Source organism: Geodermatophilus sp. SYSU D00698, from assembly GCF_054050335.1.
The window spans coordinates 1-56,143 of the sequence record NZ_JBJGZD010000012.1; the positions used below are offsets into that span (position 1 = coordinate 1).

General features: G+C 75.7%; 60 protein-coding genes and 1 pseudogene (1 of these 61 cut by a window edge). 10 read left to right on the top strand and 51 right to left on the bottom strand.

Annotated features, from left to right (window positions below; genetic code table 11):
* Positions 1-378: 378 nt before the first annotated feature.
* The 8 genes from dapB to ACI8AB_RS12485 form a co-directional block, all read right to left on the bottom strand.
* On the bottom strand, positions 379-1,185 hold the full coding sequence (gene dapB, locus ACI8AB_RS12450) for a 4-hydroxy-tetrahydrodipicolinate reductase (RefSeq protein ID WP_456950378.1): 807 nt from the start codon (positions 1,183-1,185) through the stop codon (positions 379-381).
* Positions 1,182-1,613 (bottom strand): VanZ family protein, encoded by a 432-nt coding sequence (locus ACI8AB_RS12455; protein ID WP_456950379.1) that lies wholly within the window; start codon positions 1,611-1,613, stop codon positions 1,182-1,184. Before ACI8AB_RS12455 ends, dapB begins: the two co-directional genes overlap by 4 nt.
* A 27-nt stretch (positions 1,614-1,640) precedes the next feature.
* Positions 1,641-2,981, bottom strand: coding sequence for a M16 family metallopeptidase (locus ACI8AB_RS12460; protein ID WP_456950380.1), 1,341 nt, complete (start codon positions 2,979-2,981; stop codon positions 1,641-1,643).
* A gap of 40 nt (positions 2,982-3,021) precedes the next feature.
* Positions 3,022-5,298 (bottom strand): polyribonucleotide nucleotidyltransferase, encoded by a 2,277-nt coding sequence (locus ACI8AB_RS12465; RefSeq protein WP_456950381.1) that lies wholly within the window; start codon positions 5,296-5,298, stop codon positions 3,022-3,024.
* A 247-nt stretch (positions 5,299-5,545) separates the two neighbouring features.
* Positions 5,546-5,815: a 30S ribosomal protein S15 gene (rpsO, locus tag ACI8AB_RS12470; protein WP_012949947.1), complete on the bottom strand. Its 270-nt coding sequence runs from the start codon at positions 5,813-5,815 to the stop codon at positions 5,546-5,548.
* Positions 5,816-5,943: 128 nt separating this feature from the next.
* Positions 5,944-6,912 carry a bifunctional riboflavin kinase/FAD synthetase gene (locus ACI8AB_RS12475; protein ID WP_456950382.1) on the bottom strand — a complete coding sequence of 323 codons (969 nt, stop codon included), beginning with the start codon at positions 6,910-6,912 and terminating at the stop codon, positions 5,944-5,946.
* Positions 6,913-6,944: 32 nt separating this feature from the next.
* Positions 6,945-8,084: a branched-chain amino acid aminotransferase gene (locus ACI8AB_RS12480; protein ID WP_387994308.1), complete on the bottom strand. Its 1,140-nt coding sequence runs from the start codon at positions 8,082-8,084 to the stop codon at positions 6,945-6,947.
* Positions 8,085-8,203: 119 nt separating this feature from the next.
* Positions 8,204-8,527: an antibiotic biosynthesis monooxygenase family protein gene (locus tag ACI8AB_RS12485; RefSeq protein WP_387994305.1), complete on the bottom strand. Its 324-nt coding sequence runs from the start codon at positions 8,525-8,527 to the stop codon at positions 8,204-8,206.
* A gap of 72 nt (positions 8,528-8,599) precedes the next feature.
* Between ACI8AB_RS12485 and ACI8AB_RS12490 the strand changes: the two genes are divergently transcribed.
* Positions 8,600-9,280, top strand: a complete 681-nt coding sequence (locus ACI8AB_RS12490) for an HAD family hydrolase (protein ID WP_456950383.1) — start codon at positions 8,600-8,602, stop codon at positions 9,278-9,280.
* A 73-nt stretch (positions 9,281-9,353) separates the two neighbouring features.
* Here the strand turns inward: ACI8AB_RS12490 and truB are convergent, their stop codons facing one another.
* The 11 genes and pseudogenes from truB to rimP all read right to left on the bottom strand — a co-directional run bounded on the left by truB (position 9,354) and on the right by rimP (position 19,110).
* The gene (gene truB, locus ACI8AB_RS12495) at positions 9,354-10,271 is read right to left on the bottom strand and encodes a tRNA pseudouridine(55) synthase TruB (RefSeq protein ID WP_456903784.1); all 918 of its coding nucleotides are present in this window, start codon (positions 10,269-10,271) and stop codon (positions 9,354-9,356) included.
* A gap of 55 nt (positions 10,272-10,326) precedes the next feature.
* Positions 10,327-11,631: an MATE family efflux transporter gene (locus ACI8AB_RS12500; RefSeq protein ID WP_456950384.1), complete on the bottom strand. Its 1,305-nt coding sequence runs from the start codon at positions 11,629-11,631 to the stop codon at positions 10,327-10,329.
* A complete protein-coding gene (locus tag ACI8AB_RS12505) occupies positions 11,628-12,638 on the bottom strand; it encodes a DHH family phosphoesterase (protein WP_456903787.1) in 1,011 nt (336 codons plus the stop codon). Before ACI8AB_RS12505 ends, ACI8AB_RS12500 begins: the two co-directional genes overlap by 4 nt.
* A 3-nt stretch (positions 12,639-12,641) precedes the next feature.
* Positions 12,642-12,887, bottom strand: coding sequence for a hypothetical protein (locus ACI8AB_RS12510; protein WP_456950385.1), 246 nt, complete (start codon positions 12,885-12,887; stop codon positions 12,642-12,644).
* Positions 12,884-13,363: a 30S ribosome-binding factor RbfA gene (gene rbfA, locus ACI8AB_RS12515; RefSeq protein WP_456950386.1), complete on the bottom strand. Its 480-nt coding sequence runs from the start codon at positions 13,361-13,363 to the stop codon at positions 12,884-12,886. Before rbfA ends, ACI8AB_RS12510 begins: the two co-directional genes overlap by 4 nt.
* A gap of 109 nt (positions 13,364-13,472) precedes the next feature.
* Positions 13,473-13,775, bottom strand: coding sequence for a DUF503 domain-containing protein (locus ACI8AB_RS12520; protein WP_456903791.1), 303 nt, complete (start codon positions 13,773-13,775; stop codon positions 13,473-13,475).
* Between the two features lie 101 nt (positions 13,776-13,876).
* Positions 13,877-15,709: a translation initiation factor IF-2 gene (gene infB / locus ACI8AB_RS12525; protein ID WP_387994282.1), complete on the bottom strand. Its 1,833-nt coding sequence runs from the start codon at positions 15,707-15,709 to the stop codon at positions 13,877-13,879.
* Positions 15,710-16,795: 1,086 nt separating this feature from the next.
* Positions 16,796-16,942, bottom strand: a pseudogene (locus ACI8AB_RS12530) (translation initiation factor IF-2 N-terminal domain-containing protein); the annotation flags it as partial.
* A gap of 94 nt (positions 16,943-17,036) precedes the next feature.
* Positions 17,037-17,420 (bottom strand): YlxR family protein, encoded by a 384-nt coding sequence (locus ACI8AB_RS12535; RefSeq protein WP_456950387.1) that lies wholly within the window; start codon positions 17,418-17,420, stop codon positions 17,037-17,039.
* Positions 17,421-17,428: 8 nt separating this feature from the next.
* On the bottom strand, positions 17,429-18,562 hold the full coding sequence (gene nusA / locus ACI8AB_RS12540; protein WP_387994480.1) for a transcription termination factor NusA: 1,134 nt from the start codon (positions 18,560-18,562) through the stop codon (positions 17,429-17,431).
* Positions 18,559-19,110, bottom strand: a complete 552-nt coding sequence (rimP, locus tag ACI8AB_RS12545; RefSeq protein ID WP_456950388.1) for a ribosome maturation factor RimP — start codon at positions 19,108-19,110, stop codon at positions 18,559-18,561. Before rimP ends, nusA begins: the two co-directional genes overlap by 4 nt.
* 369 nt (positions 19,111-19,479) lie before the next feature.
* Between rimP and ACI8AB_RS12550 the strand changes: the two genes are divergently transcribed.
* Together ACI8AB_RS12550 and ACI8AB_RS12555 are read left to right on the top strand one after the other, a co-directional pair.
* Entirely contained in the window at positions 19,480-19,953 is a 474-nt protein-coding gene (locus tag ACI8AB_RS12550) for a hypothetical protein (protein WP_456950389.1), read from the top strand.
* 10 nt (positions 19,954-19,963) lie between these two features.
* Entirely contained in the window at positions 19,964-20,422 is a 459-nt protein-coding gene (locus ACI8AB_RS12555) for a ferritin-like domain-containing protein (RefSeq protein ID WP_456950390.1), read from the top strand.
* On the opposite strand, the gene ACI8AB_RS12560 is transcribed toward ACI8AB_RS12555, so the two are convergent.
* The 5 genes from ACI8AB_RS12560 to dxr all read right to left on the bottom strand — a co-directional run bounded on the left by ACI8AB_RS12560 (position 20,419) and on the right by dxr (position 27,109).
* Complete coding sequence (locus ACI8AB_RS12560) at positions 20,419-22,326, bottom strand: penicillin-binding transpeptidase domain-containing protein (protein ID WP_456950391.1); 1,908 nt, start codon at positions 22,324-22,326, stop codon at positions 20,419-20,421. The genes ACI8AB_RS12555 and ACI8AB_RS12560 overlap by 4 nt on opposite strands.
* A gap of 110 nt (positions 22,327-22,436) precedes the next feature.
* Positions 22,437-23,288, bottom strand: coding sequence for a GNAT family N-acetyltransferase (locus ACI8AB_RS12565; protein ID WP_456950392.1), 852 nt, complete (start codon positions 23,286-23,288; stop codon positions 22,437-22,439).
* Positions 23,289-23,319: 31 nt separating this feature from the next.
* Positions 23,320-24,480: a flavodoxin-dependent (E)-4-hydroxy-3-methylbut-2-enyl-diphosphate synthase gene (gene ispG, locus ACI8AB_RS12570; RefSeq protein ID WP_456950393.1), complete on the bottom strand. Its 1,161-nt coding sequence runs from the start codon at positions 24,478-24,480 to the stop codon at positions 23,320-23,322.
* 41 nt (positions 24,481-24,521) lie between these two features.
* On the bottom strand, positions 24,522-25,985 hold the full coding sequence (locus tag ACI8AB_RS12575; protein ID WP_456950474.1) for a M50 family metallopeptidase: 1,464 nt from the start codon (positions 25,983-25,985) through the stop codon (positions 24,522-24,524).
* The gene (gene dxr / locus ACI8AB_RS12580; RefSeq protein ID WP_456950394.1) at positions 25,907-27,109 is read right to left on the bottom strand and encodes a 1-deoxy-D-xylulose-5-phosphate reductoisomerase; all 1,203 of its coding nucleotides are present in this window, start codon (positions 27,107-27,109) and stop codon (positions 25,907-25,909) included. Before dxr ends, ACI8AB_RS12575 begins: the two co-directional genes overlap by 79 nt.
* Before the next feature lie 86 nt (positions 27,110-27,195).
* Here dxr and ACI8AB_RS12585 point away from each other — a divergent pair, with 86 nt between their 5' ends.
* Positions 27,196-27,516, top strand: a complete 321-nt coding sequence (locus ACI8AB_RS12585; RefSeq protein WP_456950395.1) for a DUF2631 domain-containing protein — start codon at positions 27,196-27,198, stop codon at positions 27,514-27,516.
* Between the two features lie 56 nt (positions 27,517-27,572).
* Here ACI8AB_RS12585 and ACI8AB_RS12590 read toward each other — a convergent pair whose 3' ends face one another.
* From ACI8AB_RS12590 to ACI8AB_RS12600, 3 genes are all read right to left on the bottom strand, one after another.
* The gene (locus ACI8AB_RS12590) at positions 27,573-28,289 is read right to left on the bottom strand and encodes a VIT1/CCC1 transporter family protein (RefSeq protein WP_456950396.1); all 717 of its coding nucleotides are present in this window, start codon (positions 28,287-28,289) and stop codon (positions 27,573-27,575) included.
* A 36-nt stretch (positions 28,290-28,325) separates the two neighbouring features.
* A complete protein-coding gene (gene rlmN, locus ACI8AB_RS12595; RefSeq protein ID WP_456950397.1) occupies positions 28,326-29,501 on the bottom strand; it encodes a 23S rRNA (adenine(2503)-C(2))-methyltransferase RlmN in 1,176 nt (391 codons plus the stop codon).
* Positions 29,502-29,563: 62 nt separating this feature from the next.
* Entirely contained in the window at positions 29,564-30,724 is a 1,161-nt protein-coding gene (locus ACI8AB_RS12600) for a hypothetical protein (RefSeq protein ID WP_456950398.1), read from the bottom strand.
* A 126-nt stretch (positions 30,725-30,850) separates the two neighbouring features.
* Here ACI8AB_RS12600 and ACI8AB_RS12605 point away from each other — a divergent pair, with 126 nt between their 5' ends.
* From ACI8AB_RS12605 to ACI8AB_RS12615, 3 genes are read left to right on the top strand one after another with little or no spacing between them, the layout of a single operon-like run.
* Complete coding sequence (locus ACI8AB_RS12605) at positions 30,851-31,489, top strand: TrmH family RNA methyltransferase (protein ID WP_456950399.1); 639 nt, start codon at positions 30,851-30,853, stop codon at positions 31,487-31,489.
* An 11-nt stretch (positions 31,490-31,500) separates the two neighbouring features.
* Positions 31,501-32,286 (top strand): polyphosphate kinase 2 family protein, encoded by a 786-nt coding sequence (locus ACI8AB_RS12610; RefSeq protein ID WP_456950400.1) that lies wholly within the window; start codon positions 31,501-31,503, stop codon positions 32,284-32,286.
* On the top strand, positions 32,283-33,413 hold the full coding sequence (locus ACI8AB_RS12615) for a GNAT family N-acetyltransferase (RefSeq protein WP_456950401.1): 1,131 nt from the start codon (positions 32,283-32,285) through the stop codon (positions 33,411-33,413). Before ACI8AB_RS12610 ends, ACI8AB_RS12615 begins: the two co-directional genes overlap by 4 nt.
* Here the strand turns inward: ACI8AB_RS12615 and ACI8AB_RS12620 are convergent.
* From ACI8AB_RS12620 to rpsB, 5 genes are all read right to left on the bottom strand, one after another.
* On the bottom strand, positions 33,377-34,351 hold the full coding sequence (locus ACI8AB_RS12620) for a phosphatidate cytidylyltransferase (protein WP_456950402.1): 975 nt from the start codon (positions 34,349-34,351) through the stop codon (positions 33,377-33,379). The genes ACI8AB_RS12615 and ACI8AB_RS12620 overlap by 37 nt on opposite strands.
* Before the next feature lie 160 nt (positions 34,352-34,511).
* Entirely contained in the window at positions 34,512-35,069 is a 558-nt protein-coding gene (frr, locus tag ACI8AB_RS12625) for a ribosome recycling factor (RefSeq protein WP_387993397.1), read from the bottom strand.
* A 71-nt stretch (positions 35,070-35,140) separates the two neighbouring features.
* Positions 35,141-35,929, bottom strand: a complete 789-nt coding sequence (gene pyrH / locus ACI8AB_RS12630) for a uridine monophosphate kinase (protein ID WP_456903815.1) — start codon at positions 35,927-35,929, stop codon at positions 35,141-35,143.
* Positions 35,930-36,071: 142 nt separating this feature from the next.
* Positions 36,072-36,887: a translation elongation factor Ts gene (tsf, locus tag ACI8AB_RS12635; RefSeq protein WP_387993399.1), complete on the bottom strand. Its 816-nt coding sequence runs from the start codon at positions 36,885-36,887 to the stop codon at positions 36,072-36,074.
* 102 nt (positions 36,888-36,989) lie between these two features.
* Positions 36,990-37,847 carry a 30S ribosomal protein S2 gene (gene rpsB, locus ACI8AB_RS12640; RefSeq protein ID WP_387993402.1) on the bottom strand — a complete coding sequence of 286 codons (858 nt, stop codon included), beginning with the start codon at positions 37,845-37,847 and terminating at the stop codon, positions 36,990-36,992.
* A gap of 302 nt (positions 37,848-38,149) precedes the next feature.
* Between rpsB and ACI8AB_RS12645 the strand changes: the two genes are divergently transcribed.
* A complete protein-coding gene (locus ACI8AB_RS12645; protein WP_456950403.1) occupies positions 38,150-38,653 on the top strand; it encodes a M23 family metallopeptidase in 504 nt (167 codons plus the stop codon).
* 48 nt (positions 38,654-38,701) lie between these two features.
* Positions 38,702-39,304 (top strand): TMEM175 family protein, encoded by a 603-nt coding sequence (locus ACI8AB_RS12650; RefSeq protein WP_456950404.1) that lies wholly within the window; start codon positions 38,702-38,704, stop codon positions 39,302-39,304.
* Here the strand turns inward: ACI8AB_RS12650 and ACI8AB_RS12655 are convergent.
* From ACI8AB_RS12655 to rpsP, 16 genes are all read right to left on the bottom strand, one after another.
* The gene (locus ACI8AB_RS12655; RefSeq protein WP_456950405.1) at positions 39,232-39,603 is read right to left on the bottom strand and encodes an antibiotic biosynthesis monooxygenase family protein; all 372 of its coding nucleotides are present in this window, start codon (positions 39,601-39,603) and stop codon (positions 39,232-39,234) included. The genes ACI8AB_RS12650 and ACI8AB_RS12655 overlap by 73 nt on opposite strands.
* A gap of 7 nt (positions 39,604-39,610) precedes the next feature.
* Positions 39,611-40,414 (bottom strand): RNA polymerase sigma factor WhiG, encoded by an 804-nt coding sequence (whiG, locus tag ACI8AB_RS12660; protein WP_387993413.1) that lies wholly within the window; start codon positions 40,412-40,414, stop codon positions 39,611-39,613.
* 72 nt (positions 40,415-40,486) lie between these two features.
* A complete protein-coding gene (locus tag ACI8AB_RS12665; protein ID WP_456950406.1) occupies positions 40,487-41,422 on the bottom strand; it encodes a tyrosine-type recombinase/integrase in 936 nt (311 codons plus the stop codon).
* 125 nt (positions 41,423-41,547) lie between these two features.
* Positions 41,548-42,804, bottom strand: coding sequence for a DNA-processing protein DprA (dprA, locus tag ACI8AB_RS12670; RefSeq protein WP_456950407.1), 1,257 nt, complete (start codon positions 42,802-42,804; stop codon positions 41,548-41,550).
* Entirely contained in the window at positions 42,801-44,321 is a 1,521-nt protein-coding gene (locus tag ACI8AB_RS12675; RefSeq protein ID WP_456950408.1) for a YifB family Mg chelatase-like AAA ATPase, read from the bottom strand. The genes dprA and ACI8AB_RS12675 overlap by 4 nt, the downstream gene beginning before the upstream one ends.
* A complete protein-coding gene (locus ACI8AB_RS12680; RefSeq protein ID WP_456950409.1) occupies positions 44,318-44,677 on the bottom strand; it encodes a YraN family protein in 360 nt (119 codons plus the stop codon). The genes ACI8AB_RS12675 and ACI8AB_RS12680 overlap by 4 nt, the downstream gene beginning before the upstream one ends.
* Before the next feature lie 131 nt (positions 44,678-44,808).
* Complete coding sequence (locus ACI8AB_RS12685) at positions 44,809-45,129, bottom strand: DUF2469 domain-containing protein (RefSeq protein ID WP_387993427.1); 321 nt, start codon at positions 45,127-45,129, stop codon at positions 44,809-44,811.
* Positions 45,126-45,917, bottom strand: a complete 792-nt coding sequence (locus ACI8AB_RS12690) for a ribonuclease HII (RefSeq protein WP_456950410.1) — start codon at positions 45,915-45,917, stop codon at positions 45,126-45,128. The genes ACI8AB_RS12685 and ACI8AB_RS12690 overlap by 4 nt, the downstream gene beginning before the upstream one ends.
* Before the next feature lie 198 nt (positions 45,918-46,115).
* A complete protein-coding gene (locus ACI8AB_RS12695; protein ID WP_387993432.1) occupies positions 46,116-46,838 on the bottom strand; it encodes a LuxR C-terminal-related transcriptional regulator in 723 nt (240 codons plus the stop codon).
* Between the two features lie 245 nt (positions 46,839-47,083).
* Positions 47,084-47,989, bottom strand: a complete 906-nt coding sequence (gene lepB / locus ACI8AB_RS12700; protein ID WP_456902629.1) for a signal peptidase I — start codon at positions 47,987-47,989, stop codon at positions 47,084-47,086.
* Positions 47,990-48,076: 87 nt separating this feature from the next.
* A complete protein-coding gene (gene rplS / locus ACI8AB_RS12705; RefSeq protein ID WP_387993438.1) occupies positions 48,077-48,433 on the bottom strand; it encodes a 50S ribosomal protein L19 in 357 nt (118 codons plus the stop codon).
* Between the two features lie 194 nt (positions 48,434-48,627).
* The gene (locus ACI8AB_RS12710; RefSeq protein ID WP_456950411.1) at positions 48,628-49,128 is read right to left on the bottom strand and encodes an NUDIX hydrolase; all 501 of its coding nucleotides are present in this window, start codon (positions 49,126-49,128) and stop codon (positions 48,628-48,630) included.
* Positions 49,121-49,864: a tRNA (guanosine(37)-N1)-methyltransferase TrmD gene (gene trmD, locus ACI8AB_RS12715; protein WP_456950412.1), complete on the bottom strand. Its 744-nt coding sequence runs from the start codon at positions 49,862-49,864 to the stop codon at positions 49,121-49,123. Before trmD ends, ACI8AB_RS12710 begins: the two co-directional genes overlap by 8 nt.
* On the bottom strand, positions 49,861-50,391 hold the full coding sequence (gene rimM, locus ACI8AB_RS12720) for a ribosome maturation factor RimM (RefSeq protein WP_456950413.1): 531 nt from the start codon (positions 50,389-50,391) through the stop codon (positions 49,861-49,863). The genes trmD and rimM overlap by 4 nt, the downstream gene beginning before the upstream one ends.
* Positions 50,392-50,401: 10 nt before the next feature.
* A complete protein-coding gene (locus ACI8AB_RS12725) occupies positions 50,402-50,638 on the bottom strand; it encodes an RNA-binding protein (RefSeq protein ID WP_387993447.1) in 237 nt (78 codons plus the stop codon).
* A gap of 3 nt (positions 50,639-50,641) precedes the next feature.
* Positions 50,642-51,121: a 30S ribosomal protein S16 gene (rpsP, locus tag ACI8AB_RS12730; RefSeq protein WP_456950414.1), complete on the bottom strand. Its 480-nt coding sequence runs from the start codon at positions 51,119-51,121 to the stop codon at positions 50,642-50,644.
* A 158-nt stretch (positions 51,122-51,279) separates the two neighbouring features.
* On the opposite strand from rpsP, the gene ACI8AB_RS12735 reads away from it, so the two are divergent.
* Entirely contained in the window at positions 51,280-51,681 is a 402-nt protein-coding gene (locus ACI8AB_RS12735) for a VOC family protein (protein WP_456902627.1), read from the top strand.
* On the opposite strand, the gene ACI8AB_RS12740 is transcribed toward ACI8AB_RS12735, so the two are convergent.
* The 3 genes from ACI8AB_RS12740 to ffh all read right to left on the bottom strand — a co-directional run.
* Positions 51,648-53,414: a proline--tRNA ligase gene (locus ACI8AB_RS12740; protein ID WP_456950415.1), complete on the bottom strand. Its 1,767-nt coding sequence runs from the start codon at positions 53,412-53,414 to the stop codon at positions 51,648-51,650. The two genes, ACI8AB_RS12735 and ACI8AB_RS12740, sit on opposite strands and share 34 nt — an antisense overlap.
* A gap of 357 nt (positions 53,415-53,771) precedes the next feature.
* Positions 53,772-54,854 carry an amidohydrolase family protein gene (locus ACI8AB_RS12745; RefSeq protein WP_456950416.1) on the bottom strand — a complete coding sequence of 361 codons (1,083 nt, stop codon included), beginning with the start codon at positions 54,852-54,854 and terminating at the stop codon, positions 53,772-53,774.
* Positions 54,851-56,143 carry the 3' portion of a signal recognition particle protein gene (ffh, locus tag ACI8AB_RS12750; protein WP_456950417.1) on the bottom strand. It continues 279 nt past the right edge of the window, so 1,293 of the gene's 1,572 nt are visible here — the last part of the coding sequence; its start codon lies beyond the right edge, outside the window; its stop codon occupies positions 54,851-54,853. The genes ACI8AB_RS12745 and ffh overlap by 4 nt, the downstream gene beginning before the upstream one ends.

The window sequence follows — 56,143 nt, forward strand, 5'->3', positions numbered from 1 at the left end:
AAGCACGCCGCCAGCGTTCGTCCTGAGCCAGGATCAAACTCTCCGTAGATGCATTCAATCGCTGGCCGAGAACCGAGAGCTAGCACTCTCGATGTCATCAACCAAAGGAATCCCATCCGGGCACCAGGCCCGGAACGGGGTAATACTTGGCACTGACTTTCGGCACGCTGTTGAGTTCTCAAGGAGCGGACGCACACCAACTCGACCCTCTCGGGCTTCCTCGGTGGCTGCTCGTCCTACTCTACGCCGGCTCCGGAGTCCTGCACCGCTCGGGTGCTCCTCCGTGGCCCTCGCGGGCTCGTCCGGCGCGAAGGGAACAGTACACGACTCCTGGCGGGCGTGCACACGGGGTCTCGGTCACACCCCGTCACGGGGCGGTCAGAGACCGAGGAAGGTCTCGATCCCCACGGTCAGCCCCGGCCGGGCGCCGATCTCGCGGACGGCGAGCAGGACGCCGGGCATGAAGGACGCGCGGTCGAAGGAGTCGTGCCGCAGCGTCAGGGTCTCCCCCGCCGCACCCATGAGGACCTCCTGGTGCGCGACGAGGCCGGTGAGCCGCACCGCGTGCACCGGGATGCCCTCGACGTCGGCACCGCGGGCGCCGGGCAGCGAGTCGGTGGTCGCGTCCGGCGACGCCGGCAGCCCGGCCGCCCGGCGTGCGGCGGCCACGAGGCGCGCGGTGCGGACGGCGGTGCCCGACGGGGCGTCGACCTTGTTCGGGTGGTGCAGCTCGACGATCTCCGTGGAGGGGAAGAAGCGCGCGGCCTCCTGGGCGAAGCGCATGAGCAGCACCGCGCCGATGCCGAAGTTGGGGGCGATGACCACGCCCACCTCGGGCTTGGGCTCCAGCCACTCGGCGACCGTCGCCAGCTTCTGCTCGTCGAAGCCCGTCGTCCCGACGACGCAGTGGATGTTCTGGTCGATGCAGAACCGGATGTTGTCCATGACGACGTCCGGGCGGGTGAAGTCGACGACCACCTGCGCGCCGGCGTCGGCGACGTTGAACAGCCAGTCCCCCTCGTCGACCATCGCGACGAGCTCGAGGTCGTCGGCGGCGTTGACCGCCTTCACCACCTCGGTGCCCATCCGGCCCCGGGCGCCGAGCACACCGACCGAGATCCGGGGCGGCTCGCCCGTGGTCGCGCCGGTCGCCTGCTGGTCGGGTGCGGGGGTGCTCGTGGTCACCGGGTCAGGCTTCCCGGCGGCCCGTCCCGATGCAAGACGGCCTCCGCACCGGTCACCCGGGCGGCCCGGTGCTCCCCCACCGCCCACAGCAGCAGGCCGAGCGCGACGCCGGCGGCGTCGGCGAGCCAGTCGAGGACCGAGCCCGAGCGCTGCAGCGGCGTCACCGCCTGGACGACCTCGCTGACCGCGCCGTAGGCGAGCAGGAGCACCGCCAGCGGTCCCGGCCGCGTCCCCGCCCACCGGCCGGCGAGCGCCAGCGCCAGGAACAGCGCGAGGTGGACGAGCGTGTCCACGCCCGGCGGGGCGGCGGGGACGTCGGAGGCCGGCGCGAACAGCACGGCGAGCGAGACGAGCACCGTCACCGCGAAGGCGCCGCGGGACAGCGCACCGTGCACGCGGAACGCCGGGGAGGGACTCGGGTCGGTCATCGGTCTCCGGGGTCGGACTGGGCGGGGTCAGAGCCGGTCGAGGTCGGACTCCCGGTAGGGGCCGACGACGGCGAGGCAGGTCTCCCGGCCCAGCAGGTCCGCGGCGACCGCGCGCACCTGACCCTCGTCGACCGCGGCGATCCGGTCGAGCACCTCGCGCACCGGGACGTACTCCCCGTACGACAGCTCGCTCTTGCCCAGCCGGCTCATCCGCGAACCGGTGTCCTCGAGGCCGAGCACCGTCCCGCCGCGCAGCTGACCGCGGCCGCGGGCCACCTCCTCGGAGGTGAGCCCCTCGGCGGCCACCCGGGCCAGCTCCTCGCGCACCAGGCGCAGCACCTCGGGCACCCGCTTCTTGGCGCAGCCGGCGTAGACGGAGAACGCGCCGGTGCCGGCGTAGGAGGTCAGCGCCGACCCGACGCTGTAGACCAGTCCGCGCTTCTCCCGGATCTCCTGGAACAGCCGCGAGCTCATCCCGCCGCCGACCGCCGTCTCCAGGACCGCGGCGGCGTAGCGCCGCTCGTCGAAGCGGCTGAGCGCGAGGCTGCCCAGCAGCAGGTGCGTCTGCTCGGTCTTCCGGCTGACCAGCCCGGCGGGCCGCGCGGGGCGGCCGGGGACCAGTTCCTCGCCGCGGCGCAGCGGCGCCGGGGACGCCGTACCGGACAGCCGGTCGCCGAAGACGGCCGTCACCAGGTCGACCACCTGCTGGTGGTCCACCCGGCCGGCGGCGGTGACCACCATCGAGGGGACGGAGTAGCGCGAGCGGTACCAGCCGTCGACGTCGTCGCGGGTCAGCCCCTCGATCGACTCGACGGTGCCGAGCACCGATCGGCCCAGCGGGGTGCCGCCGAACAGCGTCTCGGCGAACAGGTCGTGCACCAGGTCGGAGGGCTCGTCGTCGCGCATGGCGATCTCCTCGAGCACCACCGTCCGCTCGGACTCCAGGTCCTCGGCGGTGTTGAGCGCCTCGGTCACCAGGTCGCCGAGCAGCGTGACCGCCAGCGGGAGGTCGCTGGCGAGCACGTTGGCGTAGTAGCAGGTGTGCTCCTTGGCGGTGAAGGCGTTCATCTCACCGCCGACGGCGTCCATCGCCGTCGCGATCTCCAGGGCGCTGCGGCTGCGGGTGCCCTTGAACAGAAGGTGCTCGAGGAAGTGCGAGGCGCCGGCGACCCGGTCGGTCTCGTCCCGGGAGCCGACGCCCACCCAGATGCCGAGGGTGGCCGAGTGGACGCCGGGCATCGTCTCGGTGAGCACGCGCAGCCCGCCGGGCAGCACCGTGCGCTCGACCCGGCCGCCGACCTCGTCGACGTCGATGACGCGGGTGACACCGACCGGGGCCGGGGCGGACGTGAGGTCGGTGGACCCCACGCCGGCCCCGGCCCCGGTCGGCGCCGGTTCGGCGACCGTGTCAGGCCTCCGCGGGAGCGGGGGCGTCGGCCGGGGCCGCGCCGTCGCCGGCGGCGGCACCCTCGCCCTCGGCGGCCACCGGGACCAGGCTGATCTTGCCGCGGGCGTCGATGTCGGTGATCTCGACCTGCAGCTTGTCGCCGACGTTCACGACGTCCTCGACCTTGCCGATCCGCTTGCCGCCGCCCAGCTTGCTGATGTGCACCAGGCCGTCCTTGCCCGGCAGCAGCGAGACGAAGGCGCCGAACGGCGTCGTCTTGACGACGGTGCCGAGGAAGCGCTCCCCGACCTTCGGCATCTGCGGGTTGGCGATCGCGTTGATGCGGTCGACCGCGGCCTGGGCCGAGGGGCCGTCGGAGGCGCCGACGTAGATCGTGCCGTCGTCCTCGATGGTGATCTCGGCGCCGGTCTCGTCCTGGATCGAGTTGATCATCTGGCCCTTGGGGCCGATGACCGCGCCGATCTTGTCGACCGGGATGCGCACCGTGGTCACGCGCGGGGCGTAGGGGCTCATCTCGTCGGGGCCGTCGATGGCCTCGTTCATCACGTCGAGGATGTGCAGACGGGCGGCGCGGGCCTGGGTCAGCGCCTGGGCGAGCACGTCGGACGGGATGCCGTCGAGCTTGGTGTCCAGCTGCAGGGCCGTGACGAAGTCCTTGGTGCCGGCGACCTTGAAGTCCATGTCGCCGAAGGCGTCCTCGGCGCCGAGGATGTCGGTCAGCGCGACGTACGCGGTCTTGCCGTCGACCTCGTCGGAGACCAGGCCCATGGCGATGCCGGCGACCGGGGCGCGCAGCGGCACACCGGCGTTGAGCAGCGACAGGGTCGAGGCGCAGACCGAGCCCATCGACGTCGAGCCGTTGGAGCCCAGCGCCTCGGACACCTGCCGGATCGCGTAGGGGAACTCCTCGCGGTCGGGCAGCACCGGCAGCAGGGCGCGCTCGGCGAGCGCGCCGTGGCCGATCTCGCGGCGCTTGGGTGAGCCCACGCGGCCGGTCTCGCCGGTGGAGTACGGCGGGAAGTTGTAGTTGTGCATGTAGCGCTTGCGCGTCTCGGGCGAGAGCGTGTCGAGCTGCTGCTCCATGCGGAGCATGTTCAGCGTGGTGACGCCCAGGATCTGGGTCTCGCCGCGCTCGAACAGCGCCGAGCCGTGCACCCGCGGGACGACCTCGACCTCGGCCGACAGCGGCCGGATGTCGGTGACGCCGCGGCCGTCGATGCGGACCTTGTCGCGCAGGATGCGCTGCCGGACGACCTTCTTGGTGACGGCGCGAAAGGCGGCCGACACCTCCTTCTCGCGGCCGGCGAACTGCTCGGCCAGCGAGGTGGCGACCTCGTCCTTGAGCGCGTCGGTGGCGTCGTTGCGCTCCTGCTTGCCGGCGATGGCCTGCGCCTCGGTCAGCCGCTCGAGGGCGGCGGACTCGACGGCGGCGTACACGTCGTCCTGGTAGTCCAGGAAGCGCGGGAACTCCGCGACCGGCTTGGCGGCCTTCTCGGCCAGCGCCGTCTGCGCCTCGCACAGCGCCTTGATGAAGGGCTTGGCGGCCTCGAGGCCCTGGGCGACGACCTCCTCGGTCGGCGCGGTGGCGCCGCCGCGGACCAGCTCGATCGTCTTCTCGGTGGCCTCGGCCTCGACCATCATGATCGCGACGTCGCCGTCGGGGAGCACGCGGCCGGCCACGACCATGTCGAAGACGGCGTCCTCGAGCTCGGCGTGCGTGGGGAAGCCGATCCACTGGCCGCCCACCAGGGCGACGCGGGTGCCGCCGACCGGGCCGGAGAACGGCAGGCCCGACAGCTGGGTGGACGCCGACGCGCCGTTGATGGCGAGCACGTCGTAGAGGTGCGCCGGGTCCAGCGACAGCACGGTGATGACGACCTGGACCTCGTTGCGCAGGCCCTTGGCGAAGGTCGGCCGCAGCGGCCGGTCGATGAGCCGGCAGGTGAGGATCGCGTCCTCGCTGGGGCGGCCCTCGCGGCGGAAGAACGAGCCGGGGATGCGCCCGGCGGCGTACATCCGCTCCTCGACGTCGACCGTCAGCGGGAAGAAGTCGAAGTGCTCCTTGGGCTGCCTGCTGGCCGTGGTGGCCGACAGCAGCATGGTGTCCCCCATGCTGACGACGACCGAGCCGGCGGCCTGCTTGGCCAGCCGCCCGGTCTCGAAGGTGATGCTGCGGCTGCCGTGGCTGCCGTTGTCGATGACCGCGGTGGCGGTGGTGACCCCGTCCTCGGGGTCGTACTCGGCAGCGATGCTGCCCTGGGTGGTGGGTGCGGACACGTCGTCCTCTTCCTACGTCGCATGCGGCGACGTCCTCTTCGTGGCGTCCTGTGCCGGACTGCTCCCGGGTGACCGGTCTTCGATCGAAGCCCACGGGGGTCGTTCCCCCTCCCGTGGAGGGGCATTCCCGGGGGCCACCACCGAGGACCGGCCGGCGTCGGGGTGCACGGGCGGGGCGCCGGGGGTCCCGTGGGGCGGGTGCCCCACGAGAGAGGGGACCGTCCCGGGCGGGACGGTCCCCTCTGGGTCAGCGGCGCAGACCGAGCCGCTCGATGAGCGAGCGGTAGCGGCTGATGTCGGTCTTCGCCAGGTAGTTCAGCAGCCGGCGACGGCGGCCGACCAGCAGCAGCAGGCCGCGCCGGCTGTGGTGGTCGTGCTTGTGCTGCTTGAGGTGCTCGGTCAGGTCGCTGATCCGGCGGGTGAGCATCGCGACCTGGACCTCGGGCGAGCCCGTGTCCTTCTCGACCGTCGCGTACTCGGTCATGATCTGCTGCTTCGTCGCGCTGTCGAGCGCCATGGGCGGGCCTCCTGGCCAGGTCGGGTGTGGCCCCCGGTCTGGGTCACGGGGGCAGGGGTGCACACACGTCGGGCTGGGCCCGACACCTGCGAGGCTACCAGCGCGCCGGCGGGGGCCCGCCGCGGTGATCACCCGGCGGGGGGCAGCCCCAGGACGGCGCGGGTGCGGACGACGTCGGCGGCCATGGCCGTCACCAGGTCGTCGACCCCGGCGAAGGCGGTCATCGGGCGCAGCCGGGAGACGAACTCGACGCCGACGTGCTCGCCGTAGAGATCGCCGGCGAAGTCGAGGACGTGGGCCTCCACGGTGCGCCGGGAGCCCTGGAAGGTGGGGTTGGTGCCCACCGAGACCGCGGCGGGGCGGCTGTCGAGCGTGCGCCCGGCGGGGTCGCGGGTGACCAGGGAGCCGGCGTAGACGCCGTCGGCGGGGATCGCGGTGTACGGCGGGCACTCGACGTTCGCCGTCGGGTAGCCGAGCTCCCGGCCGCGCCGGTCGCCGCGGACGACGACGCCGTCGACCCGGTGCGGGCGGCCCAGCGCCCGCGCCGCGCTCTCCATGTCCCCGGCGGCGACGCAGGCGCGGATGTAGGTCGAGGAGATCGTCACCTCGCCGTCGGCGGAGGCGTCGCCGGCCAGCGGGATCCCCTCGACGGCGAAGCCGAACCGGCGGCCCTCCTGGGTCAGCGTGGTGACGTTCCCGGCGGCCCTGTGCCCGTAGGTGAAGTTCTCGCCGACGACGACCGCCGCGGCGTGCAGGTCCTCGACGAGCACGCCGTGGGCGAACTCCTCGGGGGTGAGCCGGCTGAACTCGGGCGTGAACGGGATGACGCACATCGCGTCGACGCCGAGCCCGGCGACCAGCTCGGCCTTGCGGTCCAGGGAGGTGAGGATCGCCGGGTGCGAGCCGGGGCGCACGACCTCGGTCGGGTGCGGGTCGAAGGTGACCAGCACGCACGGCCGGTGCAGCGCCCGCGCGCGGGCGACGGCGGTGCCGATCAGCTGCTGGTGGCCGCGGTGGACGCCGTCGTACATGCCGACGGTGACCACCGTCCGGCCCAGGTCGGCCGGGACGTCGGCCAGCCCACGCCAGTGCCGCACCCGCCCGCTCCCCCGTGTCGCCGCCGGGTCGCTCAGGCGACCCGGTGCAGCCAGCCGTGGGTGTCGGGCACCCGGCCGTGCTGGATGTCGAGCAGGTGCTCGCGCAGGCCCATGGTCACCGGCCCCGGCGTCCCGTCGCCGACGGTGAAGTCGCCGGTGCGCGCCTTCACCTCGCCGACCGGGGTGATGACCGCGGCGGTGCCGCAGGCGAAGGTCTCGGTGACCGTGCCGTCGGCCACGCCGGAGCGCCACTCGTCGACGCTGAACCGGCGCTCGGTCACCCGCATGCCGCGGTCGCGGGCCACGGTGACCAGCGACTCGCGGGTGATGCCGGGCAGCAGCGTGCCGGTGAGCTCGGGGGTGACCAGCTCGGCGTCGTCGCCGGAGCCGAGGACGAAGAACAGGTTCATCCCGCCCATCTCCTCGACGTAGCGCTTCTCCAGCGCGTCGAGCCAGACGACCTGGTCGCAGCCGGCGGCGATGGCCTGCTCCTGGGCCAGCAGGCTGGCGGCGTAGTTGCCGGCGCACTTGACGTCGCCGGTGCCGCCGGGCGCGGCCCGGATGTAGTCCTCGGACAGGTAGACGCTCACCGGGTGCACGCCGCGCGGGAAGTACGCGCCGGCCGGGCTGGCGATGACGAGGAACAGGTACTCGTTGGCCGGCCGCACGCCGAGGAAGGGCTCGGTGGCCAGCTGGTAGGGCCGGAGGTACAGCGTCTGGTCGGGGCCGGTGGGCACCCAGTCGCGGTCGGCGTCGACGAGCGCGTCGACGGCGGCGATGAACGCCTCCTCGGGCACCGGCGGCATCGCCAGCCGGCGGGCGCTCCGGGCGAAGCGGGCCGCGTTGGCCTCGGGCCGGAAGGTCGCGACGCTGCCGTCGGGCTGGGCGTAGGCCTTGAGGCCCTCGAAGATCGACTGCGCGTAGTGCAGCGCGGCGGTGGCCGGGTCCACCTGCAGCGGCGCGTACGCGGTGAGCCGGGCGTCGTGCCAGCCGCGGCCGGCGGTCCAGCGGGCCACGAACATCGAGTCGGTGAAGTGCCGGCCGAAGCCGGGGTCGGCGAGCACCGCCCGGCGCTCGGCGGCCGGGCGGCGGGTCACGTCCTCCACGGTCACCGGCACGCCCTCGGTGAAGACCCGGGGCGTGGTCCTGCTGTCGGCGAGCGTGTCGGTCATGGCTCCCACCTGCGCGTGCTCCGTCTGCGGCCGGGGCGGCGTCGGGGCCGCCCCTCCGCTCACAGTAGCCCCGGGCCCGGCGGCGGCCCGGAGCCGACCGCCGCCGTCGCCCGCGCGGGTCAGGGCCGGTCCGGCGCCGAGCTCTCGACGACCTCGTAGGACCACAGGTGCTGCGAGTCGCTGGCCGCCGGGGCGAGCTCGTCGCCCCCGCCCTCGTGGGCGCGGGCGAAGTCCTGCCCGTCCTCCCAGGAGCGGTAGGCCTCCTCGCTCTCCCACCGGGTGTAGACGAGGTACTGGTCGGTGCCCTCCAGCGGCCGCAGCAGCTCGAACCACTCGAAGCCCGGGGTCTTCTCCACGGCGCCGGCGCGGCCGCGGAAGCGCTCCTCGAAGCGCTCCTGCATGTGCGGCGGCACGGTGATGGCGTTGATCTTGACGACGCTCATGGCAGCCCCCTTCCCGCCCGCGGGGACCGTCAATCCCCTGCGCCCTCCCGCGGGCCGGGCCAGGATGGCCCGATGACCCCGGCTCCGCGGCCCGGCGTGCTGTTCGACGTCGACGGCACCCTGCTCGACACGAACTACCTGCAGGTCCTCGCCTGGTGGCAGGCGTTCCGCGACACCGGGCACCCCGAGGTGTCGATGGCCGACTGCCACCGGGCGATCGGCATCGCCAGCGAGGAGCTGGTCACCCACCTCCTCGGTGACGACGCCGACGACGCCGACGAGGTGTCCGACGCCAAGACCCGCCGCTACGAGCCGCTGCGCGAGCTGGTGACCGCCTTCCCGCGCGTCGACGAGCTGCTGGCCGCGTGCCGGGAGCGGGAGCTGGCCGTGGTGCTGGCCACCAGCGGCAAGGACTCGGACCTGGAGTGGATGGTGCCGGCCATCGGCGGCGACGACGTCGTCGACGGGGCCACCTCCTCGGCCGACGTCGAGGCGGCCAAGCCGGCGCCGGACCTGTTACAGACCGCCGTCGACCAGCACGGCCTGGACGCCGCGCGCACCGTCGTCGTCGGGGACACCGTCTGGGACGTGCGGTCCGCGCGCGACGCCGGGCTGCCGTGCATCGCGCTGACCTGCGGCGGCATCTCCCGCGCCGAGCTGGAGGACGCCGGCGCCGACGAGGTGTACGACGACCCCGCCGACCTCCTCGACCACCTGGACGACTCGCTGATCGGCAAGCTCGTCCGGGACTAGACGGAGGACCCCGTGCCCCCCAGGCCTCGCACGCGCAGGCGGAGGGCCCCTGCACGGGAGCCGTTCCGGACCTTCACCCGGGGAAGCCGACGGCGACCCGGGCGGTGGACCCGGCGTCCTCGACGAGCGCGACCAGCCGGCCCGCCGGGTCGACGGCAGCGCTGAGCCCCGGCCGCCCGGTCGCCGCGACCCGCTGGCCGTACCCGAGGGCGCGGGCCTCGTCGTCGGTGAGCCGCCGCTCGGGGTAGATCGCCGTCGCGGCCTCGGGGAGGGTCAGCGTCCCCGGCCCGCCCCCGGCGGCGAGCGCGGCCGCGGCCTCCTCGACCGGGGCGGCCTGCGCGGTGGTGAACGGGCCGGAGGCGGTGCGGCGCAGCGCGGTGAGGTGCCCGCCGACGCCGAGCGCGGCCCCGGCGTCGCGGGCGATGGCGCGGACGTACGTCCCGGCGGAGCAGGACACGGTCACCTCGACGTCGACCAGGCCGGGCCCGGTCCGGTCGACGCGGTGCACGTCGATGCGGTGCACGGTGACCGGGCGGGGCTCGAGCACGACCTCCTCGCCGGCCCGGACGCGGTCGTAGGAGCGGCGGCCGCCGACCTTCACCGCGCTGACCGACGAGGGCACCTGCAGCAGCGGGCCGGTCTGGGCGGCCAGCGCCGCGCGGATCGCGTCGTCGTCGAGGTGCCCGGCGGGGGTGGTGGTGAGGACCTCGCCCTCGCGGTCGTCGGTCACGGTGGTCTGCCCGAGGCGGATCGTGGCGTCGTAGACCTTGTCCGAGCCGCCCAGGTGGCCCAGCAGCCGGGTCGCCGACCCGACACCGAGCACGAGCAGGCCGGTGGCCATCGGGTCGAGGGTGCCGGCGTGGCCGACCCGGCGGACCGACAGCACCCGCCGGGCCCGGGCGACGACGTCGTGCGAGGTCATCCCGCCGGGCTTGTCGACCAGCAGGATCCCGGGGGTGACGTCGGCGTCGGCGGCGCGGCGGCGGCTCATGCCGGGGTCCCCGCGGAGACGTGGAGCGCCGGCGGAGCGTCGTCGTGGGGTGAGCTCACGCCCCCACCGTCGCAGGCGCGGTGAGCCACCTGTCCCCCGCCACCCGGGCGAGCACCGCGACCAGCCGCAGCGCGATGAACGCCGTGAGCCCGGTCCAGACACCGGCCAGCCCCCAGCCCAGCGGCCCCGACAGCAGCGACAGCGGCAGGAAGCCGACCAGCGCGGCGCCGACGGTGACCGTGCGCAGGTAGGCGACGTCGCCCGCCCCCATGAGCACGCCGTCGAGGGCGAAGACGACCCCGGCCAGCGGCTGGAACCCGGCGAGGAACCACCAGACCAGCTCCGCCTGCTCCCGGACGGCGGGGTCGCCGCTGAACAGCGGCACGAGCAGGTCGCGGCCGGCCAGCAGCGCGACGGCGACCAGCACGCCGGTGCCCAGGCCCCACAGGGTGACCCGGCGGGCGGTGGCGCGGGCCTCGACGGGCCGGCCGGCACCGAGCGCGTGGCCGACCAGCGTCTGCGCGGCGATGGCGTAGGCGTCGAGGACCAGCGCGAGGAAGAGGAACAGCTGCAGCGCGATCTGGTGGGCGCCGAGCTGCGCCTGCCCGGCGCGCGCGGCGACCCCGGCGGCGACCAGGAAGGCCAGCTGCAGCACGGTGGCGCGCAGCAGCAGGTCGCGGCCGAGGACCAGCTGGGCCCGCACGGCGGCCGGCCGGAACCGCCAGTCGGCGCCCTCGCGCAGCAGCGCCCGCACGAACAGCGCCGCGGTGAGCGACTGGCCGACGAGGTTGGCCACCGCGGAGCCGGGCAGCCCGAGGCCGGCCGGGTGCACCAGCAGCGGGCAGAGCACCAGGCTCAGCAGGCTGCCGGCGAGTACGAAGCGCACCGGCCGGCGCAGGTCCTGCACGCCGCGCAGCCAGCCGTTGCCGGCCAGGGACACCAGCAGCAGCGGCGCGCCGCAGCCGGCGATCCGCAGCCACTGCTCCCCCGCCGCGGCCACCTCTCCGGGCCCGCCGGCCAGGGCGCGGGTCAGCGGGCCGGCCAGGAACTGGAAGAGCACGACGACGGCGGCGCCGAGCAGCAGCGCCAGCCAGGTGGCCTGCACGCCCTCGGCGACCGCCCCCGCACGGTCCCCGGCCCCGGCGCGGCGGGCGGCGCGGGCGGTGGTGCCGTAGGCGAGGAAGTTGAGCAGCGCGGCCGCCCAGGCCAGCAGCCCGCCGCCGACGGCGAGCCCGCCCAGGGGGACGGTGCCCAGGTTGCCGACGACCGCGGTGTCGACCAGCAGGTACAGCGGCTCGGCGGCCAGCACGACCAGCGCCGGGACGGCCAGCCCCAGGACGGACGGCGCCCGCTCCGTCACCGCGCCGTCGTCGCGGACGACACCAGGGCACGGATCGCCGCCATCGTCGCCTCGCGGTCCAGGTGCGAGGTGAAGCCCGCCGCGGCCCGGTGCCCGCCCCCGCCCAGCGCCATCGCGACACGGGCGACGTCGGTGCCGCCGCGCGAGCGCAGCGACACCGCCCACGAGCCGTCGTCCTGCCCCTTGAGCACGCAGGCGACGTCGGCCTCGGCGGTCGACCGGACGACGTCGACCAGCGCCTCGAGCTGCTCGCCGGGCAGGCCGTGCTCGGCCGCCTCCGCGGTGCTCGACCAGGTCCACACCAGCCCGGCGCCGACGCCGGGCTCGAGCACCGCCCGCCCGGTCACCGCCGACAGCAGCCGCAGCCAGCCGAACGGGGCGGTGTCGAACAGCCGCTGGCTGATGGCCGCGTGGTCGATGCCGGTGGACAGCAGCCGGGCGGCCAGCACGTGGGTGTCCGGCCGGGTGCTGCTGAAGCGGAAGGAGCCGGTGTCGGCGGCCAGGCCGGCGTACAACACCGTGGCCAGGCCGGCGTCGAGGGCGACCCCGAGCTCGTCGAGCAGGCCGGCGACGAGGACGACGGTCGCCGGGGCGGCCGGGTCGACCAGCCGCACGTCCCCGAAGCCGGGGTTGCTCGCGTGGTGGTCGACGACGACGGAGGTGCCGGCGTCGCCGAGCAGCGCGGCCAGCTCGCCCAGGCGGGCGGGCGAGGCGGCGTCGAGGCTGACGAAGACGTCCGGGGACGCGGGGACGGCGGTCGAGGGCACCAGGCCCTCGGTCCCGGGCAGCCAGCCGAGCGAGTCCGGCAGCACGGGGCGGCCGGGGAACGTGGCGGTCACCCGGGCGCCGCGGCGGCGCAGCCCCTCGGCGAGGGCCAGGGTGCTGCCCAGCGCGTCGGCGTCGGGCTGCACGTGCCCGCTGAGCACGACGGTGGCGCCGGTGTCGGCGGCCGCGGCCAGCACGGCGGCCGGGGTGCGCAGGGGCACCCCGGCGGTCGGTGCGGTCACGGGTCAGGCGTCGGGGCCGGGATCGGCCACCGGGGGTGCGTTGCGGTCCTCGGTCACCAGCCCGCCCCCGGGCGGCAGCGGCGGGCCGCCGTCGTCGGGCTCGTCCTCCGCGATGGAGGGCACCGCCCCGATCTGGCCCTCGCGGCCGCCGTCGGTGGGGTCGCCGGCGTTCGGCTCGGCCCGCCCGCCGAGCTCCGAGCGGCCCTGCCCCTCCCCGGGGAGGTACGGGTCCGGGTCGTTCTCACTCACGAGGCACTCCTGTGCTCGGGGGACGTGCTGACGTCGGCATCGGAGGTCTCGTCGTCCTCCTCCGGGTGCCGGTAGGGGTCGGCCTCGCCGGCGTAGGTGGCGTGCTCGCGCAGGCGGGCGAGCTCGGCGTCGGCGTGCCGGACCCGCTCGAGGGCCTCGTCGAGCTCGCGCGCGGTGTCGGGCACGTGGTCGGCGACGAAGGCCAGCGTCGGCACGAACTTGATGCCGGTCTGCCGGCCCACGGTCGAGCGCAGCACCCCGGTGGCCGAGGCGAGCGCCTTGGCGGAGTCCGCGACGGCGGTGGCGTCGCCGTAGACGGTGTAGAAGACGGTGGCCTCGCGCAGGTCGCTGGTCACCCGCGCGTCGGTCACGGTGACCATGCCCAGCCGGGGGTCCTTGATCTGGGACTCGATCGCGGCGGAGACGATCTGTCGGATGCGCACCGCGAGCTTGCGGGCGCGGGCGGGGTCGGCCACGGCGGACCTCCGGGGGTCGGGGCGTCGAGGACGCCGGTGGACAGTGGGCGGCCCCCTCGCAGGGGCCCGCCCCGAGCCTGCGAGGGGTGCGGGGCGAGGGGGTCCTTCATCAGGCGTCGGTGTCGGAGAACAGCTGCCGGTGCGTCGACAGCAGCGTCACCTCCGGCCGCTCGGCCAGCAACCGCTCGCAGGCGTCGAGGACGTCGGTCACCTGGCCGGCGTCCCCCGCGACGGTGGCGACGCCGACCTGCACGCGGCGGTGCAGGTCGACGTCGCCCACCTCGGCCGCGGCCACGGCGAAGCGGCGCCGCAGCTCGGCCACGATGGGCCGGACCACGGCGCGCTTGCCCTTGAGCGAGTGGACGTCGCCCAGCAGCAGGTCGGCGGTGAGCGTGCCGGTGAACACGCTCACCGCCTCCCTGGTGCCTGACGACGTCGATCACGTGCCGGTGTGGCCCCCTCGCAGGGCCCCGCCACGAGCCTGCGAGTGGTGGGGGGCGAGGGGGTCCTTCGTCAGTCGCGCGGCTTCTCGCGGACCTCGAAGGTCTCGATGACGTCCTCGACCTTGACGTCGTTGAACGACCCCAGGCCGATACCGCACTCGTAGCCCTCGCGGACCTCGGTGACGTCGTCCTTGAAGCGGCGCAGCGACTCGACCGTCAGGTTGTCGGCGATCACCACACCGTCGCGGATGACCCGGGCCTTCGAGTTCCGGGTGATCGTGCCGCTGCGGACGATCGAGCCCGCGACGTTGCCGATGCGCGGCACCCGGAAGACCTCGCGGATCTCCGCCGTGCCGAGCTCGACCTCCTCGAACTCCGGCTTGAGCATGCCCTTGAGGGCCGCTTCGATCTCCTCGATCGCCGAGTAGAGGACCGAGTAGTACCGGACGTCGACGCCCTCGCGGTTGGCGAGCTCGGTGGCCTGGCCCTCGGCCCGGACGTTGAAGCCGATGACGATGACGTCGTCGGCCAGCGCCAGGTCGATGTCGCTCTTGCTGATCGCGCCGACGCCGCGGTGGATGACCCGCAGCGAGACGTCGTCGCTCACCTCGATCTTCATGAGCGCGTCCTCGAGCGCCTCGACGGTGCCCGAGTTGTCGCCCTTGATGATCAGGTTGAGCTGGCGGTTCTCCTTCAGCGCGGCGTCGAGGTCCTCGAGGCTGATCCGCTTGCGCATCGAGGCGTTCTGCGCGTTGCGGATGCGGGCCTGCCGCCGGTCGGCGATCTGCCGGGCGACCCGGTCCTCCTCGACGACGAGGAAGGTGTCACCGGCACGCGGCACCGAGGTGAGACCGACGACCTGGACCGGGCGGGCCGGCGTGGCCTCCTTGAGCTTCGCGCCGTGCTCGTCGAGCAGCGACCGCACGCGGCCGAAGGCGTCACCGGCGACCAGCGAGTCACCGACCCGCAGGGTGCCGCGCTGGACCAGCACCGTGGCGACGGGGCCACGGCCACGGTCGAGCTTGGCGTCGATGACGACGCCCTGGGCGTCCATCTCGGTGTTGGCGCGCAGGTCGAGCGCGGCGTCCGCGGTGAGCAGGATCGCCGCCAGCAGGTCGTCCAGACCCTGCCGGGTGACCGCCGAGACGTCGACGAACATCGTGTCGCCGCCGTACTCCTCGGCCACCAGCCCGTACTCGGTGAGCTGCTGGCGGATCTTGGCGGGGTTGGCCCCCTCCTTGTCCACCTTGTTCACCGCGACCACGATCGGCACCTCGGCGGCCTGGGCGTGGTTGAGCGCCTCGACCGTCTGCGGCATGACGCCGTCGTCGGCGGCGACCACCAGGACGACGATGTCGGTGACCTTCGCGCCACGGGCACGCATCGCGGTGAACGACTCGTGACCCGGGGTGTCGATGAAGGTGATCGCCCGCTCCTGGCCGTCCAGCTCGGTGGCGATCTGGTACGCGCCGATGTGCTGGGTGATGCCGCCGGCCTCCCGCGCCACCACGTTGGTGTTGCGGACGGCGTCGAGCAGCTTCGTCTTGCCGTGGTCGACGTGACCCATGACCGTGACGACCGGCGGACGGGTCTCCCAGTCCTCCTCGTCGCCCTCGTCACCGAAGGTCAGGTCGAAGGTCTCGAGGAGCTCGCGGTCCTCGTCCTCCGGGCTGACGACCTCGATGTTCCAGCCGATCTCGGCACCGAGCAGCTGCAGCGTGTCCTCGTTCACCGACTGCGTCGCGGTGACCATCTCGCCCAGGTGGAACAGAGCGGTCACCAGCGCGGCCGGCTGGGCGCCGATGCGCTCGGCCAGGTCGGTCAGCGAGGCGCCGCGGGGCAGCCGGACGGTCTGCCCGTTGCCGCGGGGCAGGCTGACGCCGCCCATGCTGGGCGCCGCCATCTGGTCGAACTCCTGGCGCCGCTGCTTCTTGCTCTTGCGCCCGCGGACCGGACCGCGGCCACCCGGACGCCCGAAGGCACCCGCGGTGCCCGCACCGGAGCCGCCACGACCACGGCCGCGGCCACCGCCGCCGCCGCCGCCGCGGAAGCCACCGCCGGCCGGCGCACCGGCACCGGGGCCACCGCCGCCGGGACGGAAACCGCCACCGCCACCGCCGCCGGGACCACCGGGACGGCCGCGGCCACCGGCACCACCGGGGCCGCCGGGACGGCCGGCACCGGCCGGACGCGGCGGCATCATGCCCGGGTTCGGCCGGGGCGGCATCATGCCCGGGTTCGGCCGGGGACCACCCGGACCGGCCGCGGGACGCGGACCACCCGCACCGGGACCCGGACGCGGGCCACCGGGTCGGGGACCACCGGCGCCGGGTGCCGGGCGCGGACCGCCGGCACCGGGACCCGGACGCGGGCCACCCGCCGCCGGGCCCGGACGCGGGCCACCCGCCGCCGGACCCGGACGCGGGGCGCTGCTGAAGGGGTTGTTGCCCGGCCGCGGGGCCGGACGCGGGCCCGGACGCGGGCCGGCACCCGGGGCGCCGGGCGCGGCACCGCCGGGACGGGCCCCACCGGGAGCCGCCGGGCGCGGGGCACCCGGACGCGCGGGACCGGGGACGGGGCCACCGGCCGGACGCGGCGCGGGCGCACCCGGACGCGGGGCGCCCGGCGCGGCCGGACGCGGACCCGAGGGCGCGGCCGGCTGCTGGGTCGGCGCGCCGGCGGCCGGGGCCTGGGGCGCGGCCGGCTGCTGGGTCGGCGCGCCGGCGGCCGGGGCCTGGGGCGCGGCCGGACGCGGGCCGGGCGTCGGCGCACCCGGACGCGGGGCACCGGGCCGCGGACCCGGCGTCGGGCCGGCCGACGGCGCGGGCGCGGACGGGGCGGCGGGGGGCTGCGGCGCACGCGGGGCGGGCGACGGCGCGGGGGCCGACGCGGCCGGCGAGGGCGCCGCCGGGCGCGGGGCGGCCGGACGGGCGGGGGCACCGCCGCCGTTGCCGCCGCCGGCGTTGCCGCCGGTGGACGCGCCGAGGGCCTCCCGGAGCCGCCGGGCCACGGGGGCCTCGACGGTCGAGGAGGCGGACTTCACGAACTCGCCCTGCTCCTTGAGCTTGGCGAGCACGGTCTTGCTGTCGACCCCGAACTCCTTGGCGAGTTCGTGGACGCGGGCTTTGCCTGGCACGGATCTCCTCTTGTGAGGCCGGCGGCTCGCCCGCGCGACCTCGTTGTCAGTAGTGCATGGTCTGGCTTGTCATCGTGGGGACTTCACGGCTGACTCATCCGACGACGTCCTGCTCTCGACGTGCGGACCGGCCGGTTGCCGGTCCGTCTGTGGGAAGTGCGGTCTGTCGTTCGTCCGCTGTCGCCCGTCCCGGGCCCCGGTCCCCCGGCGCGGAGGCGCCGAGGACGTGGGTCCGGAGCGGACCGGCCTCCACCGCGGCACCGCGCGGGAGGCGCAGTGCCCGGGAGAAGGCCCGGCGTCGCTCCGCTGCGTGGAGGCACTCCGGGGTGGGGTGCACGGACGCGCCCCGGCCGGGGAGCCGCCGTCGCGGATCGGGCACGAGGGTCCCGGACCGGTGGACGACACGCAGCAGGTCGGTGACCGGAGCGCGCTCCCGGCAGCCCACACAGGTGCGCACCGGGATCGACGTTTCGGCCACCCGTCACTCTAGCGCGCTGCGGGACCCCGTTGTTCCGGACGCCGCGGACCGGACCGCAGCCCGCCCCCACCGGGGGACGGCCGCCCGCCCGGGGTGCCGGCGCGGACCGGCGGCGGGCCCGAGCGCAGCGGCGGGCGCCCCACGCCGGGCGAGGGGGTGGCGTCGTCGGGCCGGGCGTCGCTGCGGATGTCGATCCGGCAGCCGGTGAGCCGGGCGGCGAGGCGGGCGTTCTGCCCCTCCTTGCCGATGGCCAGCGACAACTGGAAGTCCGGGACGACGACGCGCACCGCCTTGGCCTTCGGGTCGACCAGCGTGGCGCTGCTCACCCGGGCCGGGCTGAGCGCGGAGGCCACGAAGGTCGCCGGGTCGTCGGACCAGTCGACGATGTCGATCTTCTCGCCGTGCAGCTCGCTCATGACGTTGCGCACCCGCTGCCCCATCGGGCCGATGCAGGCGCCCTTGGCGTTGAGCCCCGGCACGGAGGTGCGGACGGCGATCTTCGAGCGGTGCCCGGCCTCCCGGGCGACGGCGACGATCTCGACGCTGCCGTCGGCGATCTCGGGGACCTCGAGGGCGAACAACTTGCGCACCAGGTTCGGGTGGGTGCGCGAGACGGTCACCTGCGGGCCGCGGTGGGTGCGCGACACGGAGACGACGTAGGCGCGCAGCCGGCTGCCGTGCGGGTAGCTCTCGCCGGGGACCTGCTCGGCGGCGGGCAGGACCGCCTCGACCTTGCCGATGTCGACCAGGACCGCGCCCTGGGCGTTGCGACGGGCGTCGGCCTGGACGACGCCGCTGACGATGTCGCCCTCCTTGCCTGCGTACTCGCCGAAGGTCTGCTCGTGCTCGGCGTCGCGCAGCCGCTGGACGATGACCTGCTTGGCGGTGCTGGCCGCGATGCGGCCGAAGTCGCTGGGGGTGTCGTCCCACTCGCGCACGACCTCGCCGTCGGGGCCCAGCTCCTGCGCGAGCACCGCGACCTCACCGGTCCTGCGGTCGACGTGCACCCGCACGTGCTTGGCCGCGCCGTCGGCGTGGCGGTACGCGGTCACGAGCGCCGTCTCGAGGGCCTCGATGACCGTGTCGACGGGGATGCCCTTCTCCCGCTCGACCGCCTTGAGGGCGGTCACGTCGATGTTCACTGTCCTCCTCCGTCGTCGTCGCCCTCGTCGTCGTCCACGTCGCGCACATCGTCCGGGTCGTCCGCCGGGTCGTCCGCCGGGTCGTCCTTGCCCGGGCGGCCAAACTCGACCTGCACCCGGCCGGAGCCGAGCTCGGCCCAGGGCACCTGCCGGGGCGTCGGCGGCCGCTTGCGGGCACCGGGCCTGGCCTTCGGCTCGACGGCGAGGGTCACGCCCTCGTCGTCGACGGCGGTGACCCGGCCGGTCACCTGCTCGGCCGCCCCCGCCGGGCCGACGGTCACGGTGACCAGCCGGCCGGTGTTGCGCCGCCAGTGCCGCGGCTCGGTGAGCGGCCGGTCGACGCCGGGGCTAGTCACCTCGAGCACGTAGGGGGCGCGGCCGAGCTCGCCGTCGTTCTCGTCGAGGACGGCCGAGACCGCCCGGCTGACCTCGGCGACGTCGTCGAGGGACACGCCCTCGTCCCGGTCGACGACCACGCGGACGACGCTGCGCCGGCCGGCGGGCGTGACCACGAGCTCCTCGAGGTCGTAGCCGGCGGCACCCACCACGGGCTCGATCCAGCCGGCCAGCCGTGTGGCGGCCGGGTCCTGCCGTGACCCTGCGGCCGGGTCCTGCCGTGACCCTGCGGCCGGGTCCTGCCGTGACCCTGCGGCCGGGTCCTGCCGTCCCCTCGCGGACACGGGCTCCCTCCCTCCTGCAACCGGTCGGAGCTCGTGCTCGGCGGACCGCACCGTCCGGGGCCGCGCCCGGTGGCGCGGGCTCGCGCGGCACCGGCCGCGGCGTACCCGGGGAGTCGTCAGGCTACCGCTCCACCGGGGACCGGGGCCCGGCCGCTCGGGCGGGTGACCTCCCCGGGGTCCCGACGCGCCCGGGAGCCGTCCGGGCGGGCGGGGCGGCTCCTGGGAGGATGGCGGGCGATGTCCGTCTCCCCCGCCCCCGCCGGGTTCCCGCGCCGCCGCCTGCTCGCGGGCACGGCGGGGCTGGCGCTGCTGCTGGCCGGCTGCACCTCCGGCGACCCCGGGCAGACGGCGCAGGAGACGGCGGCGCAGGACCGGCTGGCCCGCCAGGTCGCCGTCCAGGAGGCGGTGGTGGCCGCCTACGACGCGGCGGTCGCCGCGGACCCCGCGTTCGGCGGGACGATCGCCGACCTGACCGGGCAGGCGCAGGAGCAGCTGGCGCGGCTGCGCGCGGCGGCGCCGGGGGCGACCCCGTCGTCGTCCGCCCCGCCGGCCCCGCCCGCGGGCGGGGACCTGCGCGCGTGGCTGCGCGGGCAGGTGGGCGCCGCGGCCGCCGCGCACGCGGCCGCCTGCGTGGACGCCTCGGGTGCCGGGGCCGCGCTGCTGGGGTCGATCGCGGCGGGGCTGCGCGGGCACGCCGCCGCGCTGGCGTGAGGGGGCCGCAGTGACCGAGGACGGGACCGCCGGGAGCGCGGAGGACACCGCGCTGCGCGCGGTGGTGGCCGCCGAGCACGCGGCGGTGTGGGGGTACGGCGTCGTCGGGGCCGCCCTGCCGGCCGACGGCCGGTCGCCCGCCGCCGACGCCGAGCAGGCCCACCGGGACTCCCGCGACCGCCTGGCGGAGCTGCTCGACGAGCGCGACGCCGACCCGGTACCCGCCGAGGCCGGCTACGAGCTGCCCTTCCCGGTGCTCTCGCCGGTCGACGCCGCGGCCCTGGCGGTCGTGCTCGAGGACGGCGTCTCCGCGGCCTGGGTGGCGCTGCTCGACGCCGCGGAGGAGCCCGGGGTGCGGCAGCTCGCCGTCGACTCCCTGGGCGCCGGCGAGGAGCGCGCCGTGACCTGGCGCGCCGCCGCCGGCCGCACCCCGGTCACGACGGCCCTGCCGGGCCTGCCCGAGGGCTAGCCCAGCGCGCCGAGGAAGGCGTCGGTGACGGCGACGGCGGCGCTGCTGGACTGCCCGCCCTCGACCAGCACCGCGAACGCGATGTCGCCCTGCGGGCCGCCGAGCTGGTAACCGGTGAACCAGCCGTGCGCGTCCGGCGGGGTGTTGCTGCCGAACTCGGCGGTGCCGGTCTTGCCGTAGACCTCACCGCGGTCGGCCAGTGCCTGTGCGGTCCCGGTCAGCACGACCTGGCGCATCATCGGCCGGAGCTGGTCGAGCACCGCCTGGTCCGGGCCGGCCGGTGCGGGGCCCGCCGGGTCGGCGCCGACCACCTCGACCGGGGCGGCCGGGGTGCCGCTGGCCACGCCCGCGACCACCAGCGCCATCTGCGCCGGGCTCACGAGCACCTGGCCCTGGCCGATCGCGTCCGCGGCCTTCGTGGTGCCGGTGGCGTCGGCCGGGACGCTGCCGCTGAACACGTCGACCGGCAGCTGCCAGTCGCTGCCCACCCCGTAGGAGGCGGCCGCCGCGGCCAGGGCGTCGTCGGGCAGCTGCAGGCCGGCCTGGATGAAGGTGGTGTTGCAGGACTGGGCGAAGGCCTCGGTGAAGGGCACGGTGCCGAGGTCGAACTGGTCCTGGTTCTCGAACTCGCGGCCCTCGACGACCGTCGTCCCCGGGCAGGGGACCGGGGTGTCCGGGGCCAGCGCGCCGGCGGACAGGAGCGCGGTCGCCGTGATCGTCTTCATGCTCGAGCCCGGCGGGTACTGGCCGGTCAGGGCGTTGCCGGCCGCCGCGGCCTCGTTCGAGGAGACGGCGAGCACCTCGCCCGTGCCGGGCCGGACCACGACCAGGTGGGTCGCCAGCGGCTGGGTGGCGACGGCGCCGTCGGCGGCGTCCTGCAGCGCGCGGACCAGCGGAGTCCGGATCGGCTCACCGGGGACGGGGGCGACGGCGCCGACCTCCTGGCCGGCGTCACCGGTGGACTCGTCGGTGCTCACCACCGAGACGGTGAAGCCGGGGGTGCCGGTGAGCTGCTCCTGGTAGGCGCGCTGCAGGCCGGAGAGGCCGAGCTGGTCCCCCGCGGCGTACACCGCCTCGTCGTCCCCGGTGGTCTCCTCGAGCACCTCGGCCGTGGCCGCCCCGACCCGGCCGAGCAGCGCGGAGGCGAACCGGGCCGACGGCGCGAGCAGCCGCGTCTCGGTGGGGAAGACCGCGCCGGGCAGGTCGAAGACCTGGGCGCGGATGGCCTCGAAGTCCGGCCGCCGCAGGGTGATGACGGGGACGAACTGGCCGGCCGGGGCGGCCTGGACGTCGGCGGTGATCTCCTCGGCGGGCACGCCGGTGGCCGACGACAGCGCCGCGGCCAGCGACGGCAGGTCGGCGACCTGGCCGGTGTCGACGCCGACGTTGACGACCTCGGTCGGGGTGAACAGCGGCTGGCCGGCGGCGTCGGTGATCGCGGCACGCTCGGGCAGCGACCGGGTCAGCTGCAGGCGCTGGCCCTCCCCCAGCTCGGGGTGTACCAGCGTGGGCTCGGCGACCACCCGCCAGGCGTCCGCACCGTCGCCGTCCCCCTCCCGCAGCTCGAGGGTGGCCTCGTAGGTCCAGTCGGGCGCCGCGGCCAGGTCCCAGGTGGCGGTCCAGCCGGCGGTGGCGGTGCCGTCCTGGACGGCGACGTCGCCGAGCTCGGCGTCGAGCGTGGCCCCGGGCAGGTCGGTGGCGGTCTGCCCGAGCAGCGCGGTGGCGGCGTCGGGGTCGGTGGTGGCGTCGGCCGCGGCGCCGGTGTCGCCCCCGGCCCAGTCGTCGAGGAAGGCCCGCGCGGCGGCGCGGACGTCGTCCTCCGAGCTGCCGGAGCAGGCGGCGAGGGCCGGTGCGGAGAGGAGGGTGAGGACCGTGCCGAGGACCGCCGTGCGTCGTGCTGCCACGACGGCACAGCCTCTCAGAACGGTCCGACGTTCCGGTGGCGACGTGCTGGAACGGCCACCCTTCAGGGACCCGCGCCGAGCTCACGAGGCGTGGGGGAAGGGTGGCCCTCCTAGAAGAGGACGCTGGCGTAGCGGCCGACCTCGCGGAACCCGACCCGGTCGTACACCGCACGGGCGGGGGCGTTGTAGTCGTTGACGTAGAGGCTGACCACGGGGGCGATCATGGTCCGCGCGTACTCGACGACGGCGGCCATCCCGGCGGCGCCGATGCCCCGGCCGCGCACCTCCGGCGCGGTCCACACGCCCTGCACCTGGCACGCCGCCCGCGAGACCGCGCCGATCTCGGCCTTGAACAGCACCCGGCCGTCCTCGATCCAGGCCAGCGACTGGCCGGCGCGGACGAGGTCCTCGACCCGCGCCCGGTAGCCGACCCCGCCGTCGGTCCGCAGCGGGCTGACGCCGACCTCCTCGGTGAACATGGCCACCGCCGCGGGCAGCAGCACGTCGACCTCGCGCGGGCGCACCGGCCGGACCCGCGGCTCGGGGGCGATCGCCGGCGGGCCGTCGATGGCCAGGAGCGGCTGCCGGGGCCGGTGGTCGCGGCACGGGCCCCAGGCGGGCTCGAGCAGCTCCCACAGCGGGGCGACGGCCGCGGCCGGCCCGACGATCGTCGAGCAGCGTCGGCCGGCCCGGCGGGCGCGCTCGGCGAACGCCTCGGCCGCGGCCCGCTCGGCGCCGGGCACGGCGAACGGGATGAGGTTGGCCCCGGCCAGGCAGACGGCGTCGAGGCTGCGGCCGGCGCCGATCCCCCACAGCGGCGCCCCGAGGGTCGACGGCGCGGTCCCGGCCGCCTCCACGCGCCCGGCCAGCACGCACGCCGCGACCGGGTCGGAGGCCAGCAGCCGGCGGACGGCCGGCTCGTCGGTCTCGTCGAGGACGCGGGCGGTCGGCGAGCGGAGCACGGGTCGGGCCCAGGAGGACGGACGGGGAGGGTCAGCTGACGGTGACGACCGGCGGGCCGGACGGCGTGCCGGCGTCGACCTGCTCGCCGGCGATGCGCATGGCCTCCTCGATGAGCGTCTCGACGATCTGCGACTCGGGGACGGTCTTGACGACCTGCCCCTTGACGAAGATCTGCCCCTTGCCGTTGCCCGACGCGACGCCGAGGTCGGCCTCGCGGGCCTCGCCGGGGCCGTTGACGACGCAGCCCATGACGGCGACCCGCAGCGGCACCTCGAGCCCGTCGAGGCCGGCGGTCACCTCGTTCGCGAGCTTGTAGACGTCGACCTGCGCGCGACCGCACGAGGGGCAGCTGACGATCTCCAGGCCGCGCTGGCGCAGGTTCAGCGACTCCAGGATCTGGGTGCCGACCTTGACCTCCTCGACCGGCGGCGCCGAGAGCGAGACGCGGATGGTGTCGCCGATGCCCTGGGACAGCAGCGCGCCGAACGCGACGGCGGACTTGATCGTCCCCTGGAACGCGGGCCCGGCCTCGGTGACGCCGAGGTGCAGCGGGTAGTCGCACTGCGCGGCGAGCAGCTCGTAGGCGCGCACCATGACCACCGGGTCGTTGTGCTTGACCGAGATCTTGATGTCGCGGAAGTCGTGCTCCTCGAACAGCGAGCACTCCCACAGCGCCGACTCGACCAGCGCCTCGGGGGTGGCCTTGCCGTACTTGGCCAGCAGCCGCTTGTCGAGCGAGCCGGCGTTGACGCCGATGCGGATCGGGATGCCGGCGTCCTTGGCCGCCCGCGCGATCTCGCCGACCCGGTCGTCGAACTTCTTGATGTTGCCGGGGTTGACGCGCACCGCGGCGCAGCCGGCGTCGATCGCGGCGAACACGTACCGCGGCTGGAAGTGGATGTCGGCGATGACCGGGATCTGCGACTTCTTCGCGATCGCCGGCAGCGCCTCGGCGTCGTCGGTGTCGGGGACGGCGACCCGCACGATCTGGCAGCCGGCGGCGGTCAGCTCGGCGATCTGCTGCAGGGTGGCGTTGACGTCGGCGGTCTTCGTCGTCGTCATCGACTGCACGCTGACCGGGGAGTCGCTGCCGACGCCCACGCCGCCGACGTCCAGCTGCCGCGTCTTCCGGCGCGGGGCCAGGACGGGCGGGGGCGCGGCGGGCATGCCGAGAGCGACGGGGATGGCCATGACCACGAGTATCCCCGCTCCCGCGGGGTCGGCGCCGACGCCTACTGGAGTGTGATCGGGTTGACGACGTCGGCGACGAGCAGCAGCCCCGACAGCGCGATGAACAGCCCGGCGACGACGTAGGCGACCGGCATCAGCCGGGCGATGTCGAACGGGCCGGGGTCGGGCCGGCCGCGCCAGCGGGCGACCACCGAGCGGGCCTTCTCGTACAGCGCCCCGGCCACGTGCCCGCCGTCGAGCGGGTACAGCGGCAGCAGGTTGAACAGGAACAGCACGAGGTTGACGCTGGCCAGCAGGCCGAGGAAGAAGCTCAGCTTCTCCATGCCGCTGATCTGCTCGATGGCGAAGACCTCACCGGAGATCCGCCCGACGCCGACGACGCCGATGGGGCCGTTCTCGTCGCGCTCCTCGCCGAGGAAGGCGGCGCGGAACAGCTGCGGGACGCGCTCGGGGATCTCCACCAGGCGCTGCACCGACTGGGACACGACCATGCCGAAGTAGCCGGGCAGGTCGGACACCGACTGGCGGGCGAAGCCGAACACCGGGCTGACGCCGAGGTAGCCGGCGGTCATCGTGCCCTCGCCGTCGTCGGTGGGGACGACGTTCTCGATCGGCGTGACGGTGAGCTCCCGGCGCACGCCGTCGCGCTCGACGGCGAGGGCCAGCGGCTCCCCCGCCGAGGAGCGGATCGCCTGCTGCACCGTGGTCCAGCTGTCGTAGCCGGTCGGGTCGACCTGCCGGCCGCCGATCGCCACGATCGTGTCGCCCGGCCGCAGCCCGGCCTGGGCGGCGGGGCTGGGCACCGGCGCCGCGCACCCGGGGGTGCCCTCCTCGCAGAGCTGCCCGGCGTCGGCGCCGCTGGTGACGATCGGGATGTCGCAGACGTCGCCGCCCTGCTCCTCGGCGACGGCGATGCTCTCCGCACCGGCCGGGACGACGCAGGCGGGGACCGTGTCGAGCTGGGTGGTGATGACGTTGGTGCCGATCGCGGTGAGCGTGATCGCGAAGAACACCACCGCGAGCACGAGGTTGTGGAACGGCCCGGCGAACATGACGATCACGCGCTGCCACCAGGGCTTGGCGTAGAAGACCCGGCCGGCGTCGCTGGGCCGGACGTCGTCGAGGGCCTGACCGCGCACCTCGGCGATGAACGTCCGCATCCGGGTGGCGCGCTTGCTCTCGTTCTCCTCGGCCGGCGGGATCATGCCGACGATGCGGATGTAGCCGCCGAGCGGGATCGCCTTGATGCCGTACTCGGTCTCGCCGCGCGTCCGGGAGAACACCGTCGGGCCGAAGCCGACCATGAACTGCGGCACGCGCATGCCGAACTTCCGCGCCCAGAAGAAGTGGCCGAACTCGTGGAAGCCGATGCTGAACAACAGGCCGATCGCGAACGCGACGATCCCGAGGACCGTCAGGAGGATGCTCAGCTGGGGCCTCCGGCGAGAGCGGCGCGGGCGTGCTGCCGGGCCCAGCGCTCCGCGGCCAGCACGTCGTCGACGCAGGTGGGAGCGCCGAGGTCCGGCGCGTCGTCGAGGGTACGCGCGACCAGGCCGACGACGTCCGGGAAACGCAGCCGCCCGGCGAGGAACGCCGCGACCGCCTCCTCGTTGGCCGCGTTGTACAGCGCCGGGACGACTCCCCCGGCCTCCCCCGCCGCGCGCGCGAGCCGCACCGCCGGGAACGCGTCGGCGTCCAGCGGCGCGAACTCCCAGGTGCTCGCCGTCGACCAGTCCAGCGCGGGCTGCACGTGCGGCAGCCGGTCGGGCCAGGCCAGCGCCAGCGCGATCGGCAGCCGCATGTCCGGCGGGCTGGCCTGGGCGATGGTGGCGCCGTCGGCGAAGGTGACCATCGAGTGCACGATCGACTGCGGGTGCACCACGACGTCGATGTCGGCGTAGGGCACCCCGAACAGCAGGTGCGCCTCGATCAGCTCCAGGCCCTTGTTGACCAGCGTGGCCGAGTTGATCGTCACCACCGGGCCCATGGCCCACGTGGGGTGCGCCAGCGCCTGCTCGACGGTGACGTCGGCGAGGTCGGCGGCGCTGCGCCCGCGGAACGGCCCGCCGCTGGCGGTGAGCACCAGCCGGGCGACCTCGCTCCTGCGCCCGCCGCGCAGGCACTGCGCCAGCGCCGAGTGCTCGGAGTCCACCGGCACCAGCTGGCCGGGCGCGGCCGCGGCGGTCACGAGGTCCCCGCCGGCGACCAGGGACTCCTTGTTGGCCAGCGCGACGACGTTGCCGGCCCGCAGCGCGGCCAGGGTGGGGCCCAGCCCGATCGAGCCGGTGATCCCGTTGAGGACGACGTCGGCGGGGCGGGCGGCGAGCTCCTCGGCGGCGCGCGGCCCGGCGAGGATCTCCGGCAGCGCGTACTCGCCCCGCGCCCAGCCGCGCTGGGAGGCCGCCGCGTAGAAGGCCAGCTGCAGGTCCTGGGCGGCGGTCGCGCGGGCCACCGCGACCGTGCGGACGCCGAGGGTCAGCGCCTGCCCGGCCAGCCGGGCCACGTCGCCGCCGCCGGCGGCCAGCGCGGTGATCCGCAGCCGGCCGGGGTTCTGCTCGGCGACCGCGATCGCCTGCCGGCCGATCGACCCGGTCGAGCCCAGCACGGTCACCTCGCGCGGCTCGCTCATGAGCGGCATCCTCCCCGACGCGGGACGCGACCCGCCCGCCACACCTCGACCGGTGACCCGCGGACGGGGCTGGCAGGATGAGGGGCGTGAGCGAGCAGTCCGGCCCCGGGGTCCGCCAGCACGACCCGCAGACCACGCGCGTCAACCAGCCCAACCGCGAGGAGGGCGTCGTCCGCGCCGGGGAGCACCCGGTCGAGGAGGAGCGGCCCGAGGACTGGGGCTGGCACGCCCGCACCGGCAAGTGGGCGCAGATCGCCGGCTGGCTGACCGTGCTGGTCATGCTGTCCTACACGTGGGGCAACCACGAGGGCCGCATGGAGGACCTGTGGCTGTTCGCCATCTCCGCCGGCCTGGTCGTGGTGCTGCTGTGGGACCTGCACCGCAAGCGCACCGCCTGGCGCAGGTAGCCCTCGACGGACACTCGACGCCCGATCCGGCTCCCGCCGGGTCGGGCGTCGTCGTGTCAGGAGACCGCGACGCCGATCGCCGCGCCGATGGCGTACGTCGCTCCCGCCGCGAGCGCCCCGAACAGCAGCTGCCGCAGGGCCGCGGACCACCAGGGGCGCGGGGTGAAGCGCGAGGACAGCGCCCCGGCCGCGGCCAGGCCGACCGCGCCGCAGACCAGCGCCGCGGCGAGGACCGAGAACCCGAGCAGGTAGGGCAGCAGCGGGATCACCGCGCCGGTGGCGAAGGTGAGGAACGAGGAGACCGCCGCGGTCCACGGCGAGGGCTTGTCGGCCGGGTTGAGCCCCAGCTCGGCGACCACGTGCAGCCGCAGCGCCGTGTCGGGGTCGCGGTGCAGCTGGACGGCGACCCGCTCGGCGAGGTCGGCGTCGACGCCCCGCACGCGCAGCATCTGCACCAGCTCGGCCAGCTCGCCCTGGGGGTTGCGCGCGAGCTCGCGGCGCTCCTTCTCCACCTCGAGGTCGAGCTGCTCGTTCTGCGTGCTGACCGAGGTGTACTCCCCCAGCGCCATCGAGATCGCGCCGGCGACCAGGCTGGCGACGCCGGACAGCACGATCGCGTGCGACGGGGCGCCGCCACCGCCGACACCCGCGACCAGCGCGGTGTTGGTCACCAGCCCGTCCATCGCGCCGAAGACGGCGGCCCGCAGCCACCCGCCCGAGACGTCGGCGTGGCTGTGCTCGTGCGCCTCGGCGGTGGGGACCTCGGTGCTCACGCGGCGTCCCCGGTGCTCACGCGGCGTCCCCGGTGCTCACGCGTCCGCCTCGGCTCCCAGCTCGACCGGGGTCTCCAGCGCCGGGACCGGCGTGGCCACGGTCGGCACGCCCTCGGCGCGGTCGGCCGCGGCGAGCTGGCCGCAGGCGCCGTCGATGTCCTGGCCGCGGGTGTCGCGGACCGTCGTCGGCACCCCGTGCGCGCGCAGCCGGGCCACGAACTCCCGCTGCGCGGGCAGCGGGCTGGCGTCCCAGGGGCTGCCCGGCGTCGGGTTCAGCGGGATGAGGTTGACGTGCGCGAGCCGCTCCGCCAACAGCCGGCCGAGCAGGTCGGCGCGCTCGGGCTGGTCGTTCACGTCGCGGATGAGGGCGTACTCCACCGAGTAGCGGCGTCCGGTGCGCGCGGCGTAGGCGTCGGCCGCGTCGACGACGTCGGCCACCTTGTACCGGGTGTTGATCGGTACGAGGGTGTCGCGCAGCTCGTCGTCGGGGGCGTGCAGGCTCACCGCGAGGGTGACGCCCAGGCCCTCCTCGGTCAGCCGCCGGATCGCCGGCACCAGGCCCACGGTGGAGACGGTGACCGACCGCTGCGACAGGCCCAGGCCCCACGGCGCGGAGGTGAGCAGCGCGTCCAGCGTGCGGCGGACCCGGGCGTAGTTGGCCAGCGGCTCGCCCATGCCCATGAAGACGACGTTGGACAACCGGCCCGGCCCGCCGGGGATCTCCCCCGACGCCATGGCCGCGGCGGCGGCGACCGCCTGGCCGATGATCTCGGCGGCCGACAGGTTGCGGGTCAGCCCGTTCTGGCCGGTGGCGCAGAAGGGGCAGGCCATGCCGCAGCCGGCCTGGCTGGAGATGCAGACGGTGGCCCGGTCGGGGTAGCGCATGAGCACGCTCTCGACCAGCGCGCCGTCGTGCAGCCGCCACAGCGTCTTGCGGGTGCGCCCGCCGTCGGCCGACTGGTGGCGCACGGGCGTGAGCAGGCCCGGCAGCAGCGCCTCGGACAGCGTCTGGCGCACCGCGGCGGGCACGTCGGTCATCTGCGCCGGGTCGGTGGTGCCGCGGAAGAAGTGCCGGGCGAGCTGGTCGGCGCGGAACGCCGGCTGCCCGAGCTCGGCGACGGCGGCGCGCGCCTCCTCGCGGGTGAGGTCGGCGAGGTGGCGCGGCGGCTTGCCCCGGCGGGGGGCGTCGAGGACGAGCGGCAGGGCAGTCATGACCCCTCCATCGTCCCACCCCCGCGCCGGGCGTGGGCCGCCGTGCGGGTGAGGTCGCTCGCTCAGGACGCCCCTGCGCCCGTCGGCGCGGCGGTGGGCACCGGTGACCCCGTCGTCGGTGCGGAGGTGGGTGCGGGGGTCGGGGTGGGCGTCACCTCGCCGTCCGGGTCCGGGAGGTCGTCCTCGGTCGGGGTGGAGGGCGGCGGGGTCGGGGGTGGTGTCGGGGTCGGGGGCGGCGCCGGGGTCGTCGTCGGGGTCGGGGTGGGCACGGGCTCCTCGACCGATCCCGTCGGCGTGGCCGGCTCGGTGGTCGGCACCGCGTCCGTCCCGGATCCGGGGGGGTCCGCCGGTCCGAGCGGCGGCGACACCGGGACGACCTCCGGTGCCGCGGACGGCTCCGGCGCGACGACCGCCGGCAGCGGGGCGTCCGGGGTCGTCGCAGGGGACGGCGCCGCGCTGGTCCGCACCGGGGCCGGGGCGGGATCGGTGACCGGCGCGGACGTGGCCGGCGCGGGCACGCTGGTCGTCGGGGCGAGGGGGACGACACCGGCGACGACGGACGGCCTCGGCGCGGGGACGGCCCGCGTCGGCGCGGCGACCGCCGACGGCGAGGACTGCACGGCCGCCGTCGGGACCGAGCCGGACGAGGCACCCGCCAGCAGGACCGCACCGGTGACGCCGCAGGCGGCGAGCGCGCCCGCCGCCACGGCGACGCCGATCCGGCGCCGGGGCCGCACCCGCGGGCGGACGACCACACGAGGGGTCACGACCTCGGCGATCACCCGGACCGGGAGGGCCTCCGGGACCGGCACCGCGTCCGCGGTCGCGGTCGCGGTCGCCGGGGAGCCGGCCACGGGGGGACCGCCAGGAGAGGACGTCCCCGGCCCGTCGTCCTCGGCGCTCGCCCCCTCCGGGTGCTCCCCGGCGGCGGCGCCGTCGAGGTCGTCGGCTGCCGGCACGGGGGTCTCGAGGACGTCCTCGTCGTCCGCGGCCCCGCCGACCGGCGCCTCCCCGACCGGGGCGTCCTCGTCGACCGGCCCCTCGTCGAGCGGAGGGTCCTCGAGGACCTCCTCGACCGGGGCGTCCTCGAGGACCTCCTCGACCGGGGCGTCCTCGTCAGCCGCCCCGGGGCCGGGCTCGTTCACCCACCCGGGCAGCCACTCCCCCCACGGCTCGACCGGGGTGCCGGCCTCCTCGGGGTCGCCGTCCTGCCGCGCCGCCATCCCACCTCGCTGTCACTGACTGTCATTCGATGCTCACCCCGTGGAGTGGTCATCGTGCCCGACGGACCCGACCGGGTGACGGAGGCACGGCCGGGCGGCGGGGTGCGGCCCGCTAGCGTCGGCCGGGTGTCCGAGGCCGAGCGCGCACCCGTCCCGCTCGACCCGGTCGGTGTCGGCCCGTGGGAGGGGCCGTGGCCGGAGGACCCGCGCTACGACCCCGGACTGCTGGCGCACGGGGACCGGCGCAACGTCGTCGACCGGTACCGCTACTGGACCGTCGAGGCGATCGTCGCCGACCTCGACCGGCGCCGGCACGGGTTCCACGTCGCCATCGAGAACTGGCGGCACGACCTCAACATCGGGACGGTCGTGCGCACGGCCAACGCCTTCCTCGCCGCGGAGGTGCACGTCGTCGGCCGGAAGCGGTGGAACCGCCGGGGCGCGATGGTCACCGACCGGTACCTGACCGTGCGGCACCACCCCGACGCCGCCGCGCTCGGCGCCTGGGCGCGGGAGCGGGGCGTGCCGGTGCTCGCCGTCGACAACCTGCCCGGCGCCCGGCCGATCGAGACCGCCGACCTCCCCCGGGCCTGCGTGCTGCTGTTCGGCCAGGAGGGCACCGGTCTGTCGGAGGAGGCGCGGGCGGTGGCCGACGACGTCCTGTCCATCGCGCAGTTCGGCTCGACCCGCTCGGTCAACGCCGGCGTCGCGGCGGGGATCGCCATGCACGCCTGGATCCGCCAGCACGCGCAGCTGCCGACCTGACAGGCGGGGCCGTGTACGCCAGGCTCGGCGAGGTGGGCCGACTCGACGACGTGGAACTGACCCTCCGGCTGGGCAAGCGCGAGGCCAAGGAACAGCTGGCCGCCGCGCAGCAGCGCCTGGTGCACCTCCGGCTGTTCCTCGGCGGGCAGCTGGGCACCCCGCTCGGCCCGCCGGTCTGCGTGCTGTTCGAGGGCTGGGACGCCTCGGGGAAGGGCGGCGCGATCAAGCGGCTGGTCGACGAGCTGGACCCCCGGCACGTGCGGGTGGCGCAGTTCGCCGCCCCCACCCCGACCGAGAAGCGGCACCACTTCCTCTGGCGGTTCTGGCCCGTGCTGCCCGGCTGGGGCGGCATGGCCGTCCTCGACCGCACCTGGTACGGCCGCGTGCTGGTCGAGCGGGTGGAGGGGTTCGCCGGCGAGGAGGCGTGGCAGCGGGCCTACGGCGAGATCGTCGACCTGGAGACGACGCTGGCCGCCGAGGGCATGGTCCTGGTCAAGTTCTGGCTGCACGTCTCGCCCCAGGAGCAGCTGCGCCGCTTCGAGTCCCGCGCGGCCGACCCCTACCGGGCCTGGAAGCTCACCGACGAGGACTGGCGCAACCGGGAGAAGCGCCCGGCGTACGAGGCCGCCGTCGAGGAGATGCTCGCGCGCACCGACCACCCGGCGGGGCGGTGGACGCTGGTCGCCGGGGACGACAAGCGGTGGGCGCGGGTGGCCGTCGTCCGTGCCGTCTGCGAGGCGATCGAGCAGGCGCTGGCCGCGCGCGGGATCGACCCGGACGAGACCCCGGGGGCATGAGCGTCCTCGTCCACCTGTGCGCCCCGGCCGACTGGCGGGCCGCGCTGTCCGCCGGTGCGGTGCCGCCGGCCGGGGCGCCGTTCGTGCACCTGTCGCACCCGGAGCAGGTCCACCTGCCGGCCGCGCGGCTGTTCCCGGGCCGGCGCGACCTGGTGCTGCTCGTCGTCGACCCGGCCCGCCTGACCGACCCGGTGGTCGAGGAGACCGGCGTCGGCACCGACCCCGCGGGCATGCGCTTCCCGCACCTGTACGGCCCCCTCCCGACGGCGGCGGTGGTCGCCGTCGTGCCCTACCGCCCGCCGGTGCCTCCGGTCCTGCCCGCCCCGGACGACGCGCTGGGCCGGGCCCTGGCGCACGGGCTGTCGCTGCGCACCCGGCGGGCCGCCGAGGTGCGCGACGTCCCCGGCGGGGTGGCCGTCCTCGACCCCCGCTTCGCGCACTCCCGCGACGACAACCGGCTGGTGCTCGACGACCCCGTCGACGCGGCCACGGTGGCGCGGACGGCCGGCGAGGTCGCCGCGGACGCCGGCTGGGCCCACCGCGCGGCGGTGCTGCGCCGGCCCGGCGCCGGTGCCGTCGCGGACGAGCTGGCCGCGGCGGGCTGGGAGGCCGGCGAGCTGCTGGTCATGGCCCGTCCCGCCGGCCCCGGCCCGCCCGGGGCGGAGCGGGCGGAGGTGGTCGCGCAGGAGGAGGTGCACCCGCTGTGGGAGGCGGGGTGGCGGCGCGACCTGGCGGGGATCCCGGACCTCGACGAGGTGGTCGCCCAGCTGGTGGGCCGGGAGGCCCGCAACGACCGGGTCGTCGCGGTGACCGACGTGGTGGTGCGGGAGGGCGGCCGGGTCGTCGCGGCCGGGCAGCTGCGGGTCGACGGCGCGACCGCGGCGGTCGAGTCGGTGATGACCGAGCCGGCCGCCCGGGGACGCGGCCACGCCGACGCCGTCCTCGCCCGGCTGCTGGAGCTGGCCGCGGACGCCGGCTGCGACCTCGTCACCCTCGAGGCCGACGCCGGCGACTGGCCGCGCCACTGGTACGCCCGCCGCGGCTTCGCCGTGGTCGGGTCGACGTGGGAGCTCAGCGCGCCCTGGCCGCCTCAGCCGGGCGGCGCGACCCAGGACAGCAGGAGGTAGGCCACCGCCGCCGAGGGCAGCAGGCTGTCGAGCCGGTCCATGATCCCGCCGTGGCCGGGCAGCAGGGTGCCCATGTCCTTGATGCCGAGGTCCCGCTTGATCAGCGACTCGCCGAGGTCGCCCACCGTGGCGGTGACCGCGAGCGCGACGCCGACGAGCACGCCGCCCCACCACGGGCCGTCGAGGGCGAGCACGACGATCGGGGTGGCGACGGCGACGCAGGCCACGACCGACCCGGCCATGCCCTCCCACGACTTCTTCGGGCTCACCGACGGCGCCATGGGGTGCCGGCCGAACAACACACCCGCGGCGTAGCCGCCGACGTCGTTGCCGACCACGGTGGCGATGAACGCGAGCACGCGCGCGGCGCCGTCGTCGGGGACGAGGAGCAGGACCGCGAAACCGGCCAGCAGCGGCACGTAGAGGGTGACCAGGACGCCGGCGGCGGCGTCGCGGCGGTAGTCCCCGGGGCCGTCGCCGAGCCGCCACAGCAGCACCGCGACGACGGTGAGCAGGAAGCCGACGACGAGGCCGTCGGGGCCGCGGGTCCACGCCAGCACCAGCATCGCGACGGCGCCGACCAGCACCGGGGCGAGCGGCGGGCGGGCACCGCCGGCCTCGAGCGCGCGGACCAGCTCGACGATGCCGACCAGGATCGCCGCGACGACGACCACCAGGAACGCCGGCCGGTAGAGCAGCAGCGAGGCGAGGATGACCGCGCCGAGGCCCAGGCCGACGCCGATGGCGGCGACCAGGTCACGCCCGGCCCGGCCGCTCTTCCGCTCCTGCGGTGCGGTTCCGGCGGCGTCGCCGGCCGTGTCGGGGCCGGGCGCCGCCGGTGCCCCGGGGACGGGCGGGACGGCGATGCCGGCGGTCGGCACCGCCATCTCCTGGGTGCCCGGCTGGGTGCCCGGCGCCGCGGGGCCCGGGGCCGTCACGACCGGGCCGGTCGGCGGGGGCACCGGCCGGAGCGGGCCGGGCGGCGGGGGCGGCGAGGGACGCCGGACCACGGGGATCGGCCCGGTGTCGGCGCCCCCGGACGGGCCGGCCCCGGCGGCGTCGGGACGGGAGGTCATGGCAGGGATCGGGGCGAGCGGCTCAGACCTCGAGCAGCTCGGACTCCTTGTTCTTCACGGCCTCGTCGATGGCCGCCACGTGCTGGGCGGTGAGGTCGTCGAGCTCCTTCTCCGCGCGGCGCACGTCGTCCTCGCCGGCCTCGCCGTCCTTGGCGATCCGGTCGAGCTCCTCCTTGCTGCGGCGGCGCACGTTGCGGATGGCGACCTTGGCGTCCTCGCCCTTGGACCGGGCCTGCTTGACCAGGTCGCGACGGCGCTCCTCGGTCAGCTGCGGGAAGACCACGCGGATGATCTGCCCGTCGTTGGTCGGGTTGACGCCCAGGTCGCTGTCACGGATGGCCTTCTCGATGGCCGACAGCTGGCTGTTGTCGTAGGGCTTGATGACCGCCATGCGCGCCTCGGGCACCGTGATCGACGACATCTGCGGCACCGGGGTCGGCGCGCCGTAGTAGTCGACCAGGACCTTGTTGAACATCGAGGGCGCCGCGCGGCCGGTGCGCACCGAGCCGAGGTCCTCCCGCGCGACCGACAGGGCCTTGTCCATCCGCTCCTCGGCGTCGAGCAGGGTGTCGTCGATCACGGTCTCTCCTCCTGCGGCGGGATCGTCCCCGCCGTCGTCCTGCGGTGCGGCGAGCGTGTTCCGGCGCCCGCTCAGCTGATCAGCGTCCCGATCCTCTCACCCGCCACCGCGCGGGCGATGTTGCCGTCGCGCAGCAGGTTGAAGACCACGATCGGCATCTGGTTGTCCATGCACAGGCTGATGGCCGTGGCGTCGGCGACCTTGAGCTGGTCGGCGAGGACCGTGGTGTAGTCCAGCTCGTCGTACATGGTCGCCGCCGGGTTGGTGCGCGGGTCGTCGTCGTAGACGCCGTCGACGCCGTTCTTGGCCATGAGCAGCACCTGGCAGCCGATCTCCAGCGCGCGCTGGGCGGCGACGGTGTCGGTGGAGAAGTACGGCATGCCGGCGCCGGCGCCGAAGATGACCAGCCGGCCCTTCTCCAGGTGCCGGACGGCCTTGCGCGGGATGTAGGGCTCGGCGACCTGGCCCATGGTGATCGCCGTCTGCACCCGGGTCTCCAGGCCCACCTGCTCGCAGAAGGCCTGCAGCGCCAGGCAGTTCATGACCGTGCCGAGCATGCCCATGTAGTCGGCGTGCCGGCGGTCCATGCCCGCCTGGGACAGCTCGGCGCCGCGGAAGAAGTTGCCCCCGCCGACGACGACGGCGACCTGCGTGCCGCCGTGGACGACCTCGGCCAGCTGGGTGGCGATGTCGTGGACGATCCCGGAGTCGACGCCGACCTTGCCGCCGCCGAAGGCCTCGCCGGAGAGCTTGAGCAGCACCCGCTGGTAGCCGGCGCCGTCAGCGGGCTGGAAGGCGCTCGGGGCCGACAGCGGCGGGTGGGGTGCCTCGGTCGTCTGCGTCGTGGCGGTCTCGGTCAACAGCTCTTCCCTCGCTCGACGTCGTTCTCGGTGATCCTGACAGAGAGCCCGGCGCTCGCCAGCCGGGCCCGGAGACACCACCGGCCCCGTCCCGGGGATGGGACGGGGCCGGTGGCGTGGTGTCTCCGTCGCCTGCGGCTCGTCAGGCCTGGCCGACCTCGAAGCGGGCGAACCGCTGCACGGTCAGGCCGGCCTCGTCGATGACCTGCTTCACCGTGCGCTTGGGCTCGGTGATCGACGGCTGCTCGAGCAGGACGAAGTCCTTGTAGTAGGCGTTGACCCGGCCCTCGACGATCTTGACGATCGCCTGCTCGGGCTTGCCCTCCTCCTTGGCCGTCTGCTCGGCGACCCGGCGCTCGGTCTCGACGGCCTCCGCCGGGACCTCCTCGCGGGACAGGAAGCGCGGGCGGGCGGCGGCGATGTGCATCGCCAGGGCGCGCGCGGCCTCCTCGTCGCCGCCCTGGTACTGGACGGCGACGCCGATGGCCGGCGGCAGGTCGGTGGCCCGCTTGTGCAGGTACACCGCGGTCGGGCCCTCGAAGGTGGCGAAGCGGGAGAGGACGAGCTTCTCGCCGATGCGGGCGGACTCGGCCTCGATCAGCTTGGCGACGGTCTGGCCGTCGACCTCGGTCGCCATCAGCGCGTCGAGGTCGGCCGGCGACTGCTCCAGCACGATCTCGACGAGCCGCTCGGCGAGCGCCACGAAGTCGGCGTTCTTGGCGACGAAGTCGGTCTCGCAGTCGAGCTCGAGCAGCGCGCCGTGCTTGCTGACGACGATGCCGTTGGTCGTGGAGCGCTCGAGGCGCTTGCCGACGTCCTTGGCGCCCTTGATGCGCAGCAGCTCGATGGCCTTGTCGTACTCGCCGTCGGCCTCGGTGAGGGCCTTCTTGGCGTCCATCATGCCGGCGCCGGTGGCGTCGCGGAGCCGCTTGACGTCGGCGGCGGTGAAGGCAGGCATGTCACTTCCTCGTCGGTGTGGAGGGGTGGGCGTCCCGAGGACGCCCGCGGGCGGCGCGCCGCCCGGCCGCACGCGCGGTGCGGCCGGGCGGTGCGGGAGTTCTCAGGCCTCGCCGGCGGTGGGGGCCGGGGCGGTGGCGGAGGTGTCCGAGGGCTGCTCGGTCGCGGTCTCGGCACCACCGGTCAGCAGCTCGCGCTCCCAGTCCGGCAGCGGCTCGTCGCCACCGATGGCCTGCTCGGCGCCGTCCTCGCGGCCGGCGTTGGCCTGCGCGGCCGAGCGGGCCATGAGGCCGTCCGCGACGGCGTCGGCGATCACGCGGGTCAGGACGTTGATGGCGCGGATCGCGTCGTCGTTGCCCGGGATCTTGTAGTCGACCTCGTCGGGGTCGCAGTTGGTGTCGAGGATCGCGACGACCGGGATGCCCAGCTTGCGGGCCTCGCCGACGGCGATGTGCTCCTTCTTGGTGTCCACGATCCAGATGGCGCTGGGCACCTTCTGCATGTCGCGGATGCCGCCGAGGCTGCGCTCGAGCTTGGCCTTCTCGCGGGTCAGGCCCAGCTGCTCCTTCTTGGACAGGCCGGCCATCACGCCGGTCTGCTCCATGTCCTCGAGCTCCTTGAGCCGCTGGAGCCGCTTGTGGACGGTGGAGAAGTTGGTGAGCATGCCGCCCAGCCAGCGCTGGTTGACGTAGGGCATGCCGACGCGCTGCGCCTGCTCGGCGACGACCTCCTGCGCCTGGCGCTTGGTGCCGACGAACAGGATCGTGCCGCCGTGCGAGACCGTCTGCTTGACGAACTCGTAGGCCGAGTCGATGTACCCGAGCGTCTGCTGCAGGTCGATGATGTAGATGCCGTTGCGCTCGGTGAAGATGAAGCGCTTCATCTTCGGGTTCCAGCGACGGGTCTGGTGCCCGAAGTGGACGCCGCTGTCGAGCAGCTGCTTCATGCTGACGACTGCCATGGGGGGCGCAGCCTCTCGTGCTCGCGCGCGGCCGCCCGGCGGCCGCGCTCCTCGGTTGACGCGGGCACCGGGTGGTGTCCCGCCCTGGCGTCCCGCGGCGCCACCGACCCGGGTGGACCGGGACCGAGGTGGGGCTGCCCCGCCGTGCTGGCGGGTGGAGGACGCGCGGAGTCGACCCGTGCAGACGGGTCGCACCGGACAGCATACGCGCCGGGCGGGACCGCTCCTCCCCCGTGCCCGGGCCGTCCACAGGTGCGCTGCCCGGCGCCCGCTGCGGCGCGCCGGCGGGAAGCCTCGGCGGCGTGCCCGCCCGCCCGCTGCTCGTGCTCCTGCTGGCCTGCGCCGCCCTGCTCGGGCCGGTGCCCGCCGTCGCGGAGCCGGGCGCTCCCGCCGTCCCCGCCTGGACCGCACCGCTGGGCGGGCCGCCGGCCGTCACCCGGCCGTTCGCTCCCCCGCCCTCGCCCTACGGCCCCGGGCACCGCGGCGCGGACCTCGCCGGCGCCGCCGGTGACGTCGTGGTGGCGGCCGGGGACGGCGTCGTCGTCTTCGCCGGGCAGGTGGCGGGCCGGCCGGTGGTGAGCGTCGACCACGCCGACGGGCTGCGGACGACCTACGAGCCGGTCGACCCCGCCGTCGCGGCCGGGCAGCGCGTCGCCCGCGGGTCCCCGGTCGGGACCCTGGCGGCCGGGCACGCCGGCTGCCCGGCCGCCGCCTGCCTCCACTGGGGCCTGCGGCGCGGCGAGGTGTACCTGGACCCGCTGTCGCTGCTGCGCCCGCCGCGCGTGCGCCTGCTGCCGCTCGGGTGACGCGCGGGGACCGCTGCCGGAGCGGCCGCCGCCCCTAGCCTGCGCGGGGTGCAGACCGAACGGGGCCTCGACCGTTTCGTCGCGTTCCTCGACGCGGTCGTCGCCATCGCCATCACCCTGCTGGTGCTGCCGCTGACCGAGCTGCTCGACGGCGCGGAGCCGCGGACCGGCCTCGGCACGCTGCTGGCCGACGAGTCGTCACAGATCGGCGCGTTCTTCCTCAGCTTCGTCGTGATCGCGCGGCTCTGGCTGGTCCACCACCGGGTGGTCGAGACCGTGGGGTCCTACGACCAGGCGTTCCTCACCGCCAACCTGCTGTGGATCCTGACGATCGTCCTGCTGCCCTTCGCCACCCAGGTGTCGGCCCGCTACGGCACCGACCGGCCCGCGGTCGCGCTCTACATCGGCACCATCACGCTGAGCTCGTTCTGCCTCACGGCGATCAGCCTGCTGCTGTGGCGGCGCCCCGCCCTGCGCCGCGACGCCGCCGCGCCGGTCGGACCCCCGTGGCCGTCGCTGGTCGCCAGCGGGCTGTTCCTCGTCGCCCTGCTGGCCGGCACGCTGCTGCCGGGCGTGCACTACTGGGCGATGTTCCTGCTGTTCCTGTCCGGGCCGATCGAGGCCGCGCTGCGGCGCCGCGTCGCGGTCTGATCCCCGGTCGCCGCCACGTCGGTGACGTGCTCGACCACCGGGAACGGGTCGTCGGAGGAGTGCAGCAGCGCCGTCCACTCCCGGTAGGCGGCCGAGCCCCGGAACCCCTCGGTGTGGTCCTCCAGCCGGTCCCGCTCGACCAGCAGCAGGGAGGTCCCCGGGCGCTCGGGGCAGCGGGACAGCCGCAGGGAGCGGAACCCCGGCGACGCCTCGACGAGCGGCCGCGCGCGCCCCGAGGCCGCCTCGAACCCCTCCTCCCGGCCCGGGCGGACCGGGAGGAGCGCGTGCTCGAGCCCCACCGGCGGCTCAGGCGATGTCGGCGAGCTTGGTGCGCAGGTGCAGCACGGCCTTGGTGTGCAGCTGGCAGATGCGGCTCTCGGTGACGCCGAGGACGCGGCCGATGTCGGCCAGCGTCAGGCCCTCGAAGTAGTAGAGGCTGACCACGACCTTCTCCCGCTCGGGCAGCTGCTCGACGGCGCGGGCGAGCAGCTGGCGGGCCTCGCCGTGCTCGGCCATCGCCTGCGGGTCGAGGGCGTTGGCGTCCTGCAGCGTGTCGACCAGCCGGGGCGCGCCGCCGTCGTCGTCGGTGAGCAGCTCGTCGAGGGCGACGACGTTGACCAGGGAGAGCTGGCCGAGGAACTTGCGCACGTCCTCGACGTCCATCTCCATCGCCGCGGCGATCTCCTCGTCGGTCGGGCTGCGCTGGAGCTGGTTCTCCAGCGTGGCGACCGTCCGCTCGAACTGCCGGGCGCGCATCCGCACCGACCGCGGGATCCAGTCGGTGCTGCGCAGCTCGTCGATGATCGCGCCGCGGATGCGGGACATCGCGTAGCTCTCGAACTTGACCTCGCGCGAGGGCTGGTAGCGGGTGATCGCGTCGATGAGCCCGAAGGTGCCGTAGGAGACCAGGTCGGCCTGCTCGACGTGCGCCGGCAGGCCGCTGCCGACCCGGCCGGCGACGTACTTGACCAGCGGCGCGTAGTGCAGGATCAGCCGGTCGCGCAGCTCGGGGGCGCGGTCGGCGACGTACTGCGCCCACAGCTCGGCCAGCGCGGCGTCGGCGTCCTCCTCGGACTCGCCGCCGATCCGGTGGATGGTGGCTTCGGGCACGTCGGGTCTCCCGCTTCGTGGTGGCTGGGGTCCTGCCGGACCCGGGGACGGTCGTTCGGGTGGGCGCTCGGCTCAGGCCCGCGGGTGCGCCTGGGCGTGCACCGCACGCAGCCGCTCGACGGTCACGTGCGTGTAGATCTGCGTCGTCGCGAGGCTAGCGTGGCCGAGCAGCTCCTGGACGGAGCGCAGGTCGGCGCCGCCCTCCAGGACGTGGGTGGCCGCGGAGTGCCGCAGCCCGTGCGGGCCGACGTCGGGCGCGCCCGGCGCGCGCGCCACCGCGGCGTGCACGGTGCGGCGGGCCTCGCGCGGGTCCAGCCGCCGCCCGCGCCGGCCGAGCAGCAGCGCCGGGCCGGAGTCGGAGGTGGCCAGTGCCGGGCGGCCCCGGGTCAGCCAGGCGTCGAGCGCCCGCTCGGCCGGTGCGCCGTAGGGCACGCTGCGCTCCTTGCGGCCCTTGCCGAGGACCCGCAGCAGGCGGCGGCCGCGGTCGACGTCGTCGACGTCGAGGCCGACCAGCTCGCTGACCCGGATGCCGCTGGCGTACAGCAGCTCGAGGACGACGGCGTCGCGCAGGCCCACGGGGTCGTCGGCGCCGGCGGTGGACTCGACGACGGCGCGGGCCTGGTCGGGGGCGAGCACGTCGGGCAGCGTCCGGTGCGCCTTGGGGCTGACCAGCCGCAGGCCGACGTCCTCGGGGGTGTGCCCCGAGCGGCGCAGCCAGGCGGTGAACGAGCGGGCGGCGGCGGCGCGGCGGGCGGTGGTCGCGCGGCTGGCACCGCGCGTGCGGCCCTGGGCCAGCCAGCTGCGCAGCGCGGCGAGGTCCAGCTCGTCGACCCGCGTGCCGCCGCGGCGGGCGAGGTGGTCGAGCAGCCAGACGGCGTCGGTGACGTAGCCGCGGACGGAGTGCTCGGACAGGTCCCGCTCGTGCCGCAGCGCGTCCTCGTAGCCCTCGAGCGCGGCCGCGAGCGCCGGCGGCAGCGCGGCGCGGGCGTCGGCGGTCCGGGCGGTCACTCTCCGACCGTCCGACGGCACCGTCCGTGGGTCAAGCCGCCGCGCCGTCCGGTCGCCCACGACCGGTGCGGGCGGGCCGGCCCCTCAGCGTCCGGGAGGCGGACCCCCGGGGACCGGCCGCCGGGTCACCCGCCGCGTCCCGTGCGCGGCGGTGGGGCCAGCCGCCAGCCGGTGCCGGTCCACTGCACGAGGTCGGCGACCTCCAGGCCGGGCAGCACCCGCATGGCCTCCAGCGGGTCGCAGCCGGCGACCGCGGCCAGCCGCTCGGCGCTCACGCCGGTCCTCACCGGGCAGGCGTCGAGCACCCGGCGGGCCAGGTCGGACAGGCCGTCGCGGGGCGACGTGGGCCGTCGCTCCGGAGCGGCCAGGTCGTCCCCGAGGCTGCCGACCGCCTCGACGACCTGCGCGGCGTTGCTGACCAGCCGCGCGCCGGACTCCTGCTCCCGCAGCAGCTCGTGGCAGCCGACCGACATCGCGCTCGTCACGGGGCCGGGCACGACGAGCACCTCCTTGCCCAGCGCGCGGGCGCGCCGGGCGGTGGCCTGCGCGCCGGAGCGGGCCGCGGCCTCGACCACCACGGTGCCGCGGGTGAGCCCGGCGATGATCCGGTTGCGGACGAGGAAGCGGTGCCGGTGCGGAGCCGCGCCCGGCGGCCACTCGCTGACCAGCAGGCCGCCGCCGCTGACGATGCGCTCGAACACCGCGGAGTGGGCGGCCGGGTAGGCCCGGTCGACCCCGCAGGCGACCACCACCACGGTGGGGGCCCCCGCGGCCAGGGCGCCGCGGTGGGCGGCGACGTCGATGCCGTAGGCGCCGCCGGAGACGACCGTCCAGCCGCGCTCCCCCAGCTGCGCGCCGAGGTCGGCGGCCACGTGCTCGCCGTAGGCCGTGGACGCCCGCGCGCCGACGACGGCCACGGAGCGGTCGACGGTCGGCCCGAGCGGCGGGTCCCCGCGCACCCACAGGGCGACCGGCGGCACGAGCGCGGTGGTCCGGTCGCGCCGGCCCTCGCCGTCGCCGTCGGTGTGCGCGGCGACGGTCAGCGCGTGCAGCGGCAGCGCGGGCCACTCGTCGTCCTCGGGGACCACCAGCCGGGCCCCGCACCGCTCCGCCCGGCGGAGGTCGGCGAGGGTGGCGTCCTGCTCGGCGCGCACGCCGACCAGGGCGCGGGCCTGCTCGGGCGCCGTTCCGGCCCGCAGGGCGCGCACCGCCGCGACCGGGCCGACGTCGTCGACCCACCGCCACAGCGCCACCGAGCCCGGCTCCGCGGCGCGGGTCAGCCAGGCGCGGGCGCGCCGGATGCCGGGGACCGCCACCCCGTCGACCGCGGCCGGGCCGGCGAGCGCGTCCTCCAGGTCCTCCTCGAGGGCCGGGGCGGTCACGCCGCCACCCGCTGCAGCCGCATGCCCAGCGCCTCGGCCACGTCGCCGCCGTCGGGGACCGCCCGACCGGCGAGGTCGGCCAGCGTCCAGGACACCCGCAGCACGCGGTCCAGCCCGCGCACCGACAGCAGGCCGCGGTCCAGCGCGCGCTCGGCCAGCGCCAGCGCCGGCCGCGGCACCGCCCAGCGCTCGCGCAGCAGCCGCCCGGGCACCTGGCTGTTGAGCAGCAGGCCGGTGCCGCGCAGCCGGGCGGCGGCGGCTCCGCGGGCGGCGGCGACGCGCGCCGCCACCTCGGCGGTCGGCTCCGGGGCCGCACGGGTGTCCAGCCAGGCGGCGCGGGTGACCGGCGGCAGCTCGATGCGCAGGTCGATGCGGTCCAGCAGCGGGCCGGACAGCCGGGACCGGTACCGGCGGCGCTCCAGCGGGCTGCAGGTGCAGACGGAGTCACCGGCCGCGCTGGCGCACGGGCACGGGTTGGCGGCGAGCACCAGCTGGGCGCGGCACGGGAAGGTCGCCGACCCGGCGGCCCGGCTGATCGTGACCTGGCCGCGTTCGAGGGGCTGGCGCAGCGTGTCCAGCGTCGCCCGGGCGAACTCCGGCGCCTCGTCCAGGAACAGCACGCCGCGGTGGGCGCGGCACAGCGCGCCGGGACGGATGGCGCCCGACCCGCCGCCGACGAGGGCGGCCATCGTGGCCGAGTGGTGCGGCGCCTCGAACGGCGGCCGGCTGAGCAGCGGCGCGTCCGGAGGCAGCGTGCCGGCGACCGAGTGGATGGCGGTGACCTCGAGCGCGGCCCGCTCGTCGAGGACGGGCAGCAGGCCGGGCAGCCGCTCGGCGAGCATCGTCTTCCCCGCCCCCGGCGGCCCGGTGAGGAGCAGGTGGTGCCCGCCGGCCGCGGCCACCTCCACCGCGCGCCGGCCCGCGGCCTGGCCGACGACGTCGCCGAGGTCCGGCGCCGGTGCCGGCGGGGGCAGCGGCCCGCGGACGTGCGGCGTCAGCCGGGCGCGCCCGGACAGGTGGGCCACCAGGTCGCCGAGGGTGCGCGCGGCGAGGACGTCGACGCCGTCGACCAGCGCCGCCTCCTCCACGTTGCCGGCCGGGACGACGACGGTGCCGTGCCCGGCCCGGGCGGCGGCCAGCACGGCGGGCAGGACGCCGCGCACCGCGCGCACCGAGCCGTCGAGCCCGAGCTCGCCGAGCAGCACCAGCCCGTCGGCGCCGTCGGACGGGAGCGTGCCGGCCGCGGTGAGCACGGCGGCGGCCAGCGCGAGGTCGAAGCCGCTGCCCTGCTTGGGCATCGACGCCGGCGACAGCCCGATGGTGATCCGGCGCATCGGCCAGGACGCCCCGGTGTTGACCACGGCCGCGCGGACGCGGTCGACCGACTGGCGCACCACGGCGTCGGGCAGGCCGACGAGCGCCACGCCGGGGACGCCGGCGGACATGTCCACCTCGACCTCGACCATCGCACCGGACACCCCGGCCAGCCCGACCGACCAGGTGCGGGCGAGCGTCACGAGAACGCCCCGCGCAGGTGGGTGACCAGCGCCGGCGCGGCCGGCCGCACCAGCACGCCGACGACGTCGAACCGCAGGTCGGGCGCGTGCTCGTCGTGGGCGGCCAGCCACCGCTGGGCCAGCGTGCGCAGCCGCCGCTGCTTGGCCGCGGTCACCGCCTCGACGGGGTGGCCGAAGCCTGTGGCCCGGCGGGTCTTGACCTCGCAGAAGACGATGGCCGCGCCCTCGCGGGCGACGATGTCGAGCTCGCCGTCGCGGCACCGCCAGTTGCGGTCGAGGACGGCCAGCCCGGCGTCGGTGAGGTAGGCCGCGGCGATGGTCTCCCCGCGGCTGCCGATTTCGGTTCTCGTGGACACCCGCCGACCGTGACCCGGGCAGGCGCCCGGCACGGTCCGGCACGGCGGTCTGTGGACGGCGGCCCGGGCTGTGGAGGGCGCGGGCGGTCCCGTCGGCCCGGGCGGTCAGTCTCCCGGGTGTGCGGATGCGATCAGGTGATGCGGGGCCCGTCGGGCAGCTCGAGGTCGGGCTTGTCCAGCTCCTCGACGTTGACGTCCTTGAACGTCAGCACCCGCACGTTGCGGACGAACCGCGCCGGCCGGTACATGTCCCAGACCCAGGCGTCGGACAGCTTGAGCTCGAAGAACACCTCGCCGCCGGCCTCGCGGACCTGCAGGTCGACGGCGTTGGCCAGGTAGAAGCGCCGCTCGGTCTCCACCACGTAGGTGAACTGCCGGACGATGTCCCGGTACTCGCGATAGAGCTGCAGCTCCATCTCGGTCTCGTACTTCTCCAGGTCCTCGGTGCTCATCGCGGCTCTCCGGAGATCGTGCGCATGCCCCCATCATCGACCATGCCGCCGGCAGCGGTGAGCTGGAGTTCCCGGACGGCGCGCGCGTCGCGGGCGCGGACGACGTTGACGAAGCGCGACCGGTGCTCGGGACAGGGCCCGTGACGCTCCAGCGCGGCGGTGTGCGCCTCGGTCGTGTAGCCCTTGTGCACCGCGAAGTCGTACTCGGGGAAGCGCTCGTGCACGTCGAGCATGATCCGGTCCCGGGTCACCTTGGCCAGCACCGACGCCGCGGCCACGCAGGCGGCGACCCGGTCGCCCTTCCACACGGCCAGGGCCGGCACCCCGAGGCCGGGCACGGAGAACCCGTCGGTGAGCACGTAGTCCGCCGGCGGGTCCAGCGCGCTGACCGCGCGGCGCAGCGCCTCGAGGTTGGTGACGTGCATGCCGCGCGCGTCGAGGTCGGCCACCGGGATGACCACGACCGACCAGGACAGCGCGCGGTCGACGACCTCGGCGTAGACCCGCTCCCGCGCCGCGGCGGTCAGGAGCTTGGAGTCGGCCAGCCCGGGGACCCGTCCGCGGCGACCGGCGGGGAGCACGCACGCGGCGGCGACCAGCGGTCCGGCGCACGCGCCGCGGCCGGCCTCGTCGGCGCCTGCGACGGCGGAGAAGCCGCGCCGGCGCAGCGACCGCTCCATGTCCCAGAGCGACTCGTCGCGGCCCGGGTCGCCGGCGGGGTCGGGACGCCGGGTGCGGGCGGCCGGCGTCGCGGCGGCCCGGTGAGCGGGGGGAAGACGGCCTGCCATCGCCGTCCGACACTACGACGCCCCGGGGACACGACCCGCCCCCGGGACGGCGGGACTGGCCGGCGCGCAGACGGCGGCGGGCCGGCCCCCGGGGTCAGAGGGGGCCGGCCCGTCGTCCCGGTCCGGCCGCCGAGGAGGCGGACGGCCGGCCGGGGGGCGCCGGACCCGGCGCGGTGCTGCCGGGCCCGGGCGCCGGGATCAGACCTCGGCCGGAGCCGGGGCGGGGGCGGTCAGCGCGTGGGCGCCGCAGGTGCAGGTGCCGGAGGAGCGGGAGGACAGGACCAGCGAGACGGCGTGCGCGCGGTCGCGGGCGCCGAGCTTGCGCAGGATCGCCTTCACGTGCGACTTGACGGTGTCCTCGCTGATGAACAGGTTGCGGCCGATCTGCCGGTTGGACTGACCCTGCAGCAGCTCGTCGAGGACGTCCTGCTCGCGCCGGGTGAGCGGCACCTCGGGGGTCAGCGGCTTGCCGACCGGGGCGGCGGCGGGCTCGACGCGGCGGATCTGCGGGTCGACGACGGTCCGGCCGGCGCGGGCGGCCAGGATCGCCCAGCCGAGCAGGGTCGGCGAGGTGTTGAGCATCAGGTAGCCGCGGACACCGGCGGCGACGGCCTCGTTGACCACGGCCGGGTCCTCCGAGGTCGCGAGGGCGACGACGGCGACCCGCGGGAAGCGGCGGCGCAGGTCGCGGACGACGTTGAGGGTGGCGGCGCGGCCGGCGCCCATCTCGACGACCACGGCGTCGGGCCGGGCGGTCTCGACGAGGGTGAGGGCGCGGCGCAGCTCGCCGGGGGTGCCCACCGACTGCATGCCGGCGGTCTCGTTGATCATGCTGACCAGGCCGCGCCGCAGGACGGGGGCGTCGGCGAGGAGGAGCACGCGGGTGACGCCTCGGGCAGCGCTCGCCAGGGGTGCGGACACGACTTTCTCCATTTCGGTGGACCGGGTTGCTCTCGACTACTCCATCGGGATGAATGGCGCGGTCCTTGAACACTTCCTGGGGATTTTTTCCGCACCCGCTATTGGTAGCTCCCGTCACACGAGAAACCGGAGAGGTGACCGTTCCGCATTTGTCGACATGGGGACGCCGTTTGCGGGAATGGCGCGCGGAAGACGACGGCGCCGTCCCTCGGGGAGGGACGGCGCCGTCGGGAGGCGGGCGGAGGTCAGCCCGGGGGCGGGCGGCGCAGCCGGCGCCGGCGGTTCCACGCCGCGACCGGCAGCGCGCCGGCGAGGCCTGCACCCAGCGGGAGCACCTGGCCGACCGCGCCCGCGGCGGCGGCCGCCTCCGTGCCCTGGATGTCCGGGGAGTCCAGCGTGCCGAACCGGGACACCGGCCAGACGATCAGCGCGGCCTTGCCGATCACGTCGTCGACGGCGACGGTGCCGCCGTAGCGGTCGCCGACGTGCGAGCGGGAGTCGGCCGAGGCCGACCGGTGGTCCCCCATGACCCACAGCCGGCCCTCGGGCACGGTGACGGGGCCGAAGGCGCGGGACTCCAGCGGGGTGTCCTCGTAGATGTAGGGCTCGTCGAGCGGCTCGCCGTCGACGGTCACCCGGCCCTCGGCGTCGCAGCACTGCACGGTCTGGCCGCCCACGGCGATGACGCGCTTGACGTAGTCGTCCTCGCTCGGCGGCGCCACGCCGACGGCCCGGCCCAGCCACAGCAGCCCGCCGGTGAACCAGTTCGAGGGCTCGGAGACCTCGACCTCGGGCGTCCAGGTGTCCGGCCCCTCGAAGACGACGATGTCGCCGGGCTCGGGGTCGCCGAACCAGTACGGGACCTTGTTCACCAGGACGCGGTCCCCGGTGCAGCCGGTGCAGCCGTGCAGCGTCTGCTCCATCGACCCGGAGGGGATGAAGAAGGCCTGCGCGAGGAAGGTCTTCACCAGCAGCGCGAGCACGAAGGCCACGAGCAGCAGCACGGGCAGCTCGCGCAGCAACGAGCTCTTCTTCTCCGGCTCGTCCCGCCGCCGCCAGGTGCGGCGGTGGCCACCGGTGTCCGGCCGCTCGGGCGTGGGGTCGTCCCCCGGGACGACGTCGGCGGGCCCTCCGGACCGATCGCTGCTCATCGGGAGCCAGCGTACGGCCGCGGAGGACCCGCCGTGGTCAGGCCGGGTCGGACCGGCCCGGAGTCGTCCGGCCGGAGCCGGGGGTGGTCAGCGCGCGACGGTCTCGCGACGCTCCTTGATCTTGGCGGCCTTGCCGCGCAGCTCACGCAGGTAGTAGAGCTTGGCCCGGCGGACGTCACCGCGGGTCAGCACCTCGATCTTCTCGACGACCGGGGTGTGCACCGGGAAGGTGCGCTCCACGCCCACGCCGAAGCTGACCTTGCGGACGGTGAAGGTCTCGCGGATCCCGCCGCCCTGGCGCCGGATCACGACGCCCTGGAAGACCTGGATGCGCGAGCGGTTGCCCTCGACGACGCGGACGTGCACCTTGACGGTGTCCCCGGGGCGGAACTCGGGGATGTCGTCGCGCAGCGAGTCGGCGTCGAGTACGTCCAGGGTGTTCATCGCAGCATTCCTCGGTCTCAGCGTTGGCTCGTCGTCGGCCCGGGCATCGGGGTGCCCCACGCTCCGGACCAGGTGGCTGCGACTCCGGGAGGAGTGCCCGTCGGCGGCGCCTCCGGTCTGCAGCGACTCTCTACTGTGCCACACGGGCGCCACCCTGCCGAGCGCGGGCCGGGGCGGGCTGGTCCCCGCGCCGGTCAGTCGACCACGCGGGGTGGCCGGCGCCACGGCCCGGCCAGCAGCTCGGGCAGCACCGCGGCGAGCTCGCGGGGCGCGAACTCCACGTCCGCCGCGGCGATCTCCGCGGCGGACCACCACCGGTGCGGCTCCTCCCCGAGCAGCTCCAGCTCGGTGCGGCCGGTGGCGTCCACCTCGTGGACGACGTCGCGCAGGACGAAGAAGGTCTCCCGCGAGTCGATCTGCACCCCGGCGAACGGGCCGACGTGCCGCCGGAACCACACCGGGCCCTCGAGGGCCGCGGGGTCGACGACCAGGCCGATCTCCTCGGCCAGCTCGCGGGCGGCGGCCTCGCGGACGGTCTCGCCGTCCTCCACTCCCCCGCCGGGCGTGTACCAGAACAGCACGTCGCCGGGCGGGACGGCGGGGTCGGTCAGCCGGGCGCCGAGCAGCAGCACCCGCCCGTCGGGGTCGAGGACGACGACCCGCGCCGTGGGACGCACCCAGGCGCGGTCAGGCACCGTCGAGGACCGCCCGGTCGGCGGGCGACAGCGCGTCCTCGGGCAGCGCGGCCAGCAGGTCGGGACGCCGGGTCGCGGTCCGCCGCAGCGACTCCGCGCGGCGCCAGCGGGCGATCGCGGCGTGGTCGCCGGAGAGCAGCACCGGCGGGACGTCCAGCCCGCGCCAGGACGCCGGCCGGGTGTAGGAGGGACCCTCCAGCAGCCCGTCGGCGTGCGAGTCGAACGCCACCGACTCGCGGTTGCCGACGACGCCGGGGATCAGCCGGGTGACCGCCTCCACCATCACGAGCACCGCGGACTCGCCGCCGGCCAGCACGTAGTCGCCGATCGAGACCTCCGACACCGGCCCGGACGCGGCGGCCCACTCGGCCACCCGCTGGTCGATGCCCTCGTAGCGGCCGCAGGCGAACACCAGCCCGGGCTCGGCGGCCCACTCGGCGGCGACGGCCTGGGTGAACGGGCGCCCGGCGGGTGTGGGCACGACCAGCCGGGTGCCGGGCGGGCGGACGGCCTCCAGGGCGCGCGCCCACGGCTCGGGGCGCATGACCATGCCGGGGCCGCCGCCGTAGGGGGCGTCGTCGACGGTGCGGTGGACGTCCTCGGTCCACTGCCGCAGGTCGTGCACGCCGATGGCCACCAGGCCGCGCTCGGCGGCCTTCCCGAGCAGCGACTGCCGGAGCGGCGCCAGGTACTCCGGGAAGATCGTGACGACGTCGATGCGGTACGGGTCGCTCACAGGTCGAGCAGCCCCTCGGGCGGGTCGACGACGACGAACCCGCCGGGTACGTCGACGGTCGGCACGATCGCCGTGACGAACGGGACCAGCAGCTCGCCGGCCTCGCCGCGGTCGACGACCAGCAGGTCCGCGCCCTCGTGGCGGACCGCGGTGACCTCGCCCAGCGGCGTGCCGTCGGCCAGCCGGGCGGCCAGGCCGACGAGCTGGTGGTCGTAGAAGTCGTCGGGGTCCTCCAGCGCCGGGAGGTCGGCGACCGGGACCTCGAGCAGGGTGTCGCGGAGGGTCTCGACGGTCTCGCGGCTGTCGTAGCCCTCGAACGCGAGCAGCAGCACCTCGCGGTGCCAGCGGGCGCCGGCGACGGTCAGCGGACCGCGCTCGACGGGGACGGTGCGCAGGACGGCGCCGGGGCGGAAGCGCTTCCCGGGGTCGTCGGTGCGGACCTCGACGGTGGCCTCACCACGGACACCGTGGGGCCGGCCGATGCGGCCGACCACCACGGTGTCGGTGGAGGGGTTCTGCGCGTCCAAGCCGCGCGGCTCAGCGCCCGTCGGTGTCGACGACGTCGACCCGCAGGCCGCGGCCGCCGACGCCGGTCATGACGGTGCGCAGCGCCTTGGCGGTGCGCCCGCCGCGACCGATCACCTTGCCGAGGTCGTCGGGGTGGACCCGGACCTCGAGGGTCTTGCCGCGACGGCCGCCGACCAGGTCGACGGTGACGTCGCGCGGGTGGTCGACGATGCCCTTGACCAGGTGCTCGAGCGCCTCTTCGAGCACGTCTTACTCGGCGGGCGTCGTGGTGGCGCCGGCGGCCGGGCCCTCGCCACCGGCACCGGCGGCCTCGGCCACCGTGGCGGCGGCGTCGTCGGCCTTGGGAGCGGCCTTCTTCTTCGGGGTGGTCGCACCGGCGGCCGGCTCCTCGCCGGCGCTGCGGACGGCCTCCTCGTAGAGGGCCTTGCGGTCGGGCTTGGGGGCGGCGACCTTCATGGGCGGCGGGGCCGGCTCGCCCTTGAACTTCTGCCAGTCACCGGTGACGCGGAGGATGGCCGCGACCGGCTCGGTCGGCTGCGCGCCGACGCCCAGCCAGTACTGCGCGCGCTCGCTGTCGACCTCGATGAAGGAGGGCTCCTCCTTCGGGTGGTACTTGCCGATCGTCTCGATGACGCGGCCCTCGCGCTTGGTGCGCGAGTCGGCGACGACGATGCGGTAGTACGGAGCACGCATCTTGCCCAGACGCATGAGCTTGATCTTGGTGGCCACGGTGGCTCGGAATCTCCTCGAACGCTGTTCGTCGGTGCTCGCCGGACGGACGCGTGGGGTTACGCCGGGGCGGAGCCAGGGACACGGCCGGCGTCGGTGAGAGGGCCGCGCACCGCCGTGTTCGACCGACCATGATGCCAGATGCCGGGAGGCGTGCCATGACCAGCCGGGGTCTGCTCCACCACGTCGAGCTGTGGGTGCCCGACCTGGCCCGCGCCGAGCGCTCGTGGGGCTGGCTGCTGACCGCGCTGGGCGCGCAGCCGTACCAGTCGTGGGAGCACGGCCGGTCCTGGCGGCTCGGCGACGTCTACGTCGTCGTCGAGCGGTCGCCGGACCTCGCCGCGGACACCCACGAGCGCCGCCGGCCAGGCCTCAACCACCTCGCGTTCTGGGCCGGCACCGCCGACGACGTCGACGCGCTGGTGGCCGCGGCGCCGGCGCACGGGTGGCGGCTGCTGTTCGCCGACCGCCACCCGTTCGCCGGCGGCCCGCGGCACCGGGCGGCCTACCTCGAGGACGCCGACGGCTACGAGGTCGAGCTGGTCCCCGGCCGGACCTGAGCGAGCACCGCGGCGGCGGCGTCGGCCACCGGCACCTCCGACCGCTCGCCCGTCGCCCGGTCGCGCAGCTCGACGACGCCGTCGGCGAGCCCGCGGCCGACGGTCACGATGGTCGGCATCCCGAGCAGCTCGGCGTCCTTGAACTTGACCCCGGGCGACACCTTCGGCCGGTCGTCGTAGAGGACGGTCAGCCCGGCGGCGACCAGCTCGTCGGACAGCGCCTGCGCGGCCTCGAACACCGCGGCGTCCTTGCCGGTGGCGACGACGTGCACGTCGGCCGGGGCGATCTCGCGCGGCCAGACCAGGCCCAGCTCGTCGTGGGTGGACTCGGCGATCGCGGCGACGGCGCGGGAGACGCCGATGCCGTAGGAGCCCATGGTGACCGTGACGAGCCTGCCGTTCTCGTCGAGCACCTGCAGGCCCAAGGCGTCGGCGTACTTGCGGCCCAGCTGGAAGATGTGCCCGATCTCCACGCCCCGGGCGAGCTCCAGCGGGCCCGAGCCGTCGGGCGCGGGGTCGCCCGGCAGCACCTCGGCGGCCTCGACGGTGCCGTCCCACGAGAAGTCGCGGCCGGCCACCAGGTCGAACACGTGCTTGCCGGGCTCGTTGGCGCCGGTGACCCAGCGGGTGCCGGGGACGACGCGGGGGTCGACGAGGTAGCGGATGCCCGACTCGCTGTCCTTCCCGAGCACCTGCGGGCCGATGTAGCCCTTGACCAGCGCCGGGTGCGCCTCGAAGTCGGTGAACGGCTCCACCTCCGCCGGCGCCACCTGCGCCTCCAGCCGCTTGGCGTCGACCTCGCGGTCGCCGGGGATGCCGATCACCAGCGGCTCCCGGGTGCCGTCGGGGTGCACGAGCGTGACGACGACGTTCTTGAGCGTCGAGGCGGCCGTGTAGCCGGCGTCGGGGAACAGCTCCCGCGCGACGGCGACCAGCGTCTCGATGGTCGGGGTGTCGGGGGTGTCCTCGACGTGCGCCTCGGGCAGGCCCTCGATCGGCAGCGGCTCGGGGACGACGGTGCTGACCGCCTCGACGTTGGCCGCGTACCCGCCGGGCGAGCGGACGAAGGTGTCCTCGCCGATCTCGGTCGGGTGCAGGAACTCCTCGCTCCTGGAGCCGCCCATCGCGCCCGACATCGCCGAGACGATCACGTACTCCAGGCCCAGCCGGTCGAAGATCCGGACGTAGGCGGCGCGGTGCGCGGCGTAGGAGGCGTCCAGCCCCGCGTCGTCGACGTCGAAGGAGTAGCTGTCCTTCATCGTGAACTCGCGGGTGCGGAACAGCCCGGCCCGGGGCCGCGCCTCGTCCCGGTACTTGGTCTGGATCTGGTACAGCGACAGCGGCAGGTCCTTGTACGAGGAGTACAGGTCCTTCACCAGGAGCGTGAACATCTCCTCGTGCGTGGGGCCGAGGAGGAAGTCGGCGCCCCGGCGGTCCTGCAGCCGGAAGAGGTTGGGGCCGTACTCGGTCCAGCGGTTGGTCGCCTCGTAGGGCTCGCGGGGCAGCAGCGCCGGGAAGTGGACCTCCTGCGCGCCCATCCGGTCCATCTCCTCGCGGACGACGCGCTCGACGTTGCGGAAGACCCGGTAGCCCAGCGGCAGCCAGGTGAAGCCGCCCGGCGCGGCCCGGCGGATGTAGCCGGCCCGCACGAGCAGACGGTGGCTGGGGACCTCGGCGTCGGCCGGGTCGTCGCGCAGGGTGCGCAGGAACAGGGAGGACATCCGCAACAGCACGGCACGAGTCTCCCAGGGCGCGCGAACGGGTTGTGCCGCGCGGTCAGCGGCCCGCAGGAGCGGCGCAAGTCCCGGCCGCGACGGTCGTCCCCGGCGAGCCGCCGACCGGCGGCCTCTCCCCCGCCGACACCCGGCTCGACCACCCTGGAGTCCCCGTGCGCACGCCCCGCCGCCTGGCCACCGGGACGCCGGCGCGCCGGTGCTCGCCGCCGCCGACGCCGTGTCGGCGGCCACCGACGCCGCGATCGACGACGTGCGGTCCGGCGGCGACGTCATCACCGCGGTCACCGACCTGACCGGCCCCGTCACCGAGTTCGGCACCGCCTGCGCCGCCGCCGGCTCGACGTCTGACCGCGCTCAGACGACCCGGCCGCGCAGCACCGTGAGCTGCGGCCGGGCCAGGACGCCGAGGTCGGCGCGCGGGTCGCCGTCGTAGACGGTGAGGTCGGCCGGCGCGCCCTCCTCGATGCCGGGCAGGCCCAGCCAGGCCCGCGCGGACCACGACGCCGCGGCCAGCGCGGCCTCGGCGGGCAGGCCGGCGTCGCACAGCGCGCGGACCTCGTCGGCGATCCGGCCGTGCTCGATGCCGCCGCCGGCGTCGGTGCCGGCGAAGACCGGCACGCCGGCCTCGAACGCCGCCCGCACCACCGCACCGGAGGACGCGTACAGCCGCCGCATCGTGCTCGCGTACGCCGGGAACCTCCGCTCCCCCGCGGCGGCGAAGCCGGGGAAGTTCTCCACGTTGACCAGCGTCGGGACGACGGCGGTGCCGCGCGCGGCCATCTCGCCGACCAGGTCCTCGGTGAGCCCGGTGCCGTGCTCGACGCAGTCGATGCCGGCGCGGATCAGGTCCGGCAGCGCGTCGGTGCCGAAGGTGTGCGCGGTGACCCGCGCGCCCTCCTCGTGCGCCGCCGCGATCGCCTCGGCCACGACGTCGGCCGGCCACTCGGGCGCGAGGTCGCCCACCGACCGGTCGATCCAGTCGCCGACCAGCTTCACCCAGCCGTCACCGCGGCGGGCCTGCACCCGCACCTGCTCGACCAGCCCGGCCGGCTCCAGCTCGACGGCCAGCCCCGGGATGTAGCGCCGGGTGGCGGCCAGGTGCCGGCCGGCGCGGACGATCGTCGGCAGGTCGGGCTCGTCGTCCAGCGCCCGGGTGTCGACCGGCGAGCCGCAGTCGCGCAGCGCCAGCACCCCGGCGGCCCGCTCGGCCAGCGCCTGCTCGCGCAGCCCGGCGAGGTCCTCGACGGGGACCCCGCCGCGGCCGATGCCGACGTGGCAGTGCGCGTCGACCAGGCCCGGGAGCAGCCAGCCGCCCCGGGAGACGGTCTCCGCGCCCGGGACCCGCTCGAAGGTGACCCGGCCGTCGCGGATCCAGAGGTCGCGGTGCTCGCCCTCGGGGAGGACGACCCCGGACAGGTGCAGGGAGGGGGCGGTCACCGCCCGGGCCGCTCGTCCCCGAACTTGCTGAAGTCGAGCTTGCTGAGGTCCGGCAGCGCCTGGCCCGGCGGCAGCGAGGGCATGCCGCCCGGCAGGCCGCCGGGGAAGCCGGCGCCCGGGGGCAGGCCCGGGGCGCCCATCGGCCGGCGGGCCGGGGCCTTGCCGCCGCCCTTGCCCTTCTTGCCCTTGCCCTTCTTGGAGGACTGGGCCTGCATCTGCCGGCCGCGGGCCTTCTTCGACATCGGGCCCATGCCCGGCAGGCCCATGCTGCCGGCCATCTGGCCCATCATCTTCTGGGCCTGGGCGAAGCGCTCCAGCAGCTGGTTGACCTCGGTGACGGTCACGCCCGAGCCGTTGGCGATGCGCACCCGCCGTGACGCGTTGATGATCTTCGAGTCGACCCGCTCCTGCGGGGTCATCGAGCGGATGATCGCCGCGGTGCGGTCCAGGTCGCGGTCGTCGACCTGCTTGAGCTGCTCCTTCATCGCGCCCGCGCCGGGCAGCATGCCGAGCAGGTTGGCGATCGGGCCCATCTTGCGGATGGCCATCATCTGCTCGAGGAAGTCCTCGAGGGTGAAGCCCTCGCGGCTGACGAGCTTGCCGGCCATCTTCTCGGCCTGCTCGGCGTCGAAGGCCTGCTCGGCCTGCTCGATGAGGGTGAGCACGTCGCCCATGCCGAGGATGCGCGAGGCCATCCGCTCGGGGTGGAAGACGTCGAAGTCGGTGAGCTTCTCGCCGGTGGAGGCGAACATGATCGGCTGCCCGGTCACGTAGCGGACCGAGAGCGCGGCACCACCGCGGGCGTCGCCGTCGAGCTTGGTGAGCACGACGCCGGAGAAGCCGACGCCGTCGCGGAACGCCTCGGCCGTGGTGACGGCGTCCTGGCCGATCATCGCGTCGACGACGAACAGCGTCTCGTCCGGCTGGACGGCGTCGCGGATGCCGGCGGCCTGCGCCATCAGCTCGGCGTCGATGCCCAGCCGGCCGGCGGTGTCGACGACGACGACGTCGTGCATCGTGCGGCGGGCGTGCTCGATCGAGTCGGCGGCCACCCGGATCGGGTCGCCGACGCCGTTGCCCGGCTCGGGCGCGAAGACGTCGACCCCGGCCTGCTGGGCGACGATCGACAGCTGGTTGACCGCGTTGGGCCGCTGCAGGTCCGCGGCGACCAGCAGCGGCGCGTGCCCCTGGGACTTCAGCCAGCGGCCGAGCTTGCCGGCCAGCGTGGTCTTACCGGAGCCCTGCAGGCCGGCGAGCATGATCACCGTGGGCGACTGCTTGGCGTAGCG

What these genes read in the sequence shown, in the direction of transcription:
- infB (WP_387994282.1), bottom strand. Translation starts at nt 15,709, where the DNA reads ATGGCGGCGCCCAGCATGGGCGGCGTCAGCCTGCCCCGCGGCAACGGG.
- rpsB (WP_387993402.1), bottom strand. Translation starts at nt 37,847, where the DNA reads ATGGCAGTCGTCAGCATGAAGCAGCTGCTCGACAGCGGCGTCCACTTC.
- ACI8AB_RS12690 (WP_456950410.1), bottom strand. Translation starts at nt 45,917, where the DNA reads ATGGCAGGCCGTCTTCCCCCCGCTCACCGGGCCGCCGCGACGCCGGCC.
- ACI8AB_RS12490 (WP_456950383.1), top strand. Translation starts at nt 8,600, where the DNA reads ATGACCCCGGCTCCGCGGCCCGGCGTGCTGTTCGACGTCGACGGCACC.
- ACI8AB_RS12685 (WP_387993427.1), bottom strand. Translation starts at nt 45,129, where the DNA reads ATGAGCACCGAGGACCTGGAGAAGTACGAGACCGAGATGGAGCTGCAG.
- ACI8AB_RS12550 (WP_456950389.1), top strand. Translation starts at nt 19,480, where the DNA reads ATGTCCGTCTCCCCCGCCCCCGCCGGGTTCCCGCGCCGCCGCCTGCTC.
- truB (WP_456903784.1), bottom strand. Translation starts at nt 10,271, where the DNA reads ATGAGCCGCCGCCGCGCCGCCGACGCCGACGTCACCCCCGGGATCCTG.
- ACI8AB_RS12600 (WP_456950398.1), bottom strand. Translation starts at nt 30,724, where the DNA reads ATGGCGGCGCGGCAGGACGGCGACCCCGAGGAGGCCGGCACCCCGGTC.
- ACI8AB_RS12735 (WP_456902627.1), top strand. Translation starts at nt 51,280, where the DNA reads ATGACCAGCCGGGGTCTGCTCCACCACGTCGAGCTGTGGGTGCCCGAC.
- ACI8AB_RS12615 (WP_456950401.1), top strand. Translation starts at nt 32,283, where the DNA reads ATGAGCGTCCTCGTCCACCTGTGCGCCCCGGCCGACTGGCGGGCCGCG.
- ispG (WP_456950393.1), bottom strand. Translation starts at nt 24,480, where the DNA reads ATGGCCATCCCCGTCGCTCTCGGCATGCCCGCCGCGCCCCCGCCCGTC.
- ACI8AB_RS12480 (WP_387994308.1), bottom strand. Translation starts at nt 8,084, where the DNA reads ATGACCGACACGCTCGCCGACAGCAGGACCACGCCCCGGGTCTTCACC.
- rlmN (WP_456950397.1), bottom strand. Translation starts at nt 29,501, where the DNA reads ATGACTGCCCTGCCGCTCGTCCTCGACGCCCCCCGCCGGGGCAAGCCG.
- rplS (WP_387993438.1), bottom strand. Translation starts at nt 48,433, where the DNA reads ATGAACACCCTGGACGTACTCGACGCCGACTCGCTGCGCGACGACATC.
- ACI8AB_RS12485 (WP_387994305.1), bottom strand. Translation starts at nt 8,527, where the DNA reads ATGAGCGTCGTCAAGATCAACGCCATCACCGTGCCGCCGCACATGCAG.
- ACI8AB_RS12455 (WP_456950379.1), bottom strand. Translation starts at nt 1,613, where the DNA reads ATGACCGACCCGAGTCCCTCCCCGGCGTTCCGCGTGCACGGTGCGCTG.
- lepB (WP_456902629.1), bottom strand. Translation starts at nt 47,989, where the DNA reads ATGAGCAGCGATCGGTCCGGAGGGCCCGCCGACGTCGTCCCGGGGGAC.
- dxr (WP_456950394.1), bottom strand. Translation starts at nt 27,109, where the DNA reads ATGAGCGAGCCGCGCGAGGTGACCGTGCTGGGCTCGACCGGGTCGATC.
- tsf (WP_387993399.1), bottom strand. Translation starts at nt 36,887, where the DNA reads ATGCCTGCCTTCACCGCCGCCGACGTCAAGCGGCTCCGCGACGCCACC.
- rpsO (WP_012949947.1), bottom strand. Translation starts at nt 5,815, where the DNA reads ATGGCGCTCGACAGCGCGACGAAGCAGCAGATCATGACCGAGTACGCG.